We start from the raw sequence: 48,161 nt of genomic DNA on the forward strand, positions 1-48,161 counted from the left end.
GCGTCCCTGGCCTACTACGACACCCTGCGCGCCGAACGCCTCCCCGCCGCCCTCCTCCAGGGCCAGCGCGACTACTTCGGCGCGCACACCTACGGCCGTGTCGACAAGCCCGGCGCGTTCCACACCCACTGGGCCGACGCCGACCGCCCCGAGACCGACGCATAGTCACAGGACGACGGAACGCCCCCGGACCTGTGTCCGGGGGCGTTTCCCGTACCCGACTGCGTAGTTCCCCTGATGCGGGAGGTACGGCCGACGGCCCAGACTGACCCGTGTCCCCGGCCCACTCGTCCCAGGCAGCCTCACGTGAACGACGAACTCCCCGCCCACACCTGGCAGTCCACGACCGTCGGCTCGGAAGGCGGGCCGCTGCTCGTCTGCGAGGCGGACGCCTTCCCGGAGTGGGGCGGCGCGCTCCACGACTCCGCCTACACCCTCGACCCCGCCTGCGACTACGCCCGCGCCTGGTCGGCGGTCCACCCCTCCGACGACGACCTCGAAGCCGCCTTCGTCCGCTTCGGAGCCCATGGCCAACACACCGGCCTCGTCTGGGAGATGGACGGCGAGGGCAGCGCCGAGATCGCGTACGGACCCGCCGGCACCTTCCTGCTGACGCGCTCCTGGCTCCCCAGGGACAGACGGGACGCCCCACGCAGGCGGGCGGCGGGAGCGTCCCCGGCACAGGAGACGGAGGTGGGAGAGCTTCAACTCCCCGGCGGGCGGGCCGTGGTGGTCTGGGCGGCGGAGCAGGCGGCGGGCGCGGTGCTGCGGGTCGAGCCGGGGACGTACCGCGTCACCTGCGGATGGCACGAGGGGACGCGGGGCCGGTACCTCCCCCAGGAGGAGATGTACGGACCGCCCCGGCCGTACGCCGACGACGACTGGAGCTGCCGGTGGGTCCGCTTCACCCGCTCCGATGCTTGACCCGTCAGCTTCCCGGGGCCGGCCGGACCGTCAGGATCTGCTGGGCCTGACCCACGGGGCCCTCGACGTCGTACAGGACCGTGCTGGTCAGGCCCTGTCCGGTCGGGCCGAACGTCACCGTCGTGTCGAGGCCCGTCCACACGCCCCGGGGCTGACGGTGGAGGTGGATCGTCAGGTCCACGTTCGGGAACATCCACTCGGTCGGCGGACGGCGTACGGCGATGCCGTTGGCCGTGTCGACGAGGGTGAGGAACGAGGCGAGCGGGCTGACCGGCTCGCCGGCGACGAGGGTGTGCGGGGTGGTCAGCCAGGCCGTACCGCGGCCGGGCCGGGGCGGGACCGGCACCCGGACGTCGACCGACGCGACGTACCCGCCGGGCCACAGCTCGCTCATCGGCCAGGGCTCCGACACCTCCGGCGCGGGCAGCACCTCACCCGTACCGCCCGCCACGACGGTCGTGTCGACGACGGTCAGCAGCCAGGCGCGCGCCCGCACCACGGTCCGGCCCGCGATGCGTACGACGGCCTCGATCAGCTCGATCGTGCGGCCGGGGCGGACGGTCTCCACCTCGATCTCGCACTCCTCCAGGGCGAGCCGCCCCAGGATGTCGTAGCTGATCCGGGAGAGGAGCAGGCCGGGACGGTCCGCGAGATGGCGGTCCATGGCGTGGACGATCAGACCGCCCAGCGGACTGAAGTGCTGCTCGTCCGGCGACCAGGCGCCCTGCACGTGGTGCGTCGGCTTGAAGCGGTGGTCGTCGATGCGCTCGTAATAGCTGCCGGGGGTCAACGGAACCCTTTCCTCGGTGGTGGCTACATCCTGTTGGGCCAGGGCCAGGCTACGTAGCCGACCGGGTCGAAAGCCATAGCGGGGAGCGGGCGTGGCGGCCCGGCGCGGTGGCGGAGATTGCCGGACCGTGGGTCGATGGAGCAATCTTCTCCCATGGACGCGATCGACCAGGCAATCATCTCCGAGCTGGAGCGCGACGGACGGCTCACCAATGTCGAACTCGCCCACCGAGTGGGCCTCACCACAGGACCCTGCCTGCGCCGCGTCCAGCGGCTCGAAGCGGACGGCGTCATCCAGGGCTACCGGGCGATCATCGACCCTGCCGCCCGGGGCCGCTCCTTCGAGGTGCTGATGGACCTCAGCCTGGAGTCGCAGGACGCCCCGACCGTCGAACACTTCGAGGAGACCCTCGCGACCGCCGTCGAAGTCCGGGAACTGCGCCGCCTCTTCGGTGCCCCCGACTATTTCGTCCGCGTCGCCGTCGCCGACCTCCCCGCGTACGAGACCTTCCTGAGCCGCCGGGTCATGACGATCCCCGGCATCAGGAACGTCGTCTCCCACTTCACGATGAAGACGATCAAGCAGGAGCCATAGCTACTACCGTTCCCGGCATGTACGGGAGTTATCGAACGGACCGGCTCTGGGCGGCCGTGGGGATCTCCTTGGGTGTGCTGCTCGTGGGGACGCTGGTCGCGCTGGGCGGGATGCTGGAGTTCGGGGAGCGGTGCTCGCAGGGGCTGACCGAGGGGCCGGGGCGGCTGCTGCGGACGCGCAATCAGGCGTTCCCGCCGGCCACAGTCTGCGAGTTCGAGAGCGGGGACGTGTCGTCGATCGGAGGGCGCGGGCCGCTGAACCTGGTGCTGTGGGCCGGGCTGGCCGTCCTGGTGGCCTGCCTGCTCGTGGCACTGGTCGCCGACTGCCTGGAACCGCCCCTCGGCGGCCCGTTCGTCCTCCCCGTCACCAGGGCCGCGAAACTCCGGCACACACGCACGGTCCTCCTCGTCCTCGGGTCCGTGTTCCTCATGTTCTACGCGCTGAACGCCTGGCGGCTGCTGGCCGGACCCTCGGCGGCCTGCGCCCGGGGCGCGGACTGGGGGAGCAACCCGCCCACGACCGAGGGGTACAGCCTCTTCCCGCCCCAGGCGACCTGCCGGTACACCAGCGGTGCGACGAGCCGGATCAACCCCGAGTGGGCGGTGTCGCTCACGGTCGAACTCGCCGTCCCCGCGCTCCTCGCCGGGATCGCCCACATGCTGGCCCGGCGACGGCACGCGGCCCCCGGCCGGAGTCGGGGGTCGCGCGAGGCGTAGGAGGAGGTCAGCAGGGTGAGTTGGCCTGGGTGAGGAGGGCGAGACGCCAGGGGAGGGTGTTGTAGTCGCCTGTCGCGCTCGGGTCGAGGCCCTGGTACAGGTACTGGAGGCGGCATGCGGGGATCGTGAGCGTCTGGTCGTTGCCCGCGCGGATCATCTCGCCGTGGCTGATGTCACGGGTCCACGCCCCGGCGGGGAACGTCACGTTGTTGGCCCGTGCGAAGGGGTTCGACTCGCTCGCGGCGAGCTGCGTCCAGGAACCGGCGATGCTCGGTGACGTCCAGGAGCGGAAGTAGCGTTTCCCGTCCGAGCCGATCGCCTCCACCAGCAGCAGGTACTGATTGCCGCCCTGCACCTTGTAGACGTTGGCGGCCTCGAACATCGCGAACTTCGAGTCCTGCGCGGCGATCACGGTGTTCGTGAAGCCGTTCGGGAACTGGGCGAGGGTCGTCTGCGAGCGGTAGAGGTGGCCGTTGTCGTCGGAGGAGAAGAGATAGCAGTTGGACGCGTCGCAGATCACCCACATGTCGACCCAGTAGCCGTTGCCGATGTTCTGCCGGATGATGTCGGGCATCGCCGAGTAGAAGTTGCGCGGCGCGCTCCAGCCGTTCGGGTTGGAGATGTCGGAGTTCGTCGAGTACGACGCGTTGCCGGTCTGGTAGACGAGGTACCACAGGCCCTGCGGCGCGAAGTAGAAGACCTGCGGCGCGGCCCGGTAACCGGCCCCGATCGGCGTGCGGTCGAGGTAGTGGTGCGTGGCGTTCGCGGCCTGCGACCAGTCGGTGAAGTTCAGATACACCAGGTTGTACCCGGAGGCGCCGGCCGTGCTCGCGAACACGTGGTACTTGCCGTTGTGGTACACGACCGACGGGTCCTTGAGCCCGGCGATGTTGTGCGTCGAGTCGGACTTCGGCGACATCAGGACGCCGCTGGAACTCCACGAGTAACTTCCCGGCAGAGCGGCTGCGTCGAGGGTCGTCGGGGTGCCGCCCATGGTGGTGAGGACGGAGTTGTACGCGGCCTTCTTGGCGCCGCTCGCGTTGAAGAGGAGGGGGTTCTCGCCGCTGCGCCAGGAGTCGCTGTCGCGGATGCCCCAGACGGTGATCCCGTTGCAGCGGGCGGTGTTGAGGCAGGCGCGGACGGCGTTGGCGTAGGCGGTGGTGCCGGCCTGGGCGATGTCGAGTTCGGTGATCTGGACGTCGACGCCGAGGGCGGCGAAGTTCGCGAGGGTGGTCTGGAACGTGGCCGGGGGGCCGCCGGTGCCGAAGTGGGCCTGGAAGCCGACGCAGTCGATCGGCACGCCGCGGGACTTGAAGTCGCGGACCATCCGGTAGACGCCCTGGGTCTTGGCCGCGTTCCAGTCCTCGATGTTGTAGTCGTTGTAGCAGAGCCTGGCGGCGGGGTCGGCGGTGCGTGCGGTGCGGAACGCGGTCTCGATGTAGCCGTCGCCCAGGACGTTCTGGAAGACGGTCGCCCGCCGTCCGCCTCCGCTGCCGTCCGCGAACGCCTCGTTGACGACGTCCCACGAGTGGATGCGGCCCTTGTAGCGGTTCGCGAGCTGCGTGATGTGGTTGTTCATCACGCTGCGCAGGGTGTTCGCGTCACCGATCGCGCTGACCCAGCCGGGGAGCTGGGAGTGCCAGACCATCGTGTGCCCGCGCAGCTTCTGCCCGTGCGACGACGCCTGGTTCGCGATCTGGTCGCCGGGGCCGAAGTTGAACGAGTTCCGGGACGGCTCGACGGTCTGCCACTTCATCTCGTTCTCGGCGGTGACCTGGTTGAACTCGCGGTTCAGGATGGTCGAGTACGTCGAGTCGCTCAGCTTGTACGCGGCGACGGCGGCCCCGAAGTACCGTCCGGACTGGGCGGCTTGGGCGCCGAGCGTGGACGCCTTCAGCGCGGGCGCGTCGTCCGGGACGGCGGTCGCCGCGGTGCCGCCGGCCAGCAGCGTGACCGCCACCAGGGCGCCCAGCAGGGCGGGTTGTCGTGTGCGCAGATGCATGGGGGTGCTCCTCGTACGGTGGGGATGCGGGTTCCTTGCGGGACGTGCCGTACGTCAGGGCACCGACACCTCGAACCGCGAGACGCGGACCGAGCCGCCGAGTGCCCGGGTGGCGTGGTTGAAGAGGGCGAAGCGGTAACCCATGAAGAACTGCCAGGAGTTGCCCATCGAGAACGCCGGTCCGAGCCGGGTGAAGGTGACGCCGTCGAGGCTGTAGGAGAAGGTGCCGGGGCGGGCGGCGCCGGGGCGGATGTCGGCATTGGCGCGCAGCCAGAGCCTGTTGCCGGTCAGCGGGACGCTCGCGGCCTCCGTGCCCGTCCCCGTCGTGTTCCAGCTCGCGTCCATCGTCAGCCCGTTCACCATCACGAGCCGGGTCGCCGCGCCCTCCCGCTTGACGCCGATCCACGCGGAGGAGTCCCGCAGCAGCGCGAGTCCGGCGCGGTCGCCGTCGCGCATCGCCGTGATGTCGAGGGTCGAGGTCGCCGTGGAGGAGGGGCCCTGGATGCGGTGGGTGAGGGTGTTGCGGGCCCAGTACAGGTCGTCGGTGACGGTCGCCGTCGACAGCGTGAGGCCGTTGTTCACCGACCACTTGGTGGTGTCAGGGTTGTGGTTCCACTCCCACTTCGGCTTCAGCGTCGTCCCGTCGAAGGTGTCGACGCCGATCATGGGCGTCACCTGGCGCGGCGGGGCGGGCAGGACGGGGCTCGGGTACGACGTTCCCCAGGCGCCGCCGGACAGTTGGAGCACCGGCCAGCCGTCCGACGTCCAGGTCACCGGCGCGAGGACCGGGACCCGGCCGCCCGGGAAGGCGTCCACGAACGCGAGGTAGTACCAGGCGCCGGTCTGCGTCTGCACGAGGCCGCCCTGGTGCGGGACGCCGCCGCCGGGGATCGGGCCCGGCAGGTCCAGCAGCAACTGCCGTAGCTGGTACGGCCCGAAGGGACCGCCGGTCGACTTGAGGACGTACTGGCCGTTCGCCGGGCGGGTCAGGAAGATGTAGTAGCTGCCGTTCACCTTGTAGAACCGGGAGCCCTCCAGCGTCCCGATGCCCGACGGCGTGCTGAACACCTGCTGCGCGCGGACCTGACCACGCCCGTCCGGCGTCAACTGGGCCACGCTGATGGTCGTGTTGCCGTACGCGACGTACAGGGTGTCGTCCGTGTCGACCAGCAGGCCGGCGTCGTAGTACACGTTCCCCAGCGACGCCAGCCGGGTCCACGGGCCCTCCACCGCGGGGGCGGTGTAGAGGTACGTCCGGGCGAAGTCGATCTGGCCCAGCCAGTAGAACGTCCGGTTGGCGGGGCGGTAGGCCAGGGAGGACGCCCACACGCCGCGCACGTAGCCCCGGCCGCCGTTGAGGTCGTACTTCGCGCCGAAGTCCAGGACCGGCACCGAGTGCCCGGCGAACTCCCAGTTGACGAGGTCGTACGAGCGCAGGATGGGGGCGCCGGGGGAGTAGTGCATGGTCGACGCCGAGTAGTAGAACGCGTCGCCGACCCGGATGACGTCGATGTCCGCGAAGTCCTGCCACAGCACGGGGTTCGTGTACGTGGCCGCCGCCTCGGCGCTGAACGGGAGCGCCGCTCCCGCCACCAGCCCGGCTCCGCCCGCCAGCGCTCTGCGCCTGCTGATCCCTTGTCCCAGCCATGACATACCGGCGGCCGGCTCTCCTGCTACGTCCATCAGATCCTCCAGCGGGGAGTGGGAGCGCTCCCATTCTCGGGCTGTTCAGCTGTGGTGCGAGGGGGTGGCGCGAAGGGTGCCGCGAGGGTGCGGTGAGGGGTGCCGCGAGGGTGTCCGGTGCGGCGTCGTTCGCATATACGAACGACGGACAGAGCGTCGGACGATTCGGATGATAGGTGCCTCGGGGGCAGCGTCAATACCTCCCGTACCGCCGAATAGTTTCGGGCGGTCCGGGAGGGGTTCGTGCGTGCTGCTCGCGGTCGCTCAGCCGGCGTTGCCCAGCGGGTGGCTGAAGCCCTGGTCGGAGATGAGGCGGGCGCCCTGGGCGAGTTCGGCGGCGAAGCGTTCGACGGCCTCGTAGGGGAAGCGGTGGGTGGGGCCGCTGACGGAGAGGGAGGCGGCCACCCGGCCGGTGCCGCCCGTGACGGGGACGGCGACGGCGGTGAGGCCCTCGTCGAACTCGCTGGAGCTCACGGCGTACCCGCGTTCGGCCGCCTCCGCCGCCCAGGTCCTGAGGCGGTCGGCCGAGGGCTCGCCCTGGGGGGAGGTCGCCGCGATGCGCCGCAGCAGGGCGTCGGGGGCGTCGCGCAGGAGGATCTTGGAGGAGGCGCCGGCCCACAGGGGCTGTTCGTCGCCGACGTCCACGACGTGGCGCAGGGGGTGGGTGCTCTCCTCGTGCGCGACGCAGATGCGGTGCACACCCCGGGCGACGAACAGGTTGACCGTCTCGCCCAGCCGGTCCGCGAGGTCGCGCATGACCTTGCGGGTCTCCTGGGGGACCTCCCACTGGCTGCGCGCCAGGTACGCCCACCGCCACAGCGCCGGGCCCGCCGCATAGCCGCCCGGGTGGGGTGCGAGGAGGCCGCTCTCCTCCAGGGTCTGGACGAGGCGCAGCGCGGTCGTCTTGGCGAGGCCGGTGGCCTCGGTGATCTCGCGGAGGGTGACCGCGGGGCGGTCCTCGCCGAGGAGGTTCAGGATCTCCACGGCCCGCCGGACGCTGCGGACGCCGGAGGCGTGGGGCTCCGGGGCGGAGGGGGGCCGGGGGGAGGGTTCCTCGTCGGTGCTCATGCGCTGCCTCCCCGTGGTCCCGGTCGCCTTCATATGTACAGGTGTGGAGGAAATCTTGCCGCACCTCTTGATGGCCGCAAACCACCCGCCCTATGGTTCCGCTGGTCGGATCAAGAGATCCGCACAGTGGAACAAAGGAGCGTGTGAGCAGATGACCGGCACCCCGCACAACGCCCTCGCCCGGCGCGCGGCCTTCGCGAGCTTCATGGGAGCCGTCGTCGACTGGTACGACTTCTTCCTGTACGGCATCGTCGCCGGCCTCCTCTTCGGCGACCTCTTCTTCCCCGACGCCTCCCCGGCCGTCGGCACCCTCGCCGCCTGGGCCACCTTCGGCGTCGGCTTCCTCTTCCGCCCCCTCGGCGGCATCGTCTTCGGCCACTTCGGCGACCGCCTGGGCCGTAAACGGATGCTGGTGCTGACGATGCTGATCATGGGCGTGGCCAGCACCCTGATCGGTGTCCTGCCGACCTACGCGCAGGCCGGGATCTGGGCGCCGGTCCTGCTGGTCGTGCTGCGGGCCACGCAGGGGTTCGCGGTCGGCGGCGAGTGGGGCGGGGCCGCGCTGATGGCCGTGGAGAACGCCCCGAGGAAGTGGCGTTCGCTGTACAGCAGCGGCGTCCAGGTGGGCGCCTCCTTCGGGCTGCTGCTCGCGACGCTCGTCACGAAGCTGATGTCGTCGACCACCTCGGAGGCGGCGTTCCGGGCCTGGGGGTGGCGGATTCCGTTCCTGCTCAGCGCGTTGTTGGTGGTGGTGGGGCTGGTGATCCGGGCGAAGGTGGAGGAGTCGCCGGTGTTCACGGAGAAGGGGGCCGGGGCTCAGGCCGGGGCCGGTGGGGCCGCGCCTTCGCGGATGCCGCTCGTCGAGGCCGTGCGGTCCAACCCCGGCGGATTCTTCGCGATCATCGGTCTGCGGTTCGTGGAGCTGTTCACCTTCTACGGGGTGACGACCTTCGGCCTGTCGTACGGCACCGACGAGCTGGGGCTCGACCGGGACAGCCTGCTCGACGTGAACCTCGCGGTCGGCGGCCTCGCCGTGCTCACCATCCCGGCCTTCGCCTATCTCGCCGACCGCTACGGGCGCCGCCGGATCTACTGCGCGGGCGGGGTGCTCGGCGCGCTGGGCGCAGTGCCGTACTTCTGGGCGATGGAGTCGGGGTCGATGCTGCTGATCGTCGTCTGCGCGGTGCTGCTCGTGAACATCGCCCACGACATGGCCGTCTCCGTCCAGCAGGCCCTGTTCACCGACATGTTCGGGGCCGAGTACCGCTACAGCGGGGCGGGTGTCGGGTATCAGCTCGCGAGCGCCGTCGGGGGCGGGTTCACGCCGCTGATCGCCGGGTCGCTGGTGATCTGGGCGGACGGCGGGTGGTCGCTCGTGGCGGGGTACGTCGCGCTGGGGTGCCTGGTGTCGGCGGTGGTGGCGTGGCGGATGCGGGACGTGGGGGAGGAGCCGGTGGCGTCGGTGGAAGCGGAGAAGTTGGCCGTGGAGCGGATCAAGTGAACCGTCTGGTGGTCTACCGTGGAAGGGTCGGCACCCTGTCCCCGTCTCCTGAGGAGACCTGGAAACGTATCGGGAGCGCGCATGCGTAAGTCCATCGCCACCGTCTGCCTCAGCGGCACCCTCACCGAGAAGCTCGCCGCAGCGGCCCGCGCGGGCTTCGACGGCGTCGAGATCTTCGAGAACGACCTCCTCGCCAGCCCCCTCACCCCCGAGGAGATCGCCGCCCGCGCGGCCGACCTGGGCCTGACGATCGACCTCTACCAGCCGATGCGCGACATCGAGGCCGTCCCCGAGGACCACTTCGTCCGCAACCTCCGCCGCGCCCGCCACAAGTTCGACCTCATGGGACGGCTCGGCGTGGACACGGTCCTGGTCTGCTCCAACGTCTCCGCGCTCGCCCGGGACGACGACGCCCTGGCCGCCGCCCACCTCTCCCGGCTCGCCGACCTGGCCCAGGAGTCCGGCATCCGCGTCGCGTACGAGGCGCTCGCCTGGGGGCGGCACGTCAGCACGTACGACCACGCCTGGCGCGTCGTACGGACCGCCGATCACCCCGCCCTCGGCACCTGCCTCGACAGCTTCCACATCCTCTCCCGGACCCCCGACCCGAAGGACCTCGAAGGCATCGCGGACATACCCGGCGAGAAGATCTTCTTCCTCCAGCTCGCCGACGCGCCGGTGCTGGCGATGGACGTCCTCCAGTGGAGCCGCCACTACCGCTGCTTCCCCGGCCAGGGCGGCCTGGACGTCACCGGCCTGCTGCGGCGCGTCCTCGCCACCGGCTACCCCGGCCCGCTCTCTCTGGAGGTCTTCAACGACGTGTTCCGCCAGGCGGACGCCGGCCGCACCGCCCTCGACGGCATGCGCTCCCTCCTCGCCCTGGAGGAGAGCGCCGGCGCCTCCCGCCTCCCCGCCCCGGTCGTCCCCACGGGAGTCGCCTTCGCCGAACTCGCGACCAGCGACCCCCAGCCCACCGAGGACCTCCTCACCGCCATCGGCTTCACCCGCACCGCCCGCCACCACACGAAACCCGTCGCCCTCTGGGAACGCGGCGAGGCCCGCGTCGTCCTCAACACCGCGACACGGCGCACGGGTACGACCCTCTCGGCACTCGGCCTCGAATCCGCCGAGCCCGCCGCCTCCGCCCGCCGCGCCGAGGCCCTCCTCGCCCCCACCGTCCCCAAACACCGCGCCGCCCAGGACGTCCCCCTGGACTCCATCACCGCCCCCGACGGCACGGAAGTCCTCTTCTGCGCCACCCGCCGCACCGGACTCCCCAGCTGGACGGACGACTTCACCTTCACGGGCGCCACCCCCCACCCGGACGGCCACCTCGACCACCTGGCCCTCACCCAGCCCTGGCACCACTTCGACGAAGCCGTCCTCTTCCACCGCGCGATCCTCGGCCTCAGCCCCCACGACACCGTCGAGCTCGCCGACCCCTACGGCCTCTTCCGCAGCCGCGCCCTCTCCGCCTCCCCCACCGGCCCCCACCTCGTCCTCAACCTCGCCCCCACCCCGGAGACCGACGACCGCGCCCGCCACATCGCCGTCGCCGTCACCGACCTCGTCACCACCGCCCGCGACCTCCACACCGCCGGCGCCCCCCTCCTCCACGTCCCCGGCAACTACTACGACGACCTCGCCGCCCGATTCGACCTCCCGGACGCCGAGTTGGCCGCCTTCCGCGAACTCGGCATCCTCTACGACCGCGACGAACAGGGCGGCGAGTTCCGGCACTGCTACACCCGGACGGTCGGGCAGGTGTTCTTCGAGTTCGTCCAGCGGGACGGGGGGTACGGCGGGTACGGCGCCGCCAACGCCCCCATCCGGCTGGCGGCCCAGCGCAGGTGAGCGAAGCCCCGGCTCAGTCCGGCACCGCCTCGCGGGCGTAGCGCCGCACCCGCTCCGCCACCGCGCCCCACGGTTCGTGCGGCGACGCCGAGACCCTGCCCTCGGACACCTCGGCACTCCGGGCCACCAGGTCGGAGAACTCCGCCAGCCGGTGGGGCCGCGTGGGCCGGATCAGCCGGGGCAGCGACCGCGCGTCGATGCCGACGTGCGCGGCGACGGCGGACACCAGATCGGCGCGGACCGCGTCCCAGGCGGGACCGCCGGTCGCGCGGAAGGCGACGGCGACCGTGTCGGCGTGCAGAACACCGGAGTCCGGGGAGTTGAGCGCGTAGGCGGCGGTGTAGAGCCCCTCGTGCGCGGGGGTGTCGCAGCGCTCGCCGTCCGTGAACCCCGGACACGCGCAGCCGGTGAGACGGGGCAGCACGGCGGCGGTGATGTGGGCGGGGGAGGCGTCGTACGGATCGGCGTCGAAGGGCTCCAGGGGCAGGCCCGCACGGAGCGCGTGGTACTGCCAGATCTCGTCCGCGTGGTCGAGGCCCGCGACGGTGTTGTCCAGCCAGCCGAGGCCCCTGTCGAAGGAGTTCATGCGCGCGGGGGTGGCGAGCCCGAGGCGGCTGAGCCCGGCGAGGAAGGCGACGGCGAGGCGGGCGGTGCGTCGGTCGCGGGCCGCGAACTCCGCGGTGAGGGAGTCCTGTCGGTGCTCGGGGAGCCGGTCCCAGCGCCGCAGCGCCACCGATGCCGTGGTGACCAGCTCCACGACGAGCGGGGTCCAGCCGAGCCCCTCGGTGGGGGTGATCGTTCCCCAACACCACAGGTACGCCTTTGAGTTGAAATCCTCCGGTGTGCCCATACTGCTCCCGCTCGGCGTGCTACGGTCCCTTCCCATCTCATCAAGGGGTATCAGTGGGTGAGGGGGGAAGTGGGTGTATTGACTGAAACGGTCCGGTGTGCGGCGCGTCCCCGCTGGGACCCGCGCCGGGAACCCTGCGTTCCGGTGTTCACGGGCGACGGGACGCGCGAACTGGTCGGCCTGGTCGACGCGTTGAGGAGAGCCGGCGAACTCTCCGGGCTCGCGGTGACGACACCGGGGGAGACCGTCGCCCTGCTGGAGTACCTCCTGGCGATCTGCTACGCCGCTCAGGGCGCGGCGGCCGGGCCCGAGACGCCGGCCCGCGCCGCGGAGTGGCTCGACACGCGCCCCGACGACCAGTGGGACCTCTTCCACCCCACCGAACCCCTCGGACAGAACTCCCTCCTCGCCCCCTACCTCGACGAACACGGCACAGGTCCCGCCCAGTTGGTGATCGAGCGCGCCGGGGACTACAACCAGTTCTTCGACCACCACCACCTGGACCGCACCGAACCCCTCCCGGCCGCCGCCGCGTTCCGCGCGATGCTCGCCCAGCACGCCTACGGCCCCGGCGGACGCGCCCGCGTCTCCGGAAAGGAGACCCTCGGCCCGACCCTCACCAACCTGGGCCTCGGCCGCCTCGCCGCACGCATCCGCGTCGTCGCCCTCGGCCCGACCCTCCAGGACACGCTGCTGCTCAACCTGCTCCCCCTCGACGGCGACGGCGCCGGCACGTTCAACCACACCTGGACCGTGTCCCCCACTCCCCGCCGGGGATTCCGCGTCAAACCCCGGGGCCGAAGCACCGACGGCCCGGCCGACCTGCACTCCGTCCTCGGCCGCTCCATCCTGCTGCGCCCCGTCGCCGCCGGCGGGCAACTCGCCGTCGACCGCGTCCTGCTGGCCGCCGGCGAACTCCTCACGGACCCTCCCGCACGGGACGCGGTGTATCCGCGGGGCGAGGACGAACCCCTGCGGCCGTCGGCCACCCGCGCCTTCTGGCGAGAGGCGCACGCCCTGTACGCCGCCGTCGCGAACCGGAGAGAGGGCGACCTGTACGACCGCGTCGCCCGGCACAGCGGGACCAAGGTCACCCTCTGGGCGGTGGGGCTCATCACCCGCCACACCTCGGTCGTCACCTGGGTGTCGGACACCTTCCCCTTCGTCCGAGGCCGGGAACGGGAGCTGCGCTACGCGGCCGAGCGCGGCTCGCACATCGCCGAGTACATCGCGGCCTGCCTGTCCCGAGCCGCGTACGTCGCCTGGACCGTCACCTACCCGAACCCCAAACCCTCCGACAAGGCCGACCAGTTGGCGCGATTCGACGCGGGACCCGAGTACTGGATGTACGCGGCCGTCCCGTTCCACGTCCTGCTGGAGGAGACCTCGGCCGCTCCGGCCAAGGCCGACCTCGACGAGGCACTCGTCGCGTACGCGGCCGACCTCGCCCGCGAGGCCCGCCGCTTCCTGAACCAGCGGCTCGACTCCCTGCCCGCCACCTCACGCGGCTACCGGACCCGGGTCCGGGCCACCCGCCTCCTCGACGCCGGACTGACCGGCCTCAAGGCCCCGGACGAACTGAAGGGGAAACGCGCATGAGCCCACGTCCGCCGGACCTCGAACCGACCCACAGCGAACTGCTCGGCCACTGGCTGACCGGCCTGGTGATCAGACGGGACTACGGCGCGCTCGCCGCCCTGCGCCGCCCGAACGCCTGCACCAACGCCCGCATCGAGGCGGGCTGCCGCGCGCCCCGCGACGACGACCTCCGCCGGGAGGTCTTCGAACAGGTGGCGTTCCTCTTCGCCGTCTACCACCAGGGCGCCGACCGGCCGCACAAGGGGTACGGCACCCTGGGCGCCGCGGCCCGCCGCATCGGCGGCGGCCTCGGACGCGGCCCCGACGACCCCGGCGCCAGCCGCCTGATGGACCGTATCGTCGCCAGTCGGCGACTCCCCGTCCGCCACCTCCGGCACGCCGTCACCCGGCTGCGCTCCTGCGAGATGCCGCCCCCCTCCTGGCCACGCCTCGCCGATGACCTGGCCTGCTGGAGCGACCGCGCGGCACGCGTCCCCTACCGATGGGCCGTCGACTTCCACACCCCGCCGCCGAAGAAGGGCACCGACTGACGTGAGCACCCCCGACCGCCCTCCGTTCCTCTCCCTCCACCTCCTGGAAACCCTCGTCGCCGTCCTCCCCGTCCGCGACGAGAACGGCTCCCCGAAAAGCATCGTGTACGGAGGAGTGGAGCGTCACCTCATCACCAGTCAGGCGCGGCGCAGGGCCGAGCGGATGTACTCGCGGGACCGGGCGAACGAGGGGAAGGGGCCGCTCGTCGGGTACAGCATGGGGGTGCGGACGAGGGAGTGGGCGCTGAAGACGGCCGACGCGCTGGAGAGCAGGCACGGTTGGGACGGGGAGCGGGCGCTGGCCACCGCGCGTTCCGTGCTTCAGGCGACGGGGCTGAAGTTCGGGGACTCGGCGAAGCCGACCGTGGCGGATCTGACGAAGGTGCTGGTGTTCGCGCCGGCCGACGCGGGGGAGCGGATCGCGGACCGGCTGGCGGAGTGCGAGGAGGAGATCACGGCGTGGGCGGCCGAGTACCAGGCGGTCGAGGAGCGGCTGAAGCGGGCGAAGGGGCTCAAGTCCCCCGCTGCGGAGAAGGGGCCCAGGCTCCCCGGCCTGGAGAAGGACACGCGGAACGCCGTCCTGACCGCTCTCGCCCCCCGGGACGCCATCGACATCGCCCTGTACGGCCGTTTCCTCGCCGAGATCGCCGACTCCCCGAACGTGGACGGGGCGATCCAGAGCGGGCACGCCTTCACCGTGCACGAGGCGGAGACGACCGACGACTTCTACGCGGCGGCGGACGACGCGAAGATCGACCGGAGGAACAACGCGCTGGACTTCCTGGACACGGCGGACGACGCGGGCGCCGGGATGACGGGGTACCAGTCGCTGATCTCGGGGACGTTCTACCGGCACGCGGTGCTGGACCGGCGGACCCTGCTGAGCAACCTGCGGGCGGCGGGAATGCCGGAGGCGGACGCCGAGGTCGCGGCGCGGGCCGCGGAGGCGGAGTTCGTGGACGCGTTCGTGCACGCGTTTCCGCAGGCGAAGAAGAACTCGACGGCGTCCACAGGGTCGTTGCCCGTATTGGTGCTGGCCTTCGAGGGGGACCGGCCCTTCAACTACGGCGGCGCCTTCCAGAAGCCGGTCGACGAGACCGCCGGGCCGGCGGGGGAGAGTGCGGTGCGGAAGCTGATGGACCATCACCGGTTCGTGCGGAGCAAGCGGGACGACATCACCGAGGGCCGGGTCCTGACGTACGACCCGGCCGTCCACGCCGTCCTGCGGGAACTCGGTGTCCAGGACGTCGACTCCGTCCAGGACCTGACCCGGTGAGCCCCCACACACTCCTGATCCGCCTCGCCGGGCCCCTCCAGTCCTGGGGCACCCTCTCCCGCTTCGCCGCCCGCAGGGACACCCACAACCGGCCCGCCAAATCCGCGGTGATCGGCATGTGCGCGGCGGCACTCGGCCTCGAACGCGACCAGGAACTCGGCGAGTTGGCCGCCGTGCGGTACGGAGTGCGCGCCGACCACCCCGGCACCCCCACCCGCGACTACCACCTCGTCGGAGCGGGCCGCTTCCCGATCCGGCCGCGTGACGTCCTCACCGACCACCGCAGAGCCGCCGCCCTCGCCCCGACCATGGCGGACGCCGAAGGCGACACGTTCGGGCACCACACGCTCGACGACTGGTACGGCGCCCCGAAGTACATCGCCACCGACCCCGAGTCGGGCGCCCTGGTGTCAAAACAGCTCGCCCGCAACGGACTTGTCACCGAACGCTGGTACCTCGCCGACGCGGCGTTCGTCGCCGCGCTCCAGCACGAGGACGCCGGCCTGCTCCGCACGGTCGCGACGGCACTCGAACACCCCGCCCGCCTCCTGTGGCTGGGCCGCAAGTCCTGCCCGCCCTCCGGCACGCTGACCGGCCCCCTCCACCGACACGCCACCATCCACGAGGCGTTCAGCGCGACGGCTCTCCTCGACGCCGACGGCCTCACCCCGGAACCCCGGCCCTGGGCATGGATCGAGGCCCACCCGAGCACCCCCGGCGCCGCCCCCGTCCAGGACCAGCCCGTCAGCTTCGACGCCGACACCCCCGTACACAGCACACGGTGGGAGATCCGCACCCGGATCACCATCGACGACAACCCCACCGAGTGGAAGGCGCTGATCCGATGACGGCCCGTTTCGTCGCCACCCACAGCATCCTCAGCCTCGACACCGACCACCCGTACACGGCCAAGTCCCTCATCGACGCCCAGGACATGCACCGCACGGTGATGAGCGGATTCCGGGGCTGGGGCACGGACGGCGACCCCGACGCGCGCGCCCAGATGGGCGTGCTGTCGACGTGGACCGTGGACCTCAGGGCGGGCGTCCTCGTCCTGGTCGTCCAGTCGAGGGTCCCCGGCGACTGGGCGGGCATGCCGCGCGGCGCGCTCACCAGGAAACCGCACGTCATCACCGTCGACCGGACGTTCCGCAGCGGCGACACCCTGACGTTCCGGACGGTCGTGAACCCGACGTACAGCCGCCAGAGCGGCCCGCCGGGCGACCGCCCCCGGGGCCGCCGTACCCCGCACACCCGCCCGGACCACGTCCGCGCCTGGTTCCTGGACCGCCTCCAGCCGCCCGGCCAACCTCAGCGGTCCCCCGGCGGAGTCCCCCGCATCGGGGCGACCGCCGACCCCGAGGCGCTGTCCGTACGGATGCTCCCCGCCGCCTCCAGCGCGGGCCCGCACGAGGGGCTGCGGCTCGCGCGCGCCGAGATCCGGGGCACGCTCACGGTCACCGACCCGGCCGCGCTGGTGACGGCGCTGAGTCAGGGCGTCGGGCGCGGACGGGCGTACGGCTGCGGGCTGTTGCTGACCCGCGACGCCCGAGACATCCGAGACGTCACTCCTGCTTCTCCCCCGACGCGAACCGGGACACGATCAGCGCCACGATGATGATGACCCCGTTGAGGAACTGGTTCCACAGCGGCGGCACCCCCGCCAACGTCATGACGTTCACGACGAGTTGAAGGGTGAGGACGCCGGTGAGGGCGCCGAACACGGAGCCCTTGCCGCCGTTGAGGCTGACCCCGCCGATCACGGTCGCCGCGAACACCTGGAAGATCCAGCCGCTGCCCTGAGTCGCGGAGATGGACCCGTAGTGCCCGCTGTAGAGGATTCCGGCGAACGCGGCGAGGACGCTCCCGGTGATGAGCACGGTCCACACGATGCGGTCGACCCGGATGCCCGCCGTCCGGGCGGCTTCCTGGTTCCCGCCGATCGCGTACAGCGCGCGCCCGTGCCGCAGCCACGAGAGGGCGCACCCGCCGAGCGCGAACAGCACGCCGCACACCCAGACGGCGGCGGGCAGTCCGAGCCACGACGTCCGTCCGAGATAGGTGAACGACGGCGGCAGGTCGACGATCGACTGCCCCTCGGAGATGGCGACCTGAAGCCCGCGCAGCATGGTGAGGGCGCCGAGCGTGACGATGAACCCGTTGAGCCGCAGCTTCAGGATCAGGAACCCGTTCACCGCCCCGATCACCGCGCCCACCAGCAGGCACAGCGGTATCGCCGTCCACCCCGGCAGCAGACCGACCCCGTGGAAGCGGCCCCCGCTCGACGGCAGCACCAGCCACACCGCGATGACCGGCGCCACCCCGATCGTCGACTCCAGCGACAGGTCCATGCGGCCGGCGATCAGGATGAACGTCGTCGCCAGCACCAACAGGCTGAGCTCCGTGGACTGCTGGAGCACCCCGATCAGGTTGTCGGAGGTGAGGAACGCGGGCGAGACGATGAACCCGATCAGCATCAGCACGAGAATGACGGGTACGAGCGACAGGTCGCGGAAACGGCCCAGATCGAGCCGGCCGCGGCGGGCCGACCCGGCGGGCGCCGGCGTCACTTCGGTGGTCGCGGACATGGTTACCTCCCCAGGGCGTCGGCGACGCCCTCCATGGCGGCGACGATCTCCTCGTCGCGCCAGCCCGGCGCGAACTCGGCGACCACTCGCCCGTGGAACATGACGACGACCCGGTCGCACACCCGCAGATCGTCCAGCTCGTCGGAGACGATCAGCGCGGCCCTGCCACCGTTGGCGATCCCCCGGACCGTGCCGAGCAGGAACTCCTTGGACTTGACGTCCACCCCGTTGGTCGGGCGGATCGCCACCAGCACCTCCGGATCGGTGGCGAGCGCCCGCGCGACGACCACCTTCTGCTGATTGCCGCCCGACAGCGCGGCGACCGGCGTCGAGGCGCTCGGCGTCTTGATGTCCAGCCCCCGGATCACCCGCCCCGCGAACTCCCGGGTCCGCGACGGCAGTACGGTCCCGAACGGCCCGAGCTGATCGGTGACCGTGAGCGTCGCGTTCTCGGCGACACTCCGCCCGGCGACCAGCCCCTGCGCATGCCGGTCCTCGGGCACCAGCCCCACCCCGGCGGCCAGCGCCGACGGCACACTCCCGGTCCGTACGACCCGACCGCGCACCGCGATCCACCCGGTGCGCGCCCTGTGCAGCCCGGCGATCGCCTCGCCCACCTGCACGTTCCCGCTCGCGGCCGACCCGGCGAGCCCGACGACCTCACCGGACCGCACGCTCAGCGAGAGCCCCTCGCAGACACCGGGAAGCGTCAGACCTGAGACGTCCAGCAACTCGGTGGAAGCGGTTGCCGCCGCTTTCCGCACGGCCGCCACCGGCGCCGCGGACTCGCCCGTCATCGCCTCCACCAGCTCCCGATGCCCCAGCGAGGCCACCGGAGCGGTCAGGACGTGCGTCGCGTCCCGGTACACCGTGACCGTCGTGCAGAGGTCGTACACCTCCTGGAGGTGATGCGAGATGAACAGGAACGCGACGCCCTGCTCGCGCAGTTCACGGAGTTTCGTGAACAGCCGGGTGATGCCCCGCGCGTCGAGCTTCGCCGTCGGCTCGTCGAGAATGATGAACCGGGCGCCGAACGACAGGGCCCGCGCGATCTCCACGAACTGCCGCTGCTCGACCGAGAGTTGGCCCGCCCGTGCGGCGGGGTCCACGTCGACCCCGTACTCGGTCAGCAACTCCTGCGCCCGCTCCCGCAGTCGACGCCAGCGGATGGGCCGCAGCGCGCTGTCGCTCTGCCGGTTCAGGAAGAGGTTCTCGGCGACCGTCAACTCGTCGAGGATCGTGGACCGTTGGTAGACGCAGGCGACCCGGGAACGCCACGCCGCGAGGTCGCCCGGCGCGGGGGCCGGACGGCCCGAGAAGCGCAGGGTGCCCGCGTCGGCGCGCTGGAGGCCGGTCAGCAGGGAGACGAGCGTCGACTTGCCCGCGCCGTTGCGGCCGACGAGGGCATGGGACTCGCCCGGGGCGACGGAGATGTGCGCGTCGCGCAGGGCGACCGTCGCCCCGAACCGTTTGGAGACGCCGACGGCCTCGGCCACCGGGGAGGTGGTGATGTCGTTCATGGACGTGCCTCTCAGCCGATGCTGTTGCCCCAGAGGGCGGCGTCGTCGACGTTCGCCTTGGTCACCAGGGGAGCGGGCAGCTGGTCCTCGAGTCCGTTCGGAATCTTGATGATCGTCGAGCCGTGGTCGGTCGCACCCGGCGCGAACGTCTTCCCCTCGGTCGCCGCCTTCGCGTAGTACAGCGCGTACTTGGCGTACAGGTCGGCGGGCTGCGAGACCGTCGCGTCGATCTGGCCCTTGCGGATCGCGTCGAACTCCTGCGGGATGCCGTCGTTGGAGACGATGCTGATGTGCCCCGGCTGCCCGGCCGGCTTGAGCAGCTTCTTCTGTTCGAGGAGGGCCAGGGTCGGCTGGAGGAACACCCCGCCCGCCTGCATGTAGATGCCGTTCAGGTCCGGGTGCTGGGCCAGGAGGGACTGGAGCTTCGCGGAGGCGACGTCACCCTTCCAGTCCGTCGGCAGCTCGAACACCTCGATCTTCGGGAACTTCGTCTTCATGCACTCCGCGAACGCCTCCGAGCGGTCCCGCCCGTTGATGGAGTCCAGCGCGCCCTGCAACTCGGCGACCTTCCCCTGCCCCTTGAGCTGCTGCCCCAGGAACTCGCACGCCTTCGTGCCGTACGCCCGGTTGTCCGCGCGCACCACCATGTAGACGTCACCCTTGTCGGGCCGGGTGTCGACGCTGACCACGGGGATCTTCGCCGCCGCGAGACTGTCCAGCGTGGACGCGATCGCGCCCGTGTCCTGCGGGGCCATCACCACCGCCTTGGCACCCGTGTTGCGGAACACCTGGACGTTCGCGACGAGTTTGGTCACGTCGTTCTGCGAGTTGCTCAGCGGCAGCGCGTCGATGCCGTCGGCCGTGATGTCCTTCTTGAGGTACTGCGCGTAGGAATTCCAGAAGTCGGAGTCGGAGCGCGGCAGATCGATCCCGATGGCGGACTTCCCGCCGGTCGAGGACGAGTCCGAGCTCTCGCGGTTGCAGGCGGTCGAGAGAGCGAGCACCGCGAGGACGGCGGTGGCGGCGGCGGTCGAGCGGATACGAGCGGGCTTCATTGGCCGTGTTCTCCCCTGAGCCGTGATTCCTCCGATGTATCTCGGAATGCCGAGGACGTTACGATGCCGTCGCCCGCAGTGACAAGAGGCCGGTCGGCTTCAATTCGGCTACCGTGACGGAACGTTTGGGGAGCTGGGGCGCATAGACGCGGGGACACACGCCTTTGAACGCGCTTTCACCACACATCCGATGACTGTCCCGCGATGAAGGTACGCCGCACGAACTCCGCGGACAGCCCCGACAGCGCCTCGGCCAACGGCACCCGGAGCAGCACGAGATCGGCCGCAACCCCCGGCACCACCCGCGCCGGGGCCGCGCCGGGGGAGCGTGCCAGATACCCCGCGAGCGCCCGCGCCCCCGAGACCCGCTCACCCGCCCCGACCACCCTCCCGTCCGGCGCCCGCCGCTCCACCGCCGCCCGCATCACCGCCCACGGGTCCAACGGCCCGTACGGCGCGTCACTCGACAGCGCGACCCCCACCCCGGCCGCCAGGAACGAGGCACACCGGTACAGACAGCCGTGCTGCCCGGCCGGCGTCCCGTCCAGAAAGACGTCCCCCCGGTCCGCGAGAAACCCCGGCTGCGTGACGACGCTCAGCCCCAGACCCCGTACGACGCCGAGGGCGCTCTCGGGGACCAGCGCCGCGTGTTCGAGACGGTCACCAGGGAGGGGGCCGGCCTGCTGGAGGGCGGCGAGGAGGAGGGCGAGGGAGACGTCGGTGACGGTGTGGACGGCGACCGGGCGGGCACGGAGGTGAGCCTCGGTGATCTCGGCGACGAGGTCGGGGAGGGCGGGGAGGGCGGAGTCGGGTAGGACGATCTTCCAGGGGGCGTGGGCTTGGAGGGGGTGTGTCTGGAGCGTCCGGGCCGCCGAAGGGGTGTGTGTTCCAGCGGCCCCCGTTCCCAAGGGCGCCCCGAGCATCAGCAGCCGCTGAGGGAGCCGCCCGCTCGCCCTCTCCTCGGCCAGCGCCGCGACCGTGTCCGCCGACAGACGCGGCGTCGCGTCGGTGACCCCCGTGATCCCGTACCGCGCCAGCCGCCGCCCCACCTCCGCCAGCGACGGCGGAGCCTCCCGGGGCAGCCGCTCCCGCAACCAGCCGTCCGCCCGCCACAGCCGCCCCGTCGGCCGCCCCTCCGCGTCCCGCTCGACCCCCGGATGATCGGCACCGGCGAGCCCGACCGCCTCACCCGCACGGGAGTTGAGCACCCACAGCGCCCCACTGCGATGCTGCACCCGCACCGGTACCTCCCCGCGCAGCGCGTCCAGCGCCGCCCCGTCGAGATCACCGTCGTACCCCACCCCCCTGATCCACCCCCACCGGTCAGGCACCGCCGACCGCAGCGCCTCCACACCCCGCCCCCCGCACTCCACCGACGCGAAGGCCGCCGCCGACGCGAACAGATGGAGATGGTGATCGGTCAACCCCGGCAACAGCGCCCCGCCTCGCGCCTCCACCACCTCCTCACCGGACTCCCGCGCCAGCCGGGCACCGAGCCCGACGACGATCCCGCCCCGGACCCGAACGTCACACAGTCGCCCGTCGACCTCGGCACCCCGGACGAGCACCCCCGTCACGGCACACCGATCCCCAACTCGCCCAGCACGCGCGCGGTATCGGCGCCACTGGCCGGGGCGGCGGCGGTCGGCCGATGCGGGCGCGGTCGGGGAGAGGACAGCGGAAACACGCCGCAGCCGCCGTCCACCGCCCACCCCTCGCCGTCCGGCGCCCGCACCACCCGCCCCTCCCCACCCGGCACCGCGAGGCACGCCGACACCACGTCCCCCATCGCCACATCCCACAGCACACCCCCCGCCGACTCCGACAGCACCAGCGCCGCCGCCAGCATCCCCGTCAGCGGATCGGCGATCGCGTCCCCCACGAACACCGGCAACCCCTCCCCGTCGACCGCCACCAGCCCCCGTCCCGCCGCCACGTCGTCCCCGAACCCCACCCGCCCGGACGCCCGCCCGTACGCCGTGATCGACACCCACACGCACCCCCGAGCCACCTCGGCCGCCGCGTCCAGCCCGAACCCGGCCAGGGCGCGCGGCCGGGACGCCTCGATCACCACGTCGGCGCGCGCCACCAACTCCCGCAGCGCCGAACGCCCTTGAGGGATGCCGGGGTCGAGGACGACGGACTCGTGCCCGGCGTGGAGGAGGTCGTAGAAGGCGCCCTCGCCGAACCGGGCGCCGTCCGGGCGGGACGGGGTCTCGACCTTGACGACGCGGGCGCCGGCCGACCCCAGCAGGTGCGCGCAGAGCGGACCGGCCCACAGGGCGCTGAAGTCGACGACCAGGAGACCGTCCGCCGAGCGGGGACGCCCCGGCAGCGGGCAGAGCCGGTCGGGGCGGGGTGTCACCGATCCGCCCGCGAGGCCGAGGAGTTCGACGCGTGCGTCGAGTTCGGCGCCGGAGTGGGCGGCCAGCCAGGACGCCAACTCCCTTTCGCCGAAGGCGTTCCCGATCAGCGCGCCCCACAGGAGCGGGTCGTCCGGGCGGGCCACGGACACCGCCGCCCAGCCGTCCCGCGTGGGCAGCAGCCGGCAACTGCCGCCCACCGAACGGCGTCCGCGCCGCCCACGGCCGTGCAGCGCGGCCCGTTCGGAGAGCAGTGCGGCGCCGTCCAGCCGGGCTCCGCCCGCAGCCGCGATGTGATCGGTGAGCCGGGACGCGAAGGTCGCTGCGCCGCCGGGCGGGAGCAGCGGCGGCCCCTCGGCGTGACCGGTGAGCAGGGGCACCCCGCTGCGTGCCCAGTGGCGCACGTCGGACCGGTCGATCATGTCCGGATGCTAGACCGGGCGCCGCCCCGGCGACCACAGTGAACACCGTGATTTCTGTTGCCGACCTCGCGGCGGGCGCCGCCGACACGGACCTCCTCGACGAGGACGGACGCCCGCGGCGGCCCCTCCTCGCCGTGGACCTGGACCGGCCGGCGACCCCGGCCGAGGTGCGGGAGGCCGGACGCCGGGCGCGGGAGAGCGAACGGCTGCTGGTCGGGTGCGGGACGCGCGCCGAGCTGTGGGACGTGCTGGATCTGACCGTCGTAGGCGCGAAGACCCCGCACCCAGGGGTTGTCGTGGTCGAAGATCCCCTTGCCGAGGTGGAGTTGCTGCGGGAGCGGGCCGAAGGGCAGGCGCAGGCCGCGCTGATCCTCCGTCAACTCCTGCGCATGCAGCTGCCGGTGGGGCAGGCTCTGGAGGCGGAGTCCCTGGCGTACTCCACGCTGTTGGGAGGGGCCGGGTTCCGGGAGTGGCGGGCGGGCAGGGCGGTGCGGGCGGTGGTGTCGGCCGAGGAACCCGTGCTGGTGGACCGGGTGGGGGACCGGCTGCGGATCACGCTGAATCATCCCGCTCGCCGGAACGCCCACAGTGCGCGGATGCGGGACGCGCTGACTGCCGCCGTGGAACTGGCCGTTCGGGACGGGAGCATCCGGGAGGTGGTACTCGACGCGAACGGACCCGGGTTCAGTTCCGGGGGCGATCTGGACGAGTTCGGGACCGCCGGTGATCCGGCCATGGCTCATCTGGTCCGGACGAGCGCGGGGGCGGCGCGCCGGCTGCACGCCGTACGGGAGCGGCTCACGGCCCGGATTCACGGGCACTGCATCGGCGCCGGGATCGAACTCCCCGCCTTCGCCGGGCGGGTGGTGGCGGCGCCGGACACCCGGATACGGCTCCCGGAACTGGGGATGGGGCTGATCCCCGGCGCGGGCGGGACGGTGAGCGTGCCGCGTCGGATCGGACGGCACCGGACGCTGTATCTCGTGCTGTCCGGAAGGGAGTTGGACGCCGGGGGAGCACTGGAGTGGGGGCTGGTGGACCGGGTCGGCTAGAGACCGGGCCGTCGGCGGCTTCCGTGCGCGGCGGCTAGAACGTCCCGTACACGGCGGCCGGTTCGGGCGCCTTGGCCAGCAACTCCCCGACGGCCGCCCCCACTTCTCCCACCTCCCACCGGCGGTCCCGCTCCGCCCGAGGCCCGTGCCGCCACCCGTCCGCCACGCCGATTGTCCCGCCCTCGACCTCGAACACCCGCCCGCTCACCGCCCCCGACCCGGCCGACGCCAGCCACACCACCAGCGGGGACACGTTCCCGGGATGCATCGCGTCGAACCCGCTCTCCGGCGCCCGCATCCGCTCGGCGAACGCCTCGACCGCCTCCGTCATGGGCGTCCGCGCGGACGGCGCGATCGCGTTCACCGTCACCCCGTACCGGGCGAGTTCGGCGGCGGCGATGACGGTCAGCGCGGCGATCCCGGCCTTCGCGGCACCGTAGTTGCCCTGCCCGACACTCCCCGAAAGTCCGGCCCCGGAACTGGTGTTGACGATCCGCGCGGCCACCGGACGACCCTCCTTGGCGCACTCGCGCCAGTACGCGGCGGCGTGCCGCAGCGGCGCCGCGTGCCCCTTGAGGTCGACCTTGACGACCAGGTCCCAGTCCGCCTCCGTCATCGACACCAGCATCCGGTCCCGGTTCACGCCCGCGTTGTTCACGAGCGCGTGCAGCACCCCGAACTCCTCGACGGCCCGCCGCACCAACGCCTCCGCGTACCCCCAGTCGCTGACGTCCCCGAGATCCGCGACCGCCGTACCGCCGCTCGCGGTGATCTCGTCGACGACGGTCTTCGCCGCCTCGCCGAGATCGTTGACGACGACGGCGGCCCCCTCGGCGGCCAGCGCGAGCGCGTGCGCGCGCCCGAGGCCCTGGCCCGCGCCGGTGACGACGACCACCCGGTCCTGACAGATCACGCCCTGCCTCCTCGGTTCCCGGAGAGCCCCAACCGCCGTGCGATCAGGGCCCGATGCTCCGCCGGACCACCCCAGTCCGCCGCCAACGCCCAAGCCCGCTTGGCGTACCGGTGCAACTCGTACTCCGTCGTGTACCCCATCGCGCCATGGGACTGGATCGCCGTGCGGGCGACCTCGCGGGCCGCCTCCGAGGCGAGGGCCTTCGCCGCCGACGTCCGGACGTCCGCGTCGGCCTGCCCGGCGGCCTGCGCCCACCCCGCGGCGAACACCGACGCCCGCGCGAACCGCACGGCGACCGCCGCGTCCGCCAGCGCGTGCTTGACGGCCTGGAACGAGCCGACCGGCACCCCGAACTGCTCCCGCTCCCGCACATAGGCCACGGTCAGCTCCAGCATCCGCCCCGCGAGGCCGACCAGCAGTCCGGCCGTCGCCAGCACCCCCCGCCGCCACACCGCATCGACCTCCGCCACCCCGTCGGCCAGCAGCACCCCGCCCCGGGACGGCACCCTCACCCGTGCCAACTCCCGCGAAGGATCGACCGAGTCGAGCGGCTCGATCCCCAACTCCTCGCGGGGGAAGAGCCGCAACCGATGACCGGTGCGGACGACGACGAGGTCCGCGCGAGCCGCGAAGGGAACCGGCGCCCCCTCCGCGAGCGAGACCGTCAGCAGCGCCGAACCGTCCAACACCGCCGCGGACACCGGCAGTTCCGCCAGCAACGGCGCTCCGGCCGCGATGGTCTCGGCGGCGGGCACCGGCACGCCACTGTGGCCCAGGACCTCCATCAGCGGCGGCAGACAGTTCTCGTCGAGGCCCGCCTCGGCCGGCACCAGCGCGCCCAGGACACCCACCTCGGCGAGTGCTCGCCAGACGTTGTCCCGCCGCTTGTCCAGCACCCCGAGCGCCGCCTCGGCGAGCGCCGCGTCCACCTCGGCCACGGAGAATCGCACCCGGTCACCTCCTGGGCAGCCCGAGCAGCCGCTCGGCGACGATGGTGCGCTGGATCTCGTTGGTGCCGGCGTAGATCGGCCCGGCCAGCGAGAACAGGAAACCCTTGCTCCACGGCCCCGCCAACTCGGCCTCCGGGCCCAGGAGTTCGGCGGCCGTCTCGTGGAGCCGGACGTCCAGCTCCGACCAGAACAGCTTGTTGAGGCTGGCCTCGGCGCCGACCTCGCGGCCGTCGGCGATCGCCGTGACCTGCTCCAGGGTGAACCACTGGTACGCCTGCGCGTCGATCCACGCCCGCACCACCGCGTCCTCGTGCGCGCCGGGTCCCCTCGACCGGGCCAGGTCGACCAGCCGGTCGGCGGTGTGGAGGAAACGTCCGGGGGAGCGGAGCGTCAGGCCCCGCTCGGAGCCCGTGGTGGCCATCGCGACCGTCCAGCCCTGGCCGACCTCGCCGAGCACGTCCGCGTCCGGGACGAACACGTCGTCGAGGAACACCTCCGCGAACCCCTCGTCCCCGTCGAGGCGTGGGAAGCCCCGGACGGTCACGCCGGGCGCGTCGAGGGGGAGCAGGAAGTAGGTGAGGCCACGGTGGCGGGCGGCCTCGGGGTCGGTACGGAAGAGACCGAAGAGGTGCGTGCAGAACGCGCCGCGCGTCGTCCACGTCTTGTGCCCGGTCAGCCGCCAGCCGCCCGGTGCGCGTACCGCACGGCTGCGGATCGACGCCAGGTCGCTGCCCGCCTCCGGCTCCGACCAGCCCTGCGCCCACAGGTCCTCGGCCGCCGCCATCCGGGGCAGGAACCGGGAGCGCTGCTCGGCGGTGCCGTACCGGAAGAGCGTCGGGGCCAGCAGGAAGACGCCGTTCTGGGTGACCCGCGCCGGGGCCCCCGCCCTGTAGTACTCCTCCTCGAAGATCAGCCACTCCCACAGCGACGCCCCGCGCCCGCCGTACTCCTCGGGCCACGACACCGCCGACCAGCGGGCCGCGAACAGCTCACGCTCCCAGCCGAGATGAGCGGCGAACCCCTCCCGCGTGTCCCCGGACGGCAGCGGCTCGGACGGCACATGCGCGGCCAGCCACCCCCGCGCCTCCCGGCGGAACGCCTCCTCCTCCGCACTCCAGGTCAGATCCATCAGTCACCGATCCCGAACCGCTCCTGCCGGGCCACACCCGACAGATTCACCTCGAACGTGAAACCCTGCTCGTAGCGGTAACTCCGCTTCACGTCCCACAGATCGATACCGTTGAACGCCTCCTTCGCCGCCCGGATCACCGCCGGATGCTTCCCGGCGATCTCGCCGGCCACCTCCAACGCCCGCCCACGCAACGACGGTTCGGGGACGACGTCCAACACCGACCCGTAGCCGTGCAGTTCGGCGGCCGAAGCCGTCGCGCACGTGTACATCATGGCCCGCGCCCGGTGCGCCGGCACGAGCCGCGAGAGATGGGTGCCCGCGCCCAGCGCGCCCCGGTCCACCTCGGGCAGCCCGAAGTACGCGTCGTCCGAGGCGAGCACGATGTCCGCGTTGCCGGCCAGCCCGACCCCGCCGCCCAGACAGAACCCGTGCACCGCCACCACGACCGGCACGGCACAGTCGTACACGGCGGCGAAGGCGGCGAAGCAGGCGCGGTTCACCTCGACGATCGCGCCCTCGGCCCGCAACTCCTTGATGTCCACACCGGCGTTGAAGCCGCGCCCCTCCGCGCGCAGGACGACGACCCGCACGGCGGGATCGCGGCCGAGACCGGTCAGGGTCTCCGCGAGGGCGTACCAGCCCGCCACGGGAAGGGCGTTGACCGGCGGACGGTCGACGACGACCTCCGCGACACCCCGCCCGTCGACGGTCGTCGTGATGAACTCGGCACCCATGGACGTCCCTTCAGCCCGCGAGCCGGGCGAGGACGGCCTCGGCCTCGGCGACGACGCGTTCGATCAGCTCCTTGCAGCTGGGCAGGTCGTCGATGACCCCGGCGACCTGCCCGGAGGCGAGCGTCCCGAGGTCGGTGCGGCCCTCGACCATCGACGCGCGCAGCATCATCGGCGTGTTCGCCGCCATCAGCACCTGCGACCACCCCAGCCCCTGGCCGCGCCGCATCGCGAGCCCCTCCCGGACCATGTCCGGCCACGGAATGTCCGAGGCCCGGTGGAAGGCCGACGCGGCGCGCACCGACCGCCAGGCCCGCGCGGGCGCCCGTTCCCGCAGCAGCCGCTCGACCAGCTCCGTCCGCAGGACCCGCTGCGGCACCCCGTCCAGGACCCGCGTCACGACCGTCCCGTCCACCCCCCGCCGCAGATACTCCGCCTTCACCGCGTCCGGCACCGTGCTGTCGCTGGTCAGCAGGAACCGGGTGCCCATCGCGATCCCCGCGGCCCCCTGCGCGAGCGCCGCCACCAGCCCCCGCCCGTCCCGGAACCCGCCCGCCGCGATCACCGGCAGATCCACCGCGTCCACGACCTGCGGCACCAGGATCGACGTCGGCACGGCCCCCGTGTGCCCACCCCCCTCGGCGCCCTGCACGACGACGGCGTCCACCCCCCACGCCGCCACCTTCTCCGCGTGCCGCCGCGCCCCCACCGACGGCACGACGATCAGCCCCGCGTCCTTGAGCCGCCGTACCACCCGCTCCCGGGGCGCCAGCGCGAACGACGCGACCCGCACCCCCTCCCGCACCAGCAGCTCCCCGCGCTCCACCACATCCGGTGCGTCCCCCCGCAGATTCACCCCGAACGGCGCGTCCGTCCGCTCCCGCACCGCCCGGATCGCGTCCCGCAGCTCCACCGGCGACAGCGTCGCCCCCGCCAGAATCCCGAGCCCCCCGGCCGCCGCCGTGGCCGCCGTCAGCTCCGGCCCGCTGACATACCCCATCCCGGTCTGCACGACCGGATACCGCACCCCGACCAGCTCGCACAACGCCGTACGCAGCGCAGAAGACACGACAGACCCTCCTCTCAGGCGTGTTGACTGCTCACGGAGACGACCTCACCCGTCATGTAGGAGGCGTAGCCGCTCGCGAGGAACACCACCACGTTGGCCACCTCCCAGGGCTGCGCCGCCCGCCCGAACGCCTCCCGGCCCGTCAGCTGGTCCAGCAGTTCGGGGCTCGTGACCTTCTCCAGGAACGGATGCAGCGCGAGGCTCGGCGACACCGCGTTGACCCGGATGCCGTGCTCCGCGAGATCCAGCGCCGCGCACCGCGTCAGCGCCATCACCCCGGCCTTGGCGGCGGCGTAGTGCGCCTGCCCCTCCTGCGCCCGCCACCCCACCACCGACGCGTTGTTGACGATCACGCCCCGCTTGCCGTCCCGCACCATCCGCCGCCCGGCCGCCCGCACGCACCGGAACGTCCCGGTCAGCGTCACGTCCAGCACCCGGCCCCACTCGACGTCCGTCATCTCCAGCAGCGAACGCGTCCCCCCGAGCCCCGCGTTGTTCACCATCACGTCGACCCCGCCGAACGCCCCCGCCACATCGAGGAGTTCCTCGACCTGCTCCTCGACCGTCACGTCACACACGGCCGTCGCCACCCGGTCCGCCCCGAACTCCTTCTCCAGCGCCTCGTGCGCCTCGGCGAGCCGCCGCTCGTGGACGTCCCCGAACACCACGGCCCGCGCGCCCTCTTCGAGGCTGCGCCGGACGACCGCCGACCCGATCCCGGCCCCGGCGGCGGCCGTGACGACGACCGTCCTTCCCGCGAGCAGCCCATGACCGGGTACGTAGGCGGGGTCCATCTCGGGAAGGTCCATGAGCCCCCCTGCTTGTCCGGAGCCGGAACGGTGACCTACCGTAACCCACCAAGCATTTGTTTGGTAAGGACACGGTCGGCGCCGAACCCCGAGAGGGTCAACATGGCTGACAAGACAGTGCCGTTGGAGGAGTTCGCCGGAGTCGTCGAATCCGGCATGACCATCGGGATCGGCGGCTGGGGCTCCCGCCGCAAACCCATGGCGCTCGTCCGGGAGATCCTGCGCGGCGACGCCCACGACCTCACCGTCGTCACCTTCGGCGGCCCGGACGCCGGACTGCTCTGCGCGGCCGGAAAGGTCCGCAAGCTGGTCTACGGATTCGTCTCGCTGGACTCCATCGCCCTCGACCCCCACTTCCGCGCCGCCCGCGAACGCGGCGAGATCGAGACCGCCGAGTACGACGAGGGCATGGTCGTCACCGGGCTGCGGGCGGCGGCGAGCCGCCTGTCGTTCCTGCCGACCCGCGCCGGACTCGGCTCGGACGTCCTCACCATGAACCCTGACCTCCGAACCGTCGCATCGCCTTATACGGGCGAGGAGTACGTCGCGATGAAGGCCCTCCCGCTGGACGTCGCCCTCCTCCACATGAACCGCGCCGACCCCGCCGGGAACGCCCAGTACCTCGGCCCCGACCCCTACTTCGACGACCTCTTCGCCCGCGCCGCCGACCGCTGCTACGTCAGCGCCGAACGCGTCGTCCCCGACCTCCTCGCCGAAGGCCCCGCCCAGACCCTGCTGATCAGCCGGATCTTCGTGACCGGAGTGATCGAGACCCCGCGCGGCGCCCACTTCACCTCCTGCGTGCCCGACCATCCGCGCGACGAGGCGTTCCAGGCCCACTACGCGGCCTCCGCGAAGGACCCCGGCGCCTGGGAACTGTTCCGCAAACGGTTCCTGGACGGCGACGAACGGGCCTACCAGCAGGCCGTCACCGACTTCCACACCGACGTCCATCCCGAGGAGGGGCGATGATCACGCGTGCCGAGGTGTGCGCCGCCGCCTGCGCCGACACCTGGCAGGGCGCCGGCGAGGTGCTCGCCCACGCCGTCGGCCTCGTCCCGATGATCGGCGCCCGGCTGGCCCGCCGCACCACCAGCCCCGAACTGGTCCTCTCCGACGGCGAGGCGTACTACATGAGCGAACCGCCACCGCTCGGAGGCACCGCCGCCGACGGGGGAACCGTCGAGGGCTGGGTGCCCTTCGGGCGGATCTTCGAACTCCTGGAGAGCGGACGCCGGCAGAGCATGATGGGCGCGAGCCAGCTCGACCGGTACGGCAACCAGAACATCTCCCTCGTCGGCAACTGGCGTAAACCCGCACGGCAGTTGATCGGCGTGCGCGGCGCGCCCGGCAATACCGCCAACCACCGCGTCGACTACTGGGTCGCCCGGCACTCCCCGAAGGTGTTCGTCGAGAACGTCGACCTCGTCTGCGGCGTCGGCAACGACCGGGCCGCCGGCCTGCCGTTCCACCACCTCGGCGTCGTCGTCACCGATCTCGCCGTCCTGGACTACGGCACCGACGGCCGCCTGCGCATCCGCTCCGTGCACCCCGGCGTCACCGTCGACGACGTCCGCGCCCGCACCGGCTTCCCGCTCGACGCGACCGGCGTCACCGGGACCCGGCTCCCCGACGAGGCCGAACTGCGCCTGATCCGCGAGGAGATCGACCCCCGGGGACTTCGCAACCGGGAGGTCCCCGTCACTCCGTGACCAGACCGCCGTACAGAATCCGCAGGTACTGCTCGGAGACCGCCTCGTGGCGGAACCGGCCGCGCGGGCGGTACCAGCGGACCGAGCACCACACCGTGTCGCGGATGAACCGGTAGGTCAGACGGGCGTCGACGTCCGCGCGGAACGCGCCCGACTGCTGGCCGGCGGTGAGGGCGCGCAGCCAGATCCTCTCGATCCTGCGGCCCCACTGCTCGACGTACGCGAACCGGGGCCGGCCGGTCAGGGCCCCGGACTCGTTCTGGTAGAGGGCGACCGCCTCCGGCGTCTCGTGTATGACGGCGAAGGAATGCTGGACGAGCTGGTCCAGGACCCGGCGCGGGTCCGGCTCCGCCTTCTCGATCGCGGTGAAACGCTCCAGGAGACGGCCGAGGAAGTCCCGGAGGATCTCGTCGAGCATCTCCTCCTTCGACGCGAAGTGGTGGTACAGACTGCCCGAGAGGATGCCCGCCTCGTCGGCGATGTCCCGGACCGTGGTCTGCCGGTAGCCTCGGGCCGCGAACAACGAGGCGGCGATCGCCAGGAGTTCGGCCCGGCGGTCCGAACCCGCCTTCGGGGAGCCGTTGTCGGCCGCCGTGCGGACGGGGCGTCGTACCGCCATGTCGTCGTTCCTTCCAGCCTGGCCCGGTGCGGGGCCCAGCATAGCGATCATGCCTCGTCAGGCGTTCGGCGTGTGCCGCAGGAACGCGGGCCACTCGCCGCCCCCGTCCACGTTCAGCACCGCGCCCGTGACGTGCGCGGCCAGCGGCGACGCCAGCAGCACACAGGCCCCGCCGACGTCCTCGGGCCGCGCGAACACCCCGCGCGGGATCGTCGCCGCGACCCGGGCGACCTGCGCCGGATCGCCGTAGTGGTCCATCGACCCCGGCGTCTCCACCAGCCCGCAGCTCACCGCGTTCACCCGTACCCTGGGCGCCCACTCCACGGCGAGCGAGGCCGTCAGGCTCTCCAGGGCCGCCTTCGCCGCCCCGTACACGGCCGTCCCCGGACTCACCCGGCGGGCGCTGATCGAGGTGACGTTCAGGACGACCCCGCCGTCCGCCATCACCGGGAACACCGCACGGCACACGTAGACGGGCGCGAGGAAGTTGAGGTCGGTGACCTTGCGGTGGAAGCCGGGGGAGGCGTCCGCGAAAGCGGCGTACGGGGCACCGCCCGCGTTGTTGACGGCGACGTCGACCCGGCCGTGACGCCTGGACACGTCGGCGATCCAGCGCTCGACCTGATCCGGGTCCCGGACGTCCAACCGGCTGAAGTGGGCCGGGAGTTCGGGGGGCTCGGTGCGGGCGCACACCTCGACGTGCGCGCCCGCCTTCAGGAACATCTCCGCGATACCCGCGCCGACCCCGCGCGTGCCGCCGGTGACCAGGACGACCTTGCCCGACATGTCCAGCTGGAGGGCCATCCCGTCACCATAGCGAGCCTCACCAAGCAAACGCTAGGTTCGTCACGCCGCCATCAGCCCGGCCAGCAGGTCCTGCGGGATCGGCTCCGGCAGGAACCCCTGGAACTGCCTGAGCGGCATCGACCCGATCATCCGCATCACGTCGTCCCCGAGCATCCCCCCGCCGTCCAGCGCCTTGCGCAGCGCCGGACCCGCGACCGCGTGCCCGAACCACTCCTCCACCGACGAGTCCAGGGTCAGCGGACGCGAGTACGTGTCCCCGTCCAGCTCCAGGGCCGCCGCCGCGAGGACGGTGTGCGCGTCCGCGCCGAGCTGCACCTCGTACCGGCCCGGCGTCACCGTCCAGTCCCCGCGCTCGATGTCCCAGAACGCGAACGCCCGCCGGTCCAGCACGAGTTCGACGGTCGTCCGGTCACCGGGCGCCAGCGCGACCTTCGTGAACGCCCGCAGCTCACGGACGGGACTGCGCACCGGGCGGGCCGCCGGGGCGACGTACACTTGGACGACGTGCTTGCCGAAACGCTCCCCGGTGTTGGTGACGGTCACCGACACGGTCGCAGTGTCCCGGCCGGTCGCCGTCACCCGCAGGTCCGACTGCTCGAACGTCGTGTAGCTCAGGCCGTGCCCGAAGGGGTGGCGGACGGCGACCTCGGCGCTCTCGTAGTACCGGTAGCCGACCATCACGCCCTCGCCGTAGCGCACCTGCCCCTGCCCGCCGGGGAAGTTGAGGTACGCGGGGGTGTCCTGGAGGCGGAACGGGATCGTCTCCGCGAGCCGCCCCGACGGGTTCACGCGCCCGCTGAGGACGTCCGCGACCGCGCCCCCGCCCGCCTGGCCGGGCAGCCACGCCTCGACGACCGCGTCGACGTCGTCGTACCAGTCCTCAAGGCTCACCACACCGCCGTTGAGCAGGACGACGACCGTGCGCGGGGCGCAGTTCGCGACCGCGCGGATCAACTCCACCTGGTCCGCGGGGAGCTGGATGTGGTCGCGGTCGAAGCCCTCGGACTCGTCCTCCTCGCGCAGACCGGCGAAGACGACGGCGACGTCCGCATCGGCGGCGTCCGCGGGGGAGTCGGCGAAGTCGACCCGGGCGTCGGGGAGTTCGGCGCGGAGTTCGTCGAGCGGGCTGTCGACGCGGGTGGCGTTGACGTGGGAGCTGCCGCCGCCCTGGTAGCGCAGCCGGCGGGCGAAGTCGCCGAGGACCGCGATGCGGGCGGCCGGGGCCAGGGGGAGGGTGCCGTGGTCGTTCTTGAGGAGGACGAGGCAGTCGGCGGCGGTCTCGCGGGCCAGCCGGTGCTGGGCGTCGTGGTCGATCTCGACGGGACCCGACTCGGCGCGCACCCTGCGGGCGAGGTCGCGCAGGCGGCCGACGGCGGTGTCCACGACGGACTCGTCGAGCCGGCCCTCCCGGACCGCCGCCGCGACCTCCGCGTCCGAACGGCCGCCCGTACCCGGCATCTCCAGGTCCGTGCCCGCGACCAGCGCGGCGACCCGGTCGGCGACGGCACCCCAGTCCGAGACCACCAGACCGTCGTACCCCCACTCCTCGCGCAGGATCTCCGCCAGGAGGTGGTGGTTCTGGGTGGCGTGCACGCCGTTGACCTTGTTGTAGGCGGCCATCACCGTCGCGGGGCGGGCCTCCCGGACGATCCGCTCGAACGCGGGGAGGTAGATCTCGCGGAGGGTGCGCTCGTCGATGTCCGCACTGACCCGCATGCGGTCCGTCTCCTGGTTGTTGGCCGCGAAGTGCTTCACCGACGCGCCCACGCCCTGGCTCTGCACACCGTTTACGTGCGCGGCGCCGAGGACACCGCTGAGCAGCGGGTCCTCCGAGAAGTACTCGAAGTTGCGGCCGCACAGCGGGGAGCGCTTGATGTTGACGCCGGGGCCGAGGAGGACGTCCACGCCGAGCGCGCGCGACTCCTGGCCGAGGGCCACGCCGACCCGGTGTATCAGCTCGGGGTCCCAGCTGGAGGCGAGGGCCACGGCAGGGGGGAAACAGGTCGCCGGTTCGCTGTCGTAGACCTCCGTCGCGCCGCCGTTCTGCTTGCGGACGCCGTGCGGACCGTCGCAGAGGAGGAGCGCGGGGATGCCGGCCGGGTCGGCGGGCACGGTGGTCCACATGTCGTGGCCGGAGAGGAGGGAGGTCTTGGTGTCCAGGTCCAGGGCGGTGCGGTCCATGCTGCGGGTCCTCACGTGGCGGGGGCGCGGGTGAGGCCGACTCTAGGCGTAAAAAGCGAAGGACGCTAGGTTTTAGCGGGGGCGTCGGGATCGGGTCCGGCGTCGGGGTCGGGATCGGTGCCGGGGTCCCGGTCGGTGCCTTCGCCGTCAGCGAGGCACATCCGGTTGAACGCCTCGATCGTGTCCGCCATGTCCACGCCCGGGTTGAGCAGCCACTGCAACTGGAGCCCGTCCGAGAGGGCGATCAGCATGCGGGCGAGCTGGTCGGGGCGTACGTCGTCGCGGGTCCGGCCGTGCCGCTGTCCCTCGCGCAGGCCGGTCGCGAGGGAGTCGGTCAGCTCGTCGTACCGGCGGGTGAAGAACGCGTGCGCCGGGTGCGCGGGGTCGGAGGCGGCGGCGGAGAGCGTCACGAACAGGTCGACCAGGCCGCGCTCCCCGGTGTTCCGGGCGGCCGTCGTCGCGAGGGCCTCGCCGGGGGAGGTGACGTGGGCGGTGGCCCGGCCGCCCCGCGCGTCCCGCTCCTCCAGGACGGCCACGAGCAGCTCCTCGCGGGAGCCGAAGTAGTGCAGGACGCCCGCCTGTGACATCCCCACCCGGTCCGCGATCTCCTTCAGGGACGCGCCGCGCTCGCCGTGGTCGCCGAACACCTCCAGAGCGGCCCGCAGGATCTGTTCCCGCCGCTCAAGGCCCTTGCGGTAGGGGCCCCGGGGCTTGCGTGGTGTGGTCACGGACAGACCGTACTTCACGGGGTGGACGGGGGTTGGGTGCTCTGCGGGACGGGGCGTTCACCGGCGGTAGCCGCGCTGTTGTCGCGGCGCCGGACTCGGTGCGCCCCGCAGGGTTCGTGTCCTCTTGGTGGGGTATTCGGCTGATATGAGTACCGCATCCGTTGTGCTGGCCGCGCCGAGCGGCCTGCTCAGCCTGGGAATGTTCGCGGTCGGCGTGGCGCTCGTGGCCATGCTGATCGGGGCGTTCTGGCTGGGCAACCGAATCAAGATGCGCGAGCCGCCGTGCCCGCGCCCCGACGAGCAGCCGCACCTCCCGCCCGAGGGCGCGGTGCACGAGATCCTGGAGAACCGTGAGCCCGAGGAGGTCCCGAAGGTCCCGAAGGGCGGCCACGCCCTCACCCCGTACGAACTCACCAACATGCAGACCCGGCACAGCGACTCGAAGGTCCGGCGCAGGTGGTCGCCGGGGTCCAGCGGGTCGTTCGGGGGCGGAGGACTGGGCGCGCACTGAACGTCAGGAGACGCTTCGCGCCGCCTCCACCGCCCGCCCCGCATACCCCCCGCCGAACAGCACCACATGCACCATCAGCGGAAACAGCTGATGCGCCCCCACCCGCTCCCGCCACCCCTCGGCCAACGGCGCGACCTCCTCGTACCCGGCGATCACCCGCTCCAGGAACGGACACCCGAAGAGCCGCAGCATCGCCAGGTCGCTCTCCCGATGGCCCCCGTGCGCCGCGGGATCGATCAGCCACGCCCGGCCGTCGGCACCCCACAGCACGTTCCCGTTCCAGAGGTCGCCGTGCAGCCGGGCCACGGGCTCCACCGGCCCCGCGACCCCCGGGAGCCGCGCACACGCGCGCTCCACCACCGCCCCCTCGGCGGCGGACATCACCCCCCGATCGACGGCCGTCCGCAGATACGGCAGCACCCGGTGCTCGGCGTACCAGCCGGCCCATTCGTCCCCGGGCACGTTCCGCATCGGCGCCGCTCCGATGTACGCCTCCACCGGCCCGCCCGGCGGGGGCGCGCCGTACGCGGGGGCGCCTCGGGCGTGCAGCGCGGCGAGTTCACGGCCCAGGGCGACGGCGGCCGAGGGGGTCGGGCGACCCGACGGCACGTGATCGGTGACGAGCCACTCACCGTCGTACCCGTGCACCGCCGGTACCCGTACGGTGCCCGCCGTCCCCAGCCAGCGCAGTCCGGCGGCCTCGGCGCGGGCCGCCTCGGGGGTGCCCGTGTGTTTGACGATCACCGTGCGGCCGTCGGTGAGGTCCGCCTCGGCGACCGTGCCCGAAAGGGGGCGGACCTGCCGTGCGGGGGTGCCGGTGAGGCGGGCGGCGACGGCGAGGCGGACGTCCATATGGGTGCCAGCGTACGCCGTGCGCGACGTCCCTCCTTAGACTTCGGGCGTTCACCTGTACGGCGACGGAAAGAGGCGGGGCATGGCCGGCAAGAAGGCGACGGGGGCCCTCAAGCGGAAGACGTACGACAACGAACTGCTGCGGTTGCAGACGGAGTTGGTGAAGCTCCAGGAGTGGGTGCGGGCCGAGGGCGCCCGGCTGGTCGTCGTCTTCGAGGGGCGGGACGCGGCCGGGAAGGGCGGCACGATCAAGCGGGTCACCGAACATCTCAACCCCCGCGTCGCCCGGGTCGTCGCCCTGCCGAAGCCCACCGAGCGCGAGCGCGGCCAGTGGTACTTCCAGCGGTACGTCGAACATCTCCCGGCGGCCGGGGAGATCGTCCTGCTCGACCGGTCCTGGTACAACCGGGCCGGTGTCGAGCACGTGATGGGCTTCTGCACGAAGGAGGAGTACCAGCGGTTCCTGCGGCAGTGCCCGATCTTCGAGCGGATGCTCGTCGAGGACGGGATCATGCTGCGGAAGTACTGGTTCTCGGTGAGCGACGGCGAACAGCAGGACCGCTTCCGGGCCCGCCTCGACGACCCGGTGCGCCGCTGGAAGCTCTCCCCGATGGACCTGGAGTCGATCACCCGCTGGGAGGCGTACTCGCGTGCCAAGGACGAGATGCTCGTGCACACCGACATCGCCGAGGCGCCCTGGATGGTCGTCGAGAGCGACGACAAGAAGCGGGCGCGGCTCAACATGATCGCGCACCTGCTGGACTCGGTGCCCTACCACGAAGTCCCGCTGCCGGTCCTGGAGTTGCCCGAACGCCCACCGTCCACGGGGTACGTGCGCCCGCCGCGCGATCTCCAGAACTATGTCCCCGACCACGCGGCAAGCCTCTGACCTGCACAACTCTTTGACGCAAGATCCTTGCGGCGGCACGCCGGACGCCACTAGCGTCCGGGCATGACCATGTACAACCTCGCCGGGTTCCTGGAGGATTCGGCCGCCCGTCATCCGGAGCGCACCGCGATCGTGTTCGGCGAGTCGCGGCTGTCGTACGCGCAGGTCGACGCGGCGGCCGGGCAGGTCGCGAACCTGCTGGTCGCGGCGGGGGTGCGGCCCGGCGACAAGGTCGCGCTGTCGATGCCGAACCTGCCGTACTTCACGTTCGCCTACTACGGCATCCTCAAGGCGGGCGCGACGGTCGTCCCGCTGAACGTGCTGCTGAAGCCGCGCGAGGTGGCCTACCACCTCCAGGACTCCGACGCGAAGGTGCTCATCGCGTTCGAGGGGACACCCGAACTCCCCATCGGGGCCTACGCCCGCGAGGCCGTCGAACAGGCCGGCGGCGTCGAGCTGTTCGTCGTCGACCCGGCGCGCGAGCTGCCCTGGGCGGGCCGGCCGCCGGTCTTCGGGACCGTGGCGACGGACGAGGACGACACCGCCGTCATCCTCTACACCTCCGGTACGACCGGCCGTCCCAAGGGCGCCGAGCTGCGGCACCGCAACATGCGGGACAACGTCCTGATCGACGAGGTGCTGTTCGGGGCGTCCGTCGAACGGCCGGACACGTTCCTGTGCGTCCTGCCGCTGTTCCACTCCTTCGGGCAGACCGTCATCCAGAACGGGGCGCTCGCCTACGGCGGGACGATCGTGATGCTGCCCCGCTTCGAACCGGCCGCCGCGCTCAGGCTGATGCTCTCCGAGGGGATCACGTTCTTCGGGGGCGTCCCCACGATGTACTGGGCGCTGCTCGGCGCCCTCGACGACTCCGTGGACGTCGAGACCCTCGCCCGGAATCTGCGGGTCGCCGTGTCCGGTGGGTCCGCGCTGCCGCACGAGGTGCACCGGGCGTTCCGGGAGCGGTTCGGGGTGACCATCCTGGAGGGGTACGGGCTCTCCGAGACGTCCCCCGTCGCGTCGTTCTCCGTGCTCGGGCAGGAGCCGCGCGTCGGGTCCATCGGGCTGCCCGTGCCGGGCGTCGAACTGCGGCTCGTCGAGGGGGACGGGGTCTCGCCGGTCGACGAGGAGGGCGCGATCGGGGAGATCGCCATCAAGGGGCACAACATCATGAAGGGCTACTACAAGCGGCCCGACGCGACCGCCGAGGTCCTCCAGGACGGCTGGTTCCGGACCGGTGACCTCGGGCGGCGGGACGCCGACGGGTACTACTACATCGTCGACCGCGCCAAGGACATGATCATCCGGGGCGGGTTCAACGTGTACCCCCGGGAGATCGAGGAACTGCTCATGGAGCATCCGGCGGTGTCCCTGGTGGCGGTCATCGGCGTCCCGCACCCCTCGCACGGCGAGGAGATCAAGGCCGTCGTCGTCCGCAAGGCGGGCGTGCCGGTCACCGAGGCGGAACTCGTCGACTGGGCGAAGGAACGGCTCGCCGCGTACAAGTACCCGCGCGTCGTGGAGTTCACGGAGGCGCTGCCGATGACGTCGACGGGGAAGATCCTCAAGCGCGAGATCAGCTGAGGGGGCCTCGGGCGGGGGCGTGTCGAGGGTAGGGGTGAGTCGAGGGCGGGGGCGTGTCGAGGGCGGGGCGTGTTCACAGTGGGCCCCCGCCCAGCCGCACGTTCCACCGCCCGCCCCGCCCGCTGGCCTCCACCCCCGACAGCGGCGGCACGTCCACCCGCCAGAACGCCTCGTCCGGCGCCCCCAGCAGCCGGACGACGACGGCCCGCACCACCTCGGGCTCCACCACGGCGACCGTCCGTCCCGACAGCTCCGCACCGGACGTCAGCCACCCCGCGACCCGGTCGCAGAACCCCCGCACCGACTCCCCGCCGTGCGGCGCCGCCCCCGGATCGGACAGCCACCCGGCGAGCGCCTCCGGCTCCCGGGCCCCCACCTCCTCCAGCGTCAGCCCGCGCCACCGCCCGGCGTCCAGCCCGGCCCACTCCGGGACGTCCACCGCCGTGAGCCCCAGCTCGGCGGCCGTCTCCCGGCACCGCACGCTCGGCGAGCACCACACCCGCACGGCCACAGGCACGCCGTCCGCCGCGTCCCGCGCCGCCCGCACCCCGGCGGCGTCCAGCGAACACCCGTCGTCGAAGCGCGCCTCGCGCAGGGAGGCGGAGAGCGCGGGGGCGAGGAGGTGGAGACGGTGGGTCACGCGGCGTACCTCTTGTCCGTACGGTTCACCGGCCACCGTCCTCGGCAGCCGTGCGCACCATTCTGCATTCCCAATTTCTGGAACACGTTCTACCGTGTGCGCCGTCAGGACACCGGCCATGGGCCACCAGGAGGCGCCGTGCACCTCGACCAGACCCCCGAACAGCAGCGACTGCGCGCGGAACTGCGGGAGTACTTCGCGGAGTTGGTGCCGGACAACGCCTACTCCCGGCACGCCGACCCGGTCGGCGCGAAACGCTTCTACCGGCAGACGATCCGCCGCCTCGGCGCGGACGGCTGGCTCGGCGTCGGCTGGCCGAAGGAGTACGGCGGCCGGGGCCTGACCCCCGTCGAGCAGTTCGTGTTCTTCGACGAGGCCGCCCAGGCGGGCGTCCCCCTGCCGCTGATGGCCCTCAACACCGTCGGTCCGACCCTCATGCGCTACGGCACCGACGAGCAGAAGGCGTACTTCCTGCCGCGTGTCCTGTCCGGCGAGATCGACTTCGCGATCGGCTACAGCGAACCCGGCGCGGGCACCGACCTCGCCGCCCTCAAGACGAAGGCGGTGCGCGAGGGCGACGAGTACGTCGTCAACGGCCAGAAGATCTGGACGACGAACGGCGACACCGCCGACTGGATCTGGCTCGCCACCCGCACCGACCCCGACGCCCCGCCCCACAAGGGCATCACGATGCTCCTCGTCCCGACCACGGACCCCGGCTACTCCTGCACGGTCATCCGCACCCTCGCCTCCCACGACACGACGGCCAGCTACTACGAGGACGTCCGTGTCCCCGTCGCCAACCGCGTCGGCGCCGAGAACGAGGGCTGGCGCCTGATCACCAACCAGCTCAACCACGAACGCGTCACCCTCGCCGCCCACGGCACCATGGCGATCCGCGCCCTCCAGGACGTCCAGCGCTGGGCGGGCGAGACCAAGCTCGCCGACGGCCGCCGCGTCGTCGACCTGCCCTGGGTGCGCCGCCGCCTCGCCCAGACCCACGTGAAGCTCGACGCCCTGAAACTCCTCAACTGGCAGATGGTGCAGGCCGTCCAGAACAACACCCTCACCCCGCAGGACGCCTCCGCAGTCAAGGTCTACGGCTCCGAGGCCCGCCGCGACGCCTACGCCTGGCTCCTGGAGATCGTCGCCGCGCCCGGCGCCCTCCAGGAGGGCTCGGCCGGGGCCGTCCTCCACGGCGAACTGGAACGCGGCTACCGCTCCGCCGTCATCTTCACGTTCGGCGGCGGCAACAACGAGATCCAGCGGGAGATCATCACGTGGATCGGGCTGGGGATGCCGAGGGTGCGGCGGTAGCGGGATCGCGGCGAGGCTTTTCGGCCGACGACGGCCGTGCCGGTCGGACACGGCCGTCGCCGGGTCCTGTCCTAGAAGGTCAGGTTCCAGGCGTCGATCCTGCCCGTGTCGGAGGCGGCGTTGTCGTTGACGCGCAGCTTCCAGACGCCGTTCGCGACCTCCGAGGAGGCGTTCACGGTGTAGGTCTGGGCGATGTTGTCGGTGCCGCCGCCGGTGCGGTTGTGGAGTGTGTACTCGGTGCCGTCCGGTGCCACCAGGTCGACCTTCAGGTCACCGATGTAGGTGTGCTTGATGTCCACACCCACCTTGAGGGTGGCCGGGGCGTTGCCGGTCACGCCGGTGACGGTGATCGGGCTCTCCACGGTCGCGTTGTCGTTGACGGTGAAGTCCGTGAGGTTCTCGAAGTACGCGCCGGGCGCCGGGGTGGCCCCGACGGCCTTGAGGGCGTCGACCTGGCCCTCGCCGAAGAACGCGTTGTTGGCCGTCGTGCCCGTGCAGCGGCTGTCCGAGGGGCAGGCGATGTCGTTGGCCTGCTCGGCCAGCTTGGCGCGGATCTGGGCCGGGGTGATGCCCGGGTTGGCGCTGGCGATGAGCGCCGCGACGCCGGCCACGTGCGGGCTGGCCATCGAGGTGCCGCTCTTGCTGCCGTAGCCGCCGCCGGGGACGGTGGAGTACACGCTGCTGCCCGGCGCCGAGACGTCGATGACGCCCTGCCCGAAGTTGGAGAACGACGCCTTGGTGACGCCCGTGCCGTTGGCCGCGACCGTGACCACGCCCGGCAGCTCGGTCGGGATGTCGAGGCAGGCGTTGGTGATGGTGCGGGTGACCGGCGTCGAGTCGTTCGGGCTCGCGGTGTCGGTCGTCTTGTGGGCGAGGTCGTAGTTCTCGTTGCCCGCGGCGGCGACCTGGAGGGAACCCTTGCCCTCGGCGTACGCCTGGGCGCGCGTGACGCCCTCGATGATGGCGGCCTGGTCGATGTTGTCCGGGCAGTTGAACTGCCACGGGTCCGTGTAATAGCTGTTGTTGGTGACCTTGAAGCCGTGGTCGCCGGCCCACACGAAGCCGCAGATCGTGTTCTCGGCGAAGAAGAAGGCGTTGCCCGGCTCGGCGACCCGGACGGAGGCGATCTTCACCCCGGGGGCCACGCCGACGACGCCCTTGCCGTTCTTGGCCGCGGCGATGGTGCCCGCCACGTGGGTGCCGTGCGTGTCGACGTCCCGCCAGGCGCCGGTACGGGTGTCGGGCTTGCCGTAGGCGCAGGAGGCCGAGTCGGCCGCGTCGAAGTTGGGCGCCAGGTCCTGGTGCTGGTCGTCCACGCCGGTGTCCAGGACGCCGACCGTGACGGACGCGGAGCCCGGGTTCACGGCCCATGCCTGGTCGGCCTTGATCTGGCTCATGTCGGCCCGGACCGGTTCCCCGGCCGGGGTCGTCGACTGGGACGGGTTCGCCGGGAGCGCCGGGTTGTAGGCGTCGGCCGGGACGTCCGAGGTACGCGTGGCGCCGACCTGCTGCACGCCGGCGACGCCGCGCATGGCGGTGGCGAATCCGCCGGACGCCGAGTGGGCGACGATCACACCGATGGCGGCGAAGTCCGAGAAGACGGTGCCGCCGTTGGCCGTGATCGCGGAGCGGACCGCCGCGTTCTCACCGGGGGCGGTGATCACGAGGTAGGCACGCGTGCCGGCCACCCAGGCCGCACTCTGGGAAGCGGCGGCCGGAGCGAGGGTCTTGGCGGCCGGCGTGGTGGAGGAGACGACGGGGAGCGTGCCCGCGAGGGCGCCCGGGGCGCCGAACGCGAGGGCGGCACCGAGTGTGGCCGCCAGCACCAGCGTGCGTCTGGAGCGGCTGAATATGTGGGGTATCAATGCGTCCTCCGGAGACGGCCCGGCCGTGCTTATGGCAGCGACCGGGCCGTACGTAACGAGTGGTGGATGCAAGATGTCAGGTGCATGCCCCACTGCGGAAGTACCTTTCCGCACAGGGACGTCACAGAGTCATGGCTGAAAATCGACCTGGTTCCGGCGTCGGGACCAACCGCGTCGCAGTCAGGGTCAGGGGATGCTCTGGTACAGCGCGGTGATCTGGTTGGCCGTCAGGGCGTAGGCGTACGCCTGGACGCCGCTGACGGAGCCGCCGAACCAGGCGCTCCGGTCGCCGCCCAGGAGGTGACCCCGGTGGTGGTCGCCGCGAGGGCGCCGTCGACGTACAACTGGGCCGTTCTGGTCGCGGCGTAGGTGTAGGCGGTGGTGGGGCTCGCGGTGTCGGCGTCGGTGAAGGCGAGGGCCCAGCCGGGGCCGCCGGTGTGGGGGTGGTTGTACTGGAGGGCGAAGGGCGAGGTCTGGGTGCCCTCTTCGGACAGGACGGTCTCGTCGGCGCTGCCGGCGGAGGCGAGCCTCACCCAGGCCGATTCGACCTCGGCGTCAACGCCGACGAAGGCCATGTCGTGGGACACACCTACTATTCGCCGAACGGGCACTCCTACTGAATCTCCGTCCACCGTCCTGCCCTTGCCCGAAAGGCGCATTCCTTGTCCTCGACGCTTTACCGAGTCCTCGAACCCTTTTCCGACGCGTCGAGCGCGCTGACCCGGGCACGGGCGATCATGCGTGAGCTGACCGACTGGGCCGCCCTCCCCTGGCCCACTCTGGAGGAGGTCACCACGGCCGAGCAGTACGCGTACGCCCTGCGGACCTTCGACACCGCCCGCATGGCCGGCGACTGGGAGCCCGGCGTCATGCCTTTCCTGGACGAACTGAGACGCCGCGGGGTCATCACCTTCGACGAGGGCCCGTCGAGAACCTGGTTCACGGCGGACCTGAGGATCAGCCCTGACCTGGCCGGTCTCTGGCCGCTGCCCGAGGGGGTGGACCTCGGCCTGGACCTGACCCCGCCTTTCGGCAGCCCTGGTGGCAGGGAGCCCGAGGACACCTGCACCGAGGAGGAGTTGGACCGGATGGTCGCCGCGCTCGGGCCACTGACACTGAAAGCCAGATGGGACTGCGCCTGGCGCGGCCTGCCCGAGTCGAAGGACTGTGCCGTGCAACTCTGCCTGAACAGTGTCTGGGTCTCGCAGCACACCGAGCCGTCCCCCGGCGAGTTCGGCGTCTGGATCTCCCTCGGCCCCCGCGTGGCCTGGACCCCCGCCGGCGAGGCATGGCTGCGTAACCTGGGAATTCCGCTGGGCGAACCCCAGACGGGCTGGTGAACTTCGAAAGGAACCCTTTTTGTCCTCTACGCTCTGGCCCGTCCTCGAACCCTTCCCCGACGCCGCGAGCGCGCTGGCGAGGGCGAGGGCGATCCTGCGTGAGCATGCCGACGCGTTCGGCCTTTGGTGGCCCCAGTTGGAACGGATCAGTACGGCGGAGCAGTACGCGTACGCTCTCCGTACCTTCGACACCGCCCGCATGGTCGCGGGCCGCGATCCCGTGGTCGTCTTTCCCTTTTTGGACGAACTGGTGCGGCGCGATGCCGTCACGTTCGCGGCGGAGCAGCCGAGGTCGTGTCTCGTGGCGGATCTGCGTCTCGACCCGGGCCTTGGCGATCTCTGGCCGCTGCCCGAGGGCGTGATGGTCTCGCTCGACACGACCTTGCCCTTCGGTACGCCGGAGACCGAGTCCCATCACGACTGCTCGGAGGAGGAACTGGACGGGATGGTCGCGGTGCTCGGGCCGTTGAGCCTGGACGTGGACTGGGGCTGCGACTGGCGTGGCCTGTCCGACACGAAGAACTGCGGGCTGCGGCTCTGTCTGAACAGTGCCCTGATGGATCAGCACAGCCTGCCGTCGCCCGGCGAGTTCGGCGTCTGGGTCGAGCTCGGCAACCGGGTCGCCTGGGAGCCGGAGGGCCAGGCGTGGCTGCGGGACTCGGGGCTCGTGCTGGGTGAACCGCGGGCGGGGTGAACCGCCGGCCGGCCCGAAGGTGGTGCGGGGGAGCGCGAGGACACGCGGTCCGCGCCGTACCGGGCGGGGCGGCGAATCGTCATACTGGAACTCGCCGGAACGGCAACGACGGGGGCGGCGGGGCGAGATGGCGGAGTCGAGGCTGATCCAGGGGCGGTACCGGCTCCTGGAGCTCATCGGGCGGGGCGGGATGGGCGAGGTGTGGCGGGCGAGGGACGAGTCGCTCGGCCGGCAGGTCGCCGTGAAGTGTCTGAAACCACCCGGCCCGCATCATGACCCGGGGTTCACGCGGGTGCTGAGGGAACGGTTCCGCCGTGAGGCTCGGGTGGCGGCGGGGCTGCAACACCGGGGGGTGACCGTCGTCCATGACTTCGGGGAGTCCGACGGCGTCCTGTACCTGGTGATGGAGTTCCTGGACGGCCGCAACCTGTGCGAGATCCTCACCGCCACCGGCCACCGGCCCCTCCCCGTCCCGGACGTCGTCGACATCGCGGGCCAGCTCGCCGCCGCCCTCGACTACACGCACCGCAGGGGCATCGTCCACCGCGACCTGAAACCGGCCAACGTCGTCCGCCTCGACGACGGCACCGTCAAGATCTGCGACTTCGGGATCGCCCGCATCGGCCACGACATCGCCGTCACCTCCCGCCTCACCGGCACGGGCGTCGCGATGGGCACCCCGCACTACATGTCCCCGGAACAGATCGGCGGCACGGAGGTCGACCGGCGCAGCGACCTGTACTCGCTGGGCTGCGTCCTGTACGAACTCGCCACCGGAGCCCCGCCGTTCGCGATGGACGACCCCTGGGCCGTCCTCATCGGCCACCGCGACACCCCGCCCCGGCCCCCCGGCGACCACCGCCCCGAACTCCCCGGCTACCTCGACCGCATCATCCTCGACCTCCTCGCGAAGCGGCCCGACGGGCGCCCGGACGACGCGGGCGAGATCGTCCGCCGGATCACCCACGGCCGTAGCGCGCCGGGATACGTGCCGACGGTCGTCACGGCCCAGCCGGAGCCCCTGGAACCGGACTTCGGCAGCGAACCGCAACGCCCCCGGCCGGAGACGGCACCCCCGACGGACCCCCGGCTTCCCTTGTGGACGCGGGGCATGACGCAGGGCCCCAGGGCGACCGGCCCCCGCACCCCGCCGCCCCCCGACACCCCGCTCTCCGGGGACTGGACACGCAGGCCCGCCCTGGGCGTCGTACCGGACCCCCGGCCCCGGCAGCCCCCGTCCGACGAGCAGCCGGCCGTGCTCGCCCGCCGCCACCACGCGGCGATGGACCTGGGGCGGCTGGGCCGCTGGACGGAGGCCGGGGAGGTGCACCGGGCGGTGGCCGCCGACCGGGCGCGGCTGCTGGGCGCCGACCACCCGGACACCCTCGCGAGCCGCTACGAGGCCGCGTTCACGCTCAGCCGCACGGGCCGCACGGAGGAGGCGCTGCGGGAGTACCGGCAGGTCGCGGCGGCCCGCGCGCGGACCCTCGGCGACGACCACCCGGACACGCTGGCCGTCCGGCAGGAGACGGCGTACGTCCTGGGCCGGCTGGGGCGGCACCTGGAGGCGCACCAGACGTACACCGGCGTCCTCGCCGCCCGGGAGCGCGCGGTCGGCGCCGACCACCCCGACACCCTGCGCTGCCGGCACAACCTCGCCTTCAACCTCGGCAGGCTGGGCCGGCTGACGGAGTCGTACCGCATGGCCCGCGAGGTGGCGGCGGCCCGCGCCCGGGTCCTGGGCCCGGAACATCCCGACACCCTCCTCACCCGGTACGAAGTGGCCTACACGCTCGGCCAGTTGGCGCGCTGGCCGGAGGCGCTCGCCGGCTACGCCGAGGTCGCCGAGGCACGTGCCCGGGTGCTCGGCCCCGACCACCCCGACACGCTCGCCGCCCGGCACGAGACCGGCATCAGCCTCGGGCGCCTCGGCCGCAGCGCGGAGGCCCTCGCCCTGTACCGGGCGCTCGTGGACGACCGCGCCCGTGTCCACGGCCCCGACCACCCCGAGACCCTCCGCGCCCGGCACTGCCTCGGCGTCAACCTGGGCCGCCTAGGGCGCTGGGAGGAGGCCCTCGCAGAGTCCCGCGACGTCCACGCGATCCGCGCGCGCGTCCTCGGCGACGACCATGAGGACACCCTCGTCAGCCGCCGCGAGACCGCCGTCGCCCTCGGCCGGCTGGACCGCTGGCAGGACGCCCTCACCCACTACCGCGAGCTCGCCGCCACCCGCGAACACCTCCTGGGCCCCGACCACCCCGACACCCTCGCCGCCCGCGAGGACGAGGCGGGGTGCCTGCGCCACCTGGGCGCGCGGGCCACGGAACCGAGGGTGCTGCGACAGCGCGGAGCCTGAACCCCGAACGCGTCGAGCCCCCGGGAGTCGCCGCCGACCTCGCCACGACGAAGACGGCGACGGGGACGGCGGCGA

The 48,161-nt window shown here is 72.2% G+C and carries 44 protein-coding genes and 1 pseudogene; 21 read left to right on the forward strand and 24 right to left on the reverse strand.

Annotated features, from left to right (window positions below; all coding sequences use genetic code 11):
• Positions 1 to 165 (forward strand): annotated as a pseudogene (locus tag ABZX85_RS49000) (NADP-dependent phosphogluconate dehydrogenase); the annotation flags it as partial.
• A gap of 141 nt (positions 166 to 306) precedes the next feature.
• A complete protein-coding gene (locus ABZX85_RS49005; RefSeq protein ID WP_355884904.1) occupies positions 307 to 924 on the forward strand; it encodes a hypothetical protein in 618 nt (205 codons plus the stop codon).
• 4 nt (positions 925 to 928) lie between these two features.
• On the opposite strand, the gene ABZX85_RS49010 is transcribed toward ABZX85_RS49005, so the two are convergent.
• The gene (locus ABZX85_RS49010; RefSeq protein ID WP_355884905.1) at positions 929 to 1,714 is read right to left on the reverse strand and encodes a thioesterase family protein; all 786 of its coding nucleotides are present in this window, start codon (positions 1,712 to 1,714) and stop codon (positions 929 to 931) included.
• Positions 1,715 to 1,867: 153 nt separating this feature from the next.
• Here ABZX85_RS49010 and ABZX85_RS49015 point away from each other — a divergent pair, with 153 nt between their 5' ends.
• Together ABZX85_RS49015 and ABZX85_RS49020 are read left to right on the forward strand one after the other, a co-directional pair.
• Complete coding sequence (locus tag ABZX85_RS49015; protein ID WP_355884943.1) at positions 1,868 to 2,308, forward strand: Lrp/AsnC family transcriptional regulator; 441 nt, start codon at positions 1,868 to 1,870, stop codon at positions 2,306 to 2,308.
• Between the two features lie 17 nt (positions 2,309 to 2,325).
• Positions 2,326 to 3,024, forward strand: a complete 699-nt coding sequence (locus ABZX85_RS49020; RefSeq protein ID WP_355884906.1) for a hypothetical protein — start codon at positions 2,326 to 2,328, stop codon at positions 3,022 to 3,024.
• A 7-nt stretch (positions 3,025 to 3,031) separates the two neighbouring features.
• Here the strand turns inward: ABZX85_RS49020 and ABZX85_RS49025 are convergent, their stop codons facing one another.
• From ABZX85_RS49025 to ABZX85_RS49035, 3 genes are all read right to left on the reverse strand, one after another.
• The gene (locus ABZX85_RS49025; protein ID WP_355884907.1) at positions 3,032 to 5,026 is read right to left on the reverse strand and encodes a non-reducing end alpha-L-arabinofuranosidase family hydrolase; all 1,995 of its coding nucleotides are present in this window, start codon (positions 5,024 to 5,026) and stop codon (positions 3,032 to 3,034) included.
• A gap of 54 nt (positions 5,027 to 5,080) precedes the next feature.
• On the reverse strand, positions 5,081 to 6,679 hold the full coding sequence (locus ABZX85_RS49030; protein ID WP_355884944.1) for a glycoside hydrolase 43 family protein: 1,599 nt from the start codon (positions 6,677 to 6,679) through the stop codon (positions 5,081 to 5,083).
• Between the two features lie 294 nt (positions 6,680 to 6,973).
• Positions 6,974 to 7,777, reverse strand: a complete 804-nt coding sequence (locus ABZX85_RS49035; protein WP_355884908.1) for an IclR family transcriptional regulator — start codon at positions 7,775 to 7,777, stop codon at positions 6,974 to 6,976.
• A gap of 151 nt (positions 7,778 to 7,928) precedes the next feature.
• Here ABZX85_RS49035 and shiA point away from each other — a divergent pair, with 151 nt between their 5' ends.
• Both shiA and ABZX85_RS49045 read left to right on the forward strand, forming a co-directional pair.
• Positions 7,929 to 9,278: a shikimate transporter gene (gene shiA / locus ABZX85_RS49040; RefSeq protein WP_355884909.1), complete on the forward strand. Its 1,350-nt coding sequence runs from the start codon at positions 7,929 to 7,931 to the stop codon at positions 9,276 to 9,278.
• Between the two features lie 81 nt (positions 9,279 to 9,359).
• Complete coding sequence (locus ABZX85_RS49045; protein ID WP_355884910.1) at positions 9,360 to 11,132, forward strand: TIM barrel protein; 1,773 nt, start codon at positions 9,360 to 9,362, stop codon at positions 11,130 to 11,132.
• A gap of 13 nt (positions 11,133 to 11,145) precedes the next feature.
• Here ABZX85_RS49045 and ABZX85_RS49050 read toward each other — a convergent pair whose 3' ends face one another.
• Positions 11,146 to 11,982, reverse strand: a complete 837-nt coding sequence (locus ABZX85_RS49050; RefSeq protein WP_355884911.1) for a hypothetical protein — start codon at positions 11,980 to 11,982, stop codon at positions 11,146 to 11,148.
• Between the two features lie 69 nt (positions 11,983 to 12,051).
• Between ABZX85_RS49050 and ABZX85_RS49055 the strand changes: the two genes are divergently transcribed.
• From ABZX85_RS49055 to ABZX85_RS49075, 5 genes are read left to right on the forward strand one after another with little or no spacing between them, the layout of a single operon-like run.
• Complete coding sequence (locus ABZX85_RS49055; RefSeq protein WP_355884912.1) at positions 12,052 to 13,581, forward strand: type I-E CRISPR-associated protein Cse1/CasA; 1,530 nt, start codon at positions 12,052 to 12,054, stop codon at positions 13,579 to 13,581.
• Positions 13,578 to 14,111, forward strand: coding sequence for a type I-E CRISPR-associated protein Cse2/CasB (gene casB / locus ABZX85_RS49060; protein WP_355884913.1), 534 nt, complete (start codon positions 13,578 to 13,580; stop codon positions 14,109 to 14,111). The genes ABZX85_RS49055 and casB overlap by 4 nt, the downstream gene beginning before the upstream one ends.
• Position 14,112: 1 nt before the next feature.
• Entirely contained in the window at positions 14,113 to 15,387 is a 1,275-nt protein-coding gene (locus tag ABZX85_RS49065; protein ID WP_355884914.1) for a type I-E CRISPR-associated protein Cas7/Cse4/CasC, read from the forward strand.
• Positions 15,384 to 16,235 (forward strand): type I-E CRISPR-associated protein Cas5/CasD, encoded by an 852-nt coding sequence (cas5e, locus tag ABZX85_RS49070; protein ID WP_355884915.1) that lies wholly within the window; start codon positions 15,384 to 15,386, stop codon positions 16,233 to 16,235. Before ABZX85_RS49065 ends, cas5e begins: the two co-directional genes overlap by 4 nt.
• Positions 16,232 to 17,005, forward strand: a complete 774-nt coding sequence (locus tag ABZX85_RS49075; RefSeq protein WP_355884916.1) for a type I-E CRISPR-associated protein Cas6/Cse3/CasE — start codon at positions 16,232 to 16,234, stop codon at positions 17,003 to 17,005. The genes cas5e and ABZX85_RS49075 overlap by 4 nt, the downstream gene beginning before the upstream one ends.
• Here ABZX85_RS49075 and ABZX85_RS49080 read toward each other — a convergent pair.
• The 5 genes from ABZX85_RS49080 to ABZX85_RS49100 form a co-directional block, all read right to left on the reverse strand.
• Positions 16,953 to 17,975, reverse strand: a complete 1,023-nt coding sequence (locus ABZX85_RS49080; RefSeq protein WP_355884917.1) for an ABC transporter permease — start codon at positions 17,973 to 17,975, stop codon at positions 16,953 to 16,955. The two genes, ABZX85_RS49075 and ABZX85_RS49080, sit on opposite strands and share 53 nt — an antisense overlap.
• Positions 17,976 to 17,977: 2 nt before the next feature.
• Complete coding sequence (locus ABZX85_RS49085) at positions 17,978 to 19,495, reverse strand: sugar ABC transporter ATP-binding protein (protein ID WP_355884918.1); 1,518 nt, start codon at positions 19,493 to 19,495, stop codon at positions 17,978 to 17,980.
• 11 nt (positions 19,496 to 19,506) lie between these two features.
• Positions 19,507 to 20,550 carry a sugar ABC transporter substrate-binding protein gene (locus ABZX85_RS49090; RefSeq protein ID WP_355884919.1) on the reverse strand — a complete coding sequence of 348 codons (1,044 nt, stop codon included), beginning with the start codon at positions 20,548 to 20,550 and terminating at the stop codon, positions 19,507 to 19,509.
• 176 nt (positions 20,551 to 20,726) lie between these two features.
• Positions 20,727 to 22,127, reverse strand: coding sequence for an amidohydrolase family protein (locus ABZX85_RS49095; RefSeq protein WP_355884920.1), 1,401 nt, complete (start codon positions 22,125 to 22,127; stop codon positions 20,727 to 20,729).
• Complete coding sequence (locus ABZX85_RS49100) at positions 22,124 to 23,335, reverse strand: CoA transferase (protein ID WP_355884921.1); 1,212 nt, start codon at positions 23,333 to 23,335, stop codon at positions 22,124 to 22,126. The genes ABZX85_RS49095 and ABZX85_RS49100 overlap by 4 nt, the downstream gene beginning before the upstream one ends.
• A 47-nt stretch (positions 23,336 to 23,382) precedes the next feature.
• On the opposite strand from ABZX85_RS49100, the gene ABZX85_RS49105 reads away from it, so the two are divergent.
• Positions 23,383 to 24,387: an enoyl-CoA hydratase/isomerase family protein gene (locus ABZX85_RS49105; RefSeq protein WP_355884922.1), complete on the forward strand. Its 1,005-nt coding sequence runs from the start codon at positions 23,383 to 23,385 to the stop codon at positions 24,385 to 24,387.
• A gap of 34 nt (positions 24,388 to 24,421) precedes the next feature.
• On the opposite strand, the gene ABZX85_RS49110 is transcribed toward ABZX85_RS49105, so the two are convergent.
• The 6 genes from ABZX85_RS49110 to ABZX85_RS49135 are packed head-to-tail and all read right to left on the reverse strand — an operon-like array spanning position 24,422 to position 29,991.
• Entirely contained in the window at positions 24,422 to 25,300 is an 879-nt protein-coding gene (locus ABZX85_RS49110) for an SDR family oxidoreductase (RefSeq protein ID WP_355884923.1), read from the reverse strand.
• Complete coding sequence (locus tag ABZX85_RS49115) at positions 25,297 to 26,250, reverse strand: acyl-CoA dehydrogenase family protein (protein ID WP_355884924.1); 954 nt, start codon at positions 26,248 to 26,250, stop codon at positions 25,297 to 25,299. The genes ABZX85_RS49110 and ABZX85_RS49115 overlap by 4 nt, the downstream gene beginning before the upstream one ends.
• Before the next feature lie 4 nt (positions 26,251 to 26,254).
• Positions 26,255 to 27,379, reverse strand: coding sequence for an acyl-CoA dehydrogenase family protein (locus tag ABZX85_RS49120; protein WP_355884925.1), 1,125 nt, complete (start codon positions 27,377 to 27,379; stop codon positions 26,255 to 26,257).
• On the reverse strand, positions 27,379 to 28,116 hold the full coding sequence (locus tag ABZX85_RS49125; RefSeq protein WP_355884926.1) for an enoyl-CoA hydratase family protein: 738 nt from the start codon (positions 28,114 to 28,116) through the stop codon (positions 27,379 to 27,381). Before ABZX85_RS49125 ends, ABZX85_RS49120 begins: the two co-directional genes overlap by 1 nt.
• 10 nt (positions 28,117 to 28,126) lie before the next feature.
• Positions 28,127 to 29,170, reverse strand: coding sequence for a nitronate monooxygenase (locus ABZX85_RS49130; RefSeq protein ID WP_355884945.1), 1,044 nt, complete (start codon positions 29,168 to 29,170; stop codon positions 28,127 to 28,129).
• Between the two features lie 26 nt (positions 29,171 to 29,196).
• Complete coding sequence (locus tag ABZX85_RS49135) at positions 29,197 to 29,991, reverse strand: SDR family oxidoreductase (protein WP_355884927.1); 795 nt, start codon at positions 29,989 to 29,991, stop codon at positions 29,197 to 29,199.
• 102 nt (positions 29,992 to 30,093) lie between these two features.
• Here ABZX85_RS49135 and ABZX85_RS49140 point away from each other — a divergent pair, with 102 nt between their 5' ends.
• Both ABZX85_RS49140 and ABZX85_RS49145 read left to right on the forward strand, forming a co-directional pair.
• Complete coding sequence (locus tag ABZX85_RS49140) at positions 30,094 to 30,963, forward strand: CoA-transferase (protein ID WP_355884928.1); 870 nt, start codon at positions 30,094 to 30,096, stop codon at positions 30,961 to 30,963.
• Positions 30,960 to 31,703: a CoA-transferase gene (locus tag ABZX85_RS49145; protein ID WP_355884929.1), complete on the forward strand. Its 744-nt coding sequence runs from the start codon at positions 30,960 to 30,962 to the stop codon at positions 31,701 to 31,703. The genes ABZX85_RS49140 and ABZX85_RS49145 overlap by 4 nt, the downstream gene beginning before the upstream one ends.
• Here the strand turns inward: ABZX85_RS49145 and ABZX85_RS49150 are convergent.
• The 4 genes from ABZX85_RS49150 to ABZX85_RS49165 form a co-directional block, all read right to left on the reverse strand.
• Positions 31,693 to 32,322 carry a TetR/AcrR family transcriptional regulator gene (locus tag ABZX85_RS49150; protein WP_355884930.1) on the reverse strand — a complete coding sequence of 210 codons (630 nt, stop codon included), beginning with the start codon at positions 32,320 to 32,322 and terminating at the stop codon, positions 31,693 to 31,695. The genes ABZX85_RS49145 and ABZX85_RS49150 overlap by 11 nt on opposite strands.
• A gap of 57 nt (positions 32,323 to 32,379) precedes the next feature.
• Entirely contained in the window at positions 32,380 to 33,126 is a 747-nt protein-coding gene (locus ABZX85_RS49155) for an SDR family oxidoreductase (RefSeq protein WP_355884931.1), read from the reverse strand.
• 42 nt (positions 33,127 to 33,168) lie between these two features.
• On the reverse strand, positions 33,169 to 35,310 hold the full coding sequence (locus tag ABZX85_RS49160) for a glycoside hydrolase family 3 C-terminal domain-containing protein (protein WP_355884932.1): 2,142 nt from the start codon (positions 35,308 to 35,310) through the stop codon (positions 33,169 to 33,171).
• 65 nt (positions 35,311 to 35,375) lie between these two features.
• Positions 35,376 to 36,038 (reverse strand): TetR/AcrR family transcriptional regulator, encoded by a 663-nt coding sequence (locus ABZX85_RS49165; RefSeq protein ID WP_355884933.1) that lies wholly within the window; start codon positions 36,036 to 36,038, stop codon positions 35,376 to 35,378.
• Positions 36,039 to 36,183: 145 nt separating this feature from the next.
• On the opposite strand from ABZX85_RS49165, the gene ABZX85_RS49170 reads away from it, so the two are divergent.
• A complete protein-coding gene (locus tag ABZX85_RS49170; protein WP_355884934.1) occupies positions 36,184 to 36,549 on the forward strand; it encodes a DUF6479 family protein in 366 nt (121 codons plus the stop codon).
• Between the two features lie 3 nt (positions 36,550 to 36,552).
• Here the strand turns inward: ABZX85_RS49170 and ABZX85_RS49175 are convergent, their stop codons facing one another.
• Positions 36,553 to 37,401, reverse strand: coding sequence for a fructosamine kinase family protein (locus ABZX85_RS49175; RefSeq protein WP_355884935.1), 849 nt, complete (start codon positions 37,399 to 37,401; stop codon positions 36,553 to 36,555).
• A gap of 82 nt (positions 37,402 to 37,483) precedes the next feature.
• On the opposite strand from ABZX85_RS49175, the gene ppk2 reads away from it, so the two are divergent.
• Entirely contained in the window at positions 37,484 to 38,290 is an 807-nt protein-coding gene (gene ppk2 / locus ABZX85_RS49180) for a polyphosphate kinase 2 (protein WP_355884936.1), read from the forward strand.
• Positions 38,291 to 38,359: 69 nt separating this feature from the next.
• Positions 38,360 to 39,874 (forward strand): long-chain fatty acid--CoA ligase, encoded by a 1,515-nt coding sequence (locus tag ABZX85_RS49185; RefSeq protein ID WP_355884946.1) that lies wholly within the window; start codon positions 38,360 to 38,362, stop codon positions 39,872 to 39,874.
• A 73-nt stretch (positions 39,875 to 39,947) separates the two neighbouring features.
• Here ABZX85_RS49185 and ABZX85_RS49190 read toward each other — a convergent pair whose 3' ends face one another.
• The gene (locus tag ABZX85_RS49190; protein WP_355884937.1) at positions 39,948 to 40,514 is read right to left on the reverse strand and encodes a histidine phosphatase family protein; all 567 of its coding nucleotides are present in this window, start codon (positions 40,512 to 40,514) and stop codon (positions 39,948 to 39,950) included.
• 138 nt (positions 40,515 to 40,652) lie between these two features.
• On the opposite strand from ABZX85_RS49190, the gene ABZX85_RS49195 reads away from it, so the two are divergent.
• A complete protein-coding gene (locus ABZX85_RS49195; RefSeq protein WP_355884938.1) occupies positions 40,653 to 41,831 on the forward strand; it encodes an acyl-CoA dehydrogenase family protein in 1,179 nt (392 codons plus the stop codon).
• Between the two features lie 71 nt (positions 41,832 to 41,902).
• Here ABZX85_RS49195 and ABZX85_RS49200 read toward each other — a convergent pair whose 3' ends face one another.
• Together ABZX85_RS49200 and ABZX85_RS49205 are read right to left on the reverse strand one after the other, a co-directional pair.
• Positions 41,903 to 43,657 (reverse strand): S8 family serine peptidase, encoded by a 1,755-nt coding sequence (locus ABZX85_RS49200; protein WP_355884947.1) that lies wholly within the window; start codon positions 43,655 to 43,657, stop codon positions 41,903 to 41,905.
• Between the two features lie 266 nt (positions 43,658 to 43,923).
• Entirely contained in the window at positions 43,924 to 44,271 is a 348-nt protein-coding gene (locus tag ABZX85_RS49205; RefSeq protein WP_355884939.1) for a hypothetical protein, read from the reverse strand.
• An 87-nt stretch (positions 44,272 to 44,358) separates the two neighbouring features.
• Here ABZX85_RS49205 and ABZX85_RS49210 point away from each other — a divergent pair, with 87 nt between their 5' ends.
• The 3 genes from ABZX85_RS49210 (at position 44,359) to ABZX85_RS49220 (ending at position 48,086) form a co-directional block, all read left to right on the forward strand.
• Positions 44,359 to 45,036 carry a hypothetical protein gene (locus ABZX85_RS49210; protein WP_355884940.1) on the forward strand — a complete coding sequence of 226 codons (678 nt, stop codon included), beginning with the start codon at positions 44,359 to 44,361 and terminating at the stop codon, positions 45,034 to 45,036.
• 19 nt (positions 45,037 to 45,055) lie between these two features.
• Positions 45,056 to 45,730: a hypothetical protein gene (locus ABZX85_RS49215; RefSeq protein WP_355884941.1), complete on the forward strand. Its 675-nt coding sequence runs from the start codon at positions 45,056 to 45,058 to the stop codon at positions 45,728 to 45,730.
• A gap of 127 nt (positions 45,731 to 45,857) precedes the next feature.
• Positions 45,858 to 48,086 (forward strand): serine/threonine-protein kinase, encoded by a 2,229-nt coding sequence (locus ABZX85_RS49220; RefSeq protein WP_355884942.1) that lies wholly within the window; start codon positions 45,858 to 45,860, stop codon positions 48,084 to 48,086.
• The last annotated feature ends 75 nt before the right edge of the window (positions 48,087 to 48,161 follow it).

The sequence above is a fragment of the Streptomyces sp. NPDC004539 genome (genome assembly GCF_040610055.1).
Classification (GTDB): Bacteria; Actinomycetota; Actinomycetes; order Streptomycetales; family Streptomycetaceae; genus Streptomyces.

Bases quoted from the DNA above. Each gene is read 5' to 3' on its own strand.
- ABZX85_RS49015 (WP_355884943.1), top strand. From the start codon at position 1,868: ATGGACGCGATCGACCAGGCAATCATCTCCGAGCTGGAGCGCGACGGA.
- ABZX85_RS49020 (WP_355884906.1), top strand. From the start codon at position 2,326: ATGTACGGGAGTTATCGAACGGACCGGCTCTGGGCGGCCGTGGGGATC.
- ABZX85_RS49025 (WP_355884907.1), bottom strand. From the start codon at position 5,026: ATGCATCTGCGCACACGACAACCCGCCCTGCTGGGCGCCCTGGTGGCG.
- ABZX85_RS49030 (WP_355884944.1), bottom strand. From the start codon at position 6,679: ATGTCATGGCTGGGACAAGGGATCAGCAGGCGCAGAGCGCTGGCGGGC.
- ABZX85_RS49035 (WP_355884908.1), bottom strand. From the start codon at position 7,777: ATGAGCACCGACGAGGAACCCTCCCCCCGGCCCCCCTCCGCCCCGGAG.
- shiA (WP_355884909.1), top strand. From the start codon at position 7,929: ATGACCGGCACCCCGCACAACGCCCTCGCCCGGCGCGCGGCCTTCGCG.
- ABZX85_RS49045 (WP_355884910.1), top strand. From the start codon at position 9,360: ATGCGTAAGTCCATCGCCACCGTCTGCCTCAGCGGCACCCTCACCGAG.
- ABZX85_RS49050 (WP_355884911.1), bottom strand. From the start codon at position 11,982: ATGGGCACACCGGAGGATTTCAACTCAAAGGCGTACCTGTGGTGTTGG.
- casB (WP_355884913.1), top strand. From the start codon at position 13,578: ATGAGCCCACGTCCGCCGGACCTCGAACCGACCCACAGCGAACTGCTC.
- ABZX85_RS49075 (WP_355884916.1), top strand. From the start codon at position 16,232: ATGACGGCCCGTTTCGTCGCCACCCACAGCATCCTCAGCCTCGACACC.
- ABZX85_RS49080 (WP_355884917.1), bottom strand. From the start codon at position 17,975: ATGTCCGCGACCACCGAAGTGACGCCGGCGCCCGCCGGGTCGGCCCGC.
- ABZX85_RS49085 (WP_355884918.1), bottom strand. From the start codon at position 19,495: ATGAACGACATCACCACCTCCCCGGTGGCCGAGGCCGTCGGCGTCTCC.
- ABZX85_RS49090 (WP_355884919.1), bottom strand. From the start codon at position 20,550: ATGAAGCCCGCTCGTATCCGCTCGACCGCCGCCGCCACCGCCGTCCTC.
- ABZX85_RS49100 (WP_355884921.1), bottom strand. From the start codon at position 23,335: ATGATCGACCGGTCCGACGTGCGCCACTGGGCACGCAGCGGGGTGCCC.
- ABZX85_RS49120 (WP_355884925.1), bottom strand. From the start codon at position 27,379: ATGGATCTGACCTGGAGTGCGGAGGAGGAGGCGTTCCGCCGGGAGGCG.
- ABZX85_RS49125 (WP_355884926.1), bottom strand. From the start codon at position 28,116: ATGGGTGCCGAGTTCATCACGACGACCGTCGACGGGCGGGGTGTCGCG.
- ABZX85_RS49135 (WP_355884927.1), bottom strand. From the start codon at position 29,991: ATGGACCTTCCCGAGATGGACCCCGCCTACGTACCCGGTCATGGGCTG.
- ABZX85_RS49140 (WP_355884928.1), top strand. From the start codon at position 30,094: ATGGCTGACAAGACAGTGCCGTTGGAGGAGTTCGCCGGAGTCGTCGAA.
- ABZX85_RS49145 (WP_355884929.1), top strand. From the start codon at position 30,960: ATGATCACGCGTGCCGAGGTGTGCGCCGCCGCCTGCGCCGACACCTGG.
- ABZX85_RS49150 (WP_355884930.1), bottom strand. From the start codon at position 32,322: ATGGCGGTACGACGCCCCGTCCGCACGGCGGCCGACAACGGCTCCCCG.
- ABZX85_RS49155 (WP_355884931.1), bottom strand. From the start codon at position 33,126: ATGGCCCTCCAGCTGGACATGTCGGGCAAGGTCGTCCTGGTCACCGGC.
- ABZX85_RS49160 (WP_355884932.1), bottom strand. From the start codon at position 35,310: ATGGACCGCACCGCCCTGGACCTGGACACCAAGACCTCCCTCCTCTCC.
- ABZX85_RS49170 (WP_355884934.1), top strand. From the start codon at position 36,184: ATGAGTACCGCATCCGTTGTGCTGGCCGCGCCGAGCGGCCTGCTCAGC.
- ABZX85_RS49175 (WP_355884935.1), bottom strand. From the start codon at position 37,401: ATGGACGTCCGCCTCGCCGTCGCCGCCCGCCTCACCGGCACCCCCGCA.
- ppk2 (WP_355884936.1), top strand. From the start codon at position 37,484: ATGGCCGGCAAGAAGGCGACGGGGGCCCTCAAGCGGAAGACGTACGAC.
- ABZX85_RS49185 (WP_355884946.1), top strand. From the start codon at position 38,360: ATGTACAACCTCGCCGGGTTCCTGGAGGATTCGGCCGCCCGTCATCCG.
- ABZX85_RS49205 (WP_355884939.1), bottom strand. From the start codon at position 44,271: ATGGCCTTCGTCGGCGTTGACGCCGAGGTCGAATCGGCCTGGGTGAGG.
- ABZX85_RS49220 (WP_355884942.1), top strand. From the start codon at position 45,858: ATGGCGGAGTCGAGGCTGATCCAGGGGCGGTACCGGCTCCTGGAGCTC.